The organism is Sulfurimonas sp., from assembly GCF_047622445.1.
GTDB lineage: Bacteria > Campylobacterota > Campylobacteria > Campylobacterales > Sulfurimonadaceae > Sulfurimonas.
On the sequence record NZ_JBLHOE010000013.1, the window covers coordinates 1 to 53,495 of the forward strand.

The window sequence follows — 53,495 nt, forward strand, 5'->3', positions numbered from 1 at the left end:
TGATGCTACTGAGTAGTTTACCATTAGTCACTTCAATAATACTGGCATGTATTTTATTTGCATAACTTATGGAGCCGGAAAATTCTTTTGCAATAGCAACTGAAGTAGATTTAATAGCCAAAGCTACTTTTCTTCCAACCTTTACTTCATGATTTAAACCAAGACTCATCATCTTTAAATCAATACCATTAAAATCAAAAGTAACAATATTTAAACTATCTATACTCTCTATTTTTTTAATTGTTGCTAAGAGTGTACTCATTTTATTTTATACCCATAATCCATAAATATTTCTTGGCCCTTTTTACCAACTGCAAACTCTATTTCGACCCAGTTCCTTAGCTTGATAGAGCGCTTTATCTGCATACTCTAAAACATTTTCAAATGTTTGTTTTTCATTTTTTGGGCTGCTAACTCCAAAAGAAGCTGTAATTTTTCCAACAGTTGTAAAATTAGAAGCTTCTATTTTTTGTCGTATTTTTTCTGCAACAATTTCAACTACTTGTAAATCTCTTGAATTTGCTAAAATAAGAAACTCTTCACCACCCCATCTTGCAAATATATCTTTATCTCTCACTATAGCTTTTACAATAAGAGATAACTCTTTTAAAACACTATCGCCAACACTATGCCCATAAGTATCGTTAACACTTTTAAAATTATCTATATCAATCATAATTATAGAGTAGTTTGCTCCATAGATATTTTTATCTTTGAGTTTTTCTAGTAGAGCTCGTCTATTAAATATTTGAGTTAGAGGATCAATATCTGCTTTTGAACGAAGTTTCATGTTTGAATTTTGAAGATCAATATTCTTTTGTCTTAATATATCTAAAAGATAGTTAAAAAACTTTGCTACAAGACCTACCTCCGTTCCTCTTTCTTCGTGTATTTTATGTTTTATATCTCCAGTCTTCATGATTTTAATGATACTCTCAATAGTGTCTACCCAAGGAAGTTGAGCATTGTGTTCGCTAATATTGAGCCCCATTACTTCATGACGTTTGCGTACTCTTAAAATGTCAAGTTTGGCTAAAATAAAAAAGAGAACTAAGCCAAAACCAAATGCAAAAATAAAGGCTGTAAATATTCCAATAGATTGTATATATATAAATTCAAAACGAGTGATATTCTCTGGTAGCATAGCAAAAATACCAACTGCAATAGTTCCCCAAGCACCAGCAAAACCATGTACACCAATTACACTAAGTGGATCATCTATTTTAAATTTTTTAAGTATAAGGGTGTCAAAAAAGTACATAACTAGTGTAGCAACAAAACCAACAAATGCAGATGTACGTGCATCAAATTGGTCACACCCAGCAGTAACACCAACAAGTCCTGCGATAACTCCAAAAGCAAAAATCTCCACACTGACTTTTTCTTTATTGAAAATACTGATTAGCCAACCAGCAAAACCACCGAAAGAAGCGGCAATAGTAGTGTTTAAGAGGATTGAAGTTACAAGTGGATCAAACTTTAAAAGACTACCCGCATTAAAACCAAACCAGGCAAAAAAGAGAATAAAGACACCAAATACTACAAAATTATGGTTACTTGGAGCGAAGTATTTAATTTGTCCATTTTTAAATTTTCCGAGGCGGGGACCTAAGACTATTGCTCCTGCCAACCCTATCCATCCACCAATCGAATGTACTACAGTTGAACCAGCAAAATCAACAAAGCCAAGTTGTTTCAACCAGCCATAGTCCGACCATGCCCAGTGTCCAAATATAGGATAGATTAATGAAGTAACTACAATCGTTACAATTATGTAACCATTAAATTTCATTCTTTCAGCTACTGCACCAGAGATTATTGTTGCTGCTGTAGCTGCAAACATTGCTTGAAAAAAGAAAAGTCCATTTTCACTAAAATTTCCCCCATCTATAGCAAATCTATCTGTTCCAATTAGACCATTAAAGTCGTACCCAAACATAATTCCATAGCCAATAAGCCAAAAACATATGATACCAAAGATAGTATCTATAAGATTTTTCATAGCAACATTAATAGTATTTTTAGCTCTAACCATTCCAGTCTCTACCATAGCAAAACCAAGTTGCATTAGAAAAACTAAAAAAGCACTAATAACTATCCAAAGTAGATTTATATTATTTACTTCATTCATAGTACTAGTTTACCTATTATTATAAACGATAAAACCTAATACATGTATAAAAATTAGGCTATAAGTTGGATTAATTTTAAACTGCACCAAAAAGAACTTTTCCGTTAGAGTTTTGAAAACTTTTAATCTCTTCATACGTTTTATCACTTAATCGTAAAGTGCTTGATTTAATTGCATCATAGACCGTATCAATTTTTTCTTCAGCGCTTGTTCTTTTCAAATCTCCTTTTGAGAGATCTGAATGATCTAATAATTCGTTCCAAACTGAACTTTCATCCAATGCAAAAGTATTAAAAGTAATACCCTGGTATTCAAATTTCCCATCAGCATCTAAATCTGTTACAAAAAGAATATATAAACCATCTAGGGAAAGAACTTCTTTATATGCTTCAACAAATGGCTCAAAAAAGTCTAATGTAGAAAGTTCACATGCTAAGAAATCTATTGTATCACTATCAGTTACTAAAATACTTTGTGTACAAGTTGCTTTTGGTGGTAGTTGTTTATCAGCGGATAAAATTTTCCCTGGAGTGATTATTAGACTTCCCCTATATCCGTACTCGTGATTGTCTGTTTTGGCATTAAATGTTGGTTGCCACTGTAGGTTGTTACAGCTAAGGTACTCTTGAAGTTTGGACATTATATTTCCTTTGTTTATTTAACTATTTAAATGCAATTGTCATTCTATATTTTTAAATATGTTATATAAACCTTGTATCCGATTTTTTTAAAGAGACCTCATTTTCATTTTTTTTCATCCAACCAGTTTTTACATCGTTTACTTGCTCAAACTGTGGAATATATGGCTTAATATCTAAAAGTGGTGTTTCATCTAATATATCTATCCCCTCAACAGTAACAATATTGTTAGTAACTGAAATTATTTTTGTTAGCGACATACCAATGTGAGAAGGTCTAAGTGGTGAACGAGTTGCAAATACACCATGATTTTCTATATCCATAAATGGAATAACACTTAACTCTGTACGAGTTGTTTTATGAAAGTAATAGATAAGATATATATGAGAAAATCCGTCTAAATCTTTGAGACCTTCTTCATACTCTTTATTTATAATAAGCTTTGCTATTGTTGACTCAGAGCCTTTTGGTTGAATTGGCATATTTTGAAGTTCTTTGAATGGGGTTTTAATAATTCCTATGGAATGAAGTGTCATATAGATATTCCTAATCGGTAAATATACCATAGGAATCCTACAAGGATATAGTCGTAGAATCTATAGGAATATTTATCCAACTTCATTAGTATATGCATAAGTAGATGAAATAGAACGTAAACGCTCCGCTGCAGCTGTAAATGCATCAATGGTGTAATCTATTTCTTTCTCAGTAGTAAAACGTGATAAACTTAAACGCATAGCAGTATGGGCAAGTTCAGGGTCTTCACCGATTGCATTCATAACTGGATTTGCCTCAAGTGATTCTGATGCACAAGCACTACCTGTTGATGCGGCAATACCTGATTTATTTAAATCCCATAACATAGACTCTCCTTCAATCCCCCGCAGTGAAATTAAAATTGTGTTTGGAGTACGTAATGCACGTGGACCTACTACAATGGTGTCAGAAATTTTGATTAAGGCATCCTCAAGTTTATCACGTAATCTTCTAACATCTATATTTATCTTCTCAACATGATTTGCAGCTTGTTTCATTGCTAGTCCCATCCCAACTATATATGCAACATTAAGTGTTCCCGCGCGTTTACCACCCATTTGTTCTCCACCATGAAGTAGATTAGGAAGTTGTTTTCCTTTTTTTACGTAAAGACCGCCAATACCTTTTGGACCATGGAATTTATGAGCAGAAAAAGTTAAGTAATCAATATTAACAGCACTTAAGTCTACTTTTAATTTTCCTATGGCTTGTACAGCGTCAGTGTGAAATAAAATATCTTTTTCTTTTGCAAATGAAGAAACTTCTTCAATTGGAAAAATCATCCCAGTCTCATTATTTGCCCACATCATAGATATAAGTATAGTCTTGTCCGTCACAGCTGCTTTTATAGCCTCTGCGGATATACCTCCATTTTTGTCAACATCTACATATGTTACATCAACACCATAATCACTTAGATAAAGTAGAGTATCTTGCATTGAAGGGTGTTCAACAGCTGTTGTGACAATATGATTTTTTTCTGGATTTTTTAAAATGTGTTTAAAGAATATCCCTTTAAGTACAGTATTATTACTCTCTGTTGCACAAGATGTAATAAGAATATCATCAGCATCAGGGGCATTAAGAGCATCATACATTTCACCTAAAGCTACATTAAGTGCAGGACGAACATCCATTCCATATTGGTGAAGTGAATTTGGATTACCATATAATTCTTCAAAAAAAGGTTGCATTTTAACCTTTACTAGTGGATCAATTTTTGTTGTCGCATTGTTATCTAAATATACTTTCATTTTACGCTTCCTTCTCTTTTTTAAATGTAAATATTGGCTCTTTTGTTGGATCTTCTACCACTGCTTCGGTTATAATACAGCTTTGTAAATTTTCTTTTGATGGACATGAGTATTGAAGTGGTAACATAACCTCTTCAATAATTCCTCTAAGTCCACGAGCACCCACACCACGTTCTGTTGCTTTAGTAGCAATTGCATTTAAGGCCGCTTCTTCAAAGCTAAGTTTTATTCCATCCATTTCAAAAAGAGCTTGAAACTGTTTTATAAGTGCATTGTCAGGCTCTTGAAGTATTTGAATCATTTGTTCATTTGTCAACTCGCGAAGCTGTGCAATAACGGGAATACGACCAATAAACTCTGGAATAATTCCATAATGAATAAGAGCTTTTTGATCAACTTTAAAATCTTTCATCTCAGCCTTAGTAACTGAACTAAAGCCAACTTTATTGCCTTTTTTAGTATTTGTGTCTGGAACTAAACCAACAAATGCACCACCACATACAAAAAGAATGTGTGTAGTGTTTATGAGCACTGTCTCAGTTGTAGAGTTTTTTCTACTACCTTTAACAGGTATATATACTTCAGCACCTTCTAAAATCTTGAGAAGTCCTTGTTGAACACCTTCCCCTGAAACATCACGTCCCATAGTTGAAGACTCGCTCTTTCTGGCAATTTTGTCTATTTCATCTATGTAAACGATTCCTCGCTGTGCTAGTTCTATATCGTAGTTCGCTGCTGCAAGTAAACGTGACAATATACTTTCTACATCTTCACCAACATAACCAGCCTCTGTAAGTGCTGTTGCATCGGCTACAGCAAATGGAACATTCATTATTTTTGATAAAGATTTAGCAAGAAGTGTTTTACCAGATCCAGTTGGTCCTAAAAGTAAAATATTACTCTTTTCAAGTTCCACATCATTGTAAACTGGATTCTCTATTCGTTTATAGTGATTATAAAGTGCTACTGATAAAACTTTTTTAGCGTCTTCTTGTCCAATAATATGCTTGTCTAAGAACTCTACAATCTTTTGGGGTTTTGGTAGTGCTTCTTGCATTTGAGTGCGTTGTTCATAATTGACTTCTTTTTGTAATATAGCCGAACAAGTTGTTACACATTCGTTACATATATTTGTAGTTTCTGAGGAGAACATTTTCTTTACTTCGCTCTGTTTACGTCCACAAAATGAACAGCTTTTTTCTTGACTCATTAGATATCCTTTGAAGATAAGCTAGTTAATATTGTGTCGGCCAATCCGAATTCAATCGCCTGATCAGCTTCAAAATAGTTGTCACGGTCACTTTCTTTCGTAATAGTTCTAACATTTTTTCCAGTCGCCTTTGCAATAATTTTGTAGAGTCTTTTTTTAAGACTTATAATATGGTTAGCTTGAATTTCAATGTCGCTAGCTTGACCTTGAGTTCCACCTAAAGGTTGGTGAATCATAATCTCTGCATTAGGTAAAATATAACGATGTCCAGCTTCACCGCATGTAAAAATAACAGCAGCCATAGAAGCTACCATTCCCATGGCGTAAGTGTGCACAGGCGCAGAAATTATCTGCATAGTATCAAGAATAGCAAGTCCCGCCATAACCGAACCACCAGGAGAACTTATATATATATGTATAGGCTCACCTGAATCTTCAGCTTCAAGGTATAGAAGTTGTGAGACTATAATACCCATCATATGGTCATCTATTTGTTCTGTAATCATAATAACACGATCATTTAAAAGTTTTGAAAAAAGGTCAAAATACTTTTCTCCTCTAGGTGTTCGGTCTTTTACTGTTGGAATTATTGGCATAGTATTACTCCTTATAATCTGTCCGTTAGGACTAGCTTTAGTGCCTTAGCGGCTAGCGAAATAAAATGAGCTTTGCTCATTTTATGTGTAAATTAAACAAATTCTTTGATAAAATCTTCTAGGGACATATCAACAACTACTAGATTGTGCTTTTCGACAAACTTTTTCTCTTTTTTCCCTAACTCTTTATCTGTAATAACATAACCACCCGCTGAGTCAAAAGTAAGTTCATTCGCTACCATTCTGTCTGTATCTCTGTCAAAAGAGGTACCTAAGAAAAGGTATTTTTTTGTTTTTCTATATGTTTTTAGTATAGGAGGAAGAGCAAATCCGCCCATAGCTTCTGTAAGCCAATCTACATAATCAGCATCTGAAATTACAAATGTAGGTTCTGGTAAAATAGAACCCATTGGTTTAAATAAAATCTTTTTTGCATCATCTAAAACATTATCTTCAACTAAAAAGTATTTTTTGTTTTCAACATCGTATTCATACGTTTCATAACGGTTTTTATCAGCCATAATCCGAGATTTTCCTAAAATCAAGCAGTGTGGCTCATAAGCTAATAACTCCTGTATTTTAGAGTCTCTATTTGTATCTATTATATATATTGGTTGCATATTAATTATCATTTTTTGTAGTGGCGTTGGCTCAAAATCTTGAGCGTATATACTGTTTACTAGTTGTGTGAGGTATTGAACTCCACGTCTCTCTTCTAAGTGCATAGCTGCACGAGAGTACTCAAACATCAAGCGCTGGCTCATGGGTCTGTTATTATTCATTCTCAAAATCATTGAGTCTGAATCATAAGGCATTTGCTCACCATCTTTAGTTTTTATGTCTTTAAATATTCCAAGTCCAAAATATGGAACCGTAGTTTGGTTTCGTAACTCTTTTTTTATTTCTTCTATAATTTCACTCATTAGTGGCATCCTTTACCTGTATAGCAGACTTGTGCTGCAGCAATTTTTCTATAGAGAGTATCTATATTAAATTTATCGTCTATATTTAAAACAAAATCATCATAAAATATTGCTCCATCCTTTGAAATTAAAATAATCGCTTTTGTAAGCTCATCGTTATAGGGTTCACCTTTTAGTCGAAGACCATAAAAATCAGCTAACTCATCTTTATCATCTATATAGAAGTCAAAGTTATCTAAGCTGGGTGATTTATGTGTGTTATTAGCTACAACTAAAGAAGCAGTCACTTCATAATTACCATCTTTTGGTAGTATTTTATCTATAATTTTCAACTCTTCTAAAAAAGCATCATCAATGAGAGGAGTAGTAATAATAAGTTGAGTTTTTCCATTGTGACCACCCAGAATACACTCTGTGATATCCATATTTCTTAGAGTGACTTTTTCAGATGCATAGCCAATATCTAGTGGTAGATTCTCAAGATGCATTATGTATGTTTTTGATTTTATTTGCAAGTTTAGCTCCTATTATAAAATTTTTGATTGCCATATCTATTTTATTGATGATGGGGGGAATTTTAAAAACCTTTATGTCTACTTTCCTCATACTTTCTTTGGTGTTTTCACAGTATTTACTAGCTAGTAGATAACTACATTCACTTATAGTCTCCAGAAGTGAATAATGCTCACATTTGTGGCTGAAACTTTTTTGTCTATCCATATCACAATTACATGTCATTTCATCAATTTCAAACTCATGACACTTAACTATACTAAGAGGGTTATCTACGAGACAAGATAAAAAGTAATATATATGATTGTTAGAGTTTTTGATATCATAGATAGCAAATTTCGGGGCAGTATGAGGGTTACCTTTATATACACAAAGAGTATCATTTACAGGTAATGCAATCTTCATAATTATGCCTTTAGTTTATTTTAAATTCTTTGATGCATATAGTGTTCTAGATGCAAGAAGTATAAATAAATACGAATATAAGACAAAACTACAAGTTGTGACAAATTAGCATACAAAAATGTCATATAAAGATATTAGACATAATAAACCCACTAGAACATATTATGCATAATCACTTTTAATAAATGACTATAGCTATATGTTGCGAGGTCATTTGAATTCCAAAACATAATATATTCTATTATATAACAATGTTTTTTTATCGTCTTTTGGCGAGTGAAAGCGAAGAAATTATTATTTCTTTTATGTGTATTAATAGTAAAACTAAAGGAGCTAAAATGAGCTGTAGTACAAGTAATCCTGCTGAAAATGCCTTACCACAGGATATTCAAGATAAGATTCATAACCACCCATGTTATTCAGAAGGGGCACACCATCACTATGCACGTATTCACGTAGCTGTTGCACCTGCGTGTAATATACAATGTAACTATTGTAATAGAAAATACGATTGTTCAAACGAGAGTCGTCCAGGTGTAACGAGTGAACGTTTAACCCCGATAGAGTCTGCTAAAAAAGTAATGTATGTTGGTGGTGAAGTACAACGTTTAAGTGTACTTGGAATTGCTGGTCCAGGTGACGCGCTTGCAAATCCTAAAAAAACATTTGAGACTTTTAAACTAGTTCGTGATAAAGCACCGGATTTAAAACTTTGTCTTTCTACGAATGGTCTTGAACTTCCTAAGTTTGTTGATGAAATGGTTAAGTACGATATTGACCATATCACTATTACAATTAATACAGTAGATACAACAGGTGAAATTGGTTCAAAAATTTATCCATGGATTTTTTATAAGAATAAAAGAATTTATGGAAAAGAAGCTTCAAAAATACTTTTAGAGCGTCAGCTTGAAGGTATGAAGATGTGTGTTGAAAAAGGTATATTAATTAAAGCAAACTCTGTTTTAATTCCTGGTATTAATGATCAACACCTTTCAGAAGTTGCAAAAAAACTTAAAGAGATTGGTGTTTTCTTACATAATATTATGCCAATTATTTCAGAGCCAGAACATGGTACGAAGTTTGGTCTTGATGGAGTGCCAAGTGCTACAGATGAACAACAGATGGCAGTTCAAGAGCTGTGTGGAATGGATATGAAACTTATGCAACATTGTCGTCAGTGTCGTGCAGATGCTGTTGGACTTATTGGTGAAGATAGAGGTCAAGAGTTTACTAAGAATGTATTTAGTGAAATGAGCTTTGATACGCTAGAAAATCACTATGATATTTCATCTCGTCAAGATGCACAAGCAAAAGTAGAAGAGTTTAGACACTTCTTAGATAAGGCAAATGAAAGAGTTGTTCAAGAAAAAGAAAACTTAAGTTCTGATGGTCAAACAATTTTAGTAGCAGTTACAACTGCTGGTGAGGGTATGATTAATCAACATTTTGGTTCAGTAAGAGAATTTCTTATTTATGAAGCTGGCGATAAAGGTATAAGATTTATCCATCATCGTAAGCTTGATTACGAGTACTGTGCTGGTCCTGAGGGAGCCAACCCGATGGAACCTATACTAGAAAAACTTAAAGATTGTAAGTTGATTTTAACAGCTAAAATTGGTGGATGTCCACAAGATGATTTAAAAGCTGCCGGTCTCATAGCAGATCAAAGTTACGCTTATGAGCCAATAGAAGCTTCGGTGTTAAAAGCAACAAGAAAATACTTTAATCTTTCAGAAGAATTAGAGGTTAATTAAACCCTATGACATTAATTAATGACACAACTCTACGCGATGGTGAACAAGCTCCATATGTTGCGTTTAATACTAAAGAAAAACTTTCAATCGCACAGGGGCTTGTCGCTTGTGGCGTAGATGAACTTGAAATCGGAATACCAGCAATGGGTAAACGAGAACAAGATGACATTAAAGAGTTAATAGCATTAGAATTAAATACACAAATGATGACTTGGAACAGAGCGAAAATGAGCGATTTAGAAGCTTCATTAAAGTGTGGAATTAAAGCGGTTGATTTGTCTATACCTATTTCTGATATCTTGATAGATGTTAAGTATGGTGGTAATAAATCTTTAATGCTCAAAGAACTTGAACGTGTGATAATTGAAGCAAAACGTGAAGGTCTATATGTATGTATAGGCGGTGAAGATAGCTCTAGAGGTTCAATAGAGTTTATGAAAGAAGTAATAACACTTGGATTTGAACTTGGAGCTGATAGATTTAGATATTGTGATACAGTTGGAATAATGACTCCAACTAGAATTTATGAAGATATAAAAGCATTGTCATCACTAAACCTCCTAGGGATTGAAATGCACACTCATAATGATTTTGGACTTGCAAATGCTAATGCACTTAGCGGTATTGACGCTGGGGCTATAAGCATAAACACTACAGTGATAGGTCTGGGTGAGCGAGCTGGAAATGCTTCATTTGAACAGGTTAGTATGGCACTTAAACATCTCTATGGTCAAAAGCGTCAGGTTGATGCTTTTGAGATGCGTAATCTTGCTATAACTGTTGCAAATGCAGCTGGAGTAGAATTATCTCCAACTGCTCCTATCGTTGGTACAAATATTTTCTCTCATGAGAGTGGTATTCATGCGGATGGTATGATGAAAAATGCCTTTTCTTATGAGCCTTTTGGAGCCGAAGAAGTTGGCTGTTTAAGAAAATTTCCTATAGGAAAGCATTCTGGAACTGGAACTATAAAGTATCATTTAAAAAAACTTGGAATTAGTGTAGAAAAACATGCATTAACTAATCTTTTACCTCGTATACGTGAAATTGTTACGGCACGTAAACAGGTACTTAATAACAAAGAGTTACTAACTCTTTACAAGGAGAGCATATGTTTATAGGATGGTTAAAATTTTCTGATGTTAATGAGCTAGTAAAAATATCTGAAGATATTGGTTGGTTACTCGATGGATACCATGTAAAACTAATGATGATGCACTCTCCTCATTTATGTTATGGTGCGTATGAAGATGGAAAACTTATAGGTGCTATTATGGCCATTGAGTTTGAAAAATCAACAATGATTAAGTACTTTATGATTCATAAAGATTATCAAAGAAAGGGAATTGGTAGACGTATATTTATTACTTTATTTGAAACACTCAAAGCTGAATATGAAACAATCTATATTCATGTAAGTCCAAAGATGGTAAATTTTTTTGAAGAGTATAACTTTAAAGCTACTATGGAAGTTGGAAGATTTATAAATGTTGGGAAAGTCCCACCGTTCAATTTTACCAATGCACATGCTAAAGAGTTAGATGGAAGTAATTTTGAAACTGTAATAGCCAAAATTGATAAAGAAACATTTGGTGAAAATAGAATGAATTTTCTTTTAGATGAAATGGAAAGAAACAGTTCTTTAAAACTTACACTACCAAATGGTTTTCAACATTCAAGTATTGTTAATGCTCGTAATGTTTATCTTGGTCCTTGGCAAGTACGAGAAGGGTATGAAGATGAAGCAGAAAAGATGATACGTGGTGTTTTGTATTTTCGAGGTTTAAAAAAAGTTGTTGCTGATGTTCCACTAGGGGTGAAACATGTAGTAGATCTTTATAAAAAGTATCATTTCCAAAATAAACAAAGATTTGTACACATGGTGTATGGAAATACTAATACTGTTCATTTTGAAAATATATATGCTTTTTCTTTATAGGAGAAATAAATATGTGCTTATTAGAGATGAAAATTGGGGAAAAGGGATGCATAGACATCCTAAATGTAAATAGTGAACTTAAAGAACGTTTGAATGCACTTGGATTTATTCGAGATAATAATCTTAGTGTAACGCAATTTGGACTATTTAAAAGTACTGTTCAAGTTATGATTAACAATTCACTTATTGCACTGAGGAAGAATGAAGCAAGACTAATAGAAGTTCACAAAATTTAAGGAGAAAAAATGTCAGAAGAGTTAAAAGAAAAAAAAAGAGAATTTGCAAAGTATAAGCGTTTAGCAGTTGAAATTGCTTCAGAAATACATGATATTGTTGAAGATACAGTTTGGATAGACCATATGAAAATGCCAGAGCTTGCTGAAAAGTTAATTGTTGCTGTTGAAAGAGTAAATAAATTTAAAGTAGATAATAACTTATAAAATATACAGCATTACCTGGGCTGTATATTTGATATATTAAAAAGTAGTTACAAATTTACCATTTTTTAATACATCAAAGGATAGCAAGATGAAAGATAAACAAGAAATTCTTGATATGGAAATTTGCGAATGTGGTGAAAAAAGTGTTGCAGAAGTTATTGATATTTTTCAAAATTCTTCTATACCTTTTAAAAAAGCAAAAAAACTAGTAACTGGATGTAATAAAAGTTGCTGTCGTGGGGCTTTACTAAAAGTATATGATATGAATGTCTTTGGTAAGTTTGACTATGATGAGATTGCTTATGTCATTGAGCAAAGATTAGAAAGACTTAAAAGATTAAGTGAAGGAGTTTAAGATGTATAACTATGAATGGGATAGATTAAAAACTTGGCTTGATCAATATGGCGCAATCAATAATGATGTTGTTTCACCAGATGAAATTGTTCGCCTTGATTTAAGTGGGCATAAATTAAAAAGTATTCATGAGAGTATTGGAATTTTAGAAAAACTTTTAGTGCTTAATTTAGCAAATAATCAACTTTCTACTTTACCAGAATCTATGAAAAATCTCAAAAACTTAAGTAATTTAGATCTAAGACGAAACTCTTTTGAAGAGCTACCGTCTACGTTGGTAAATTTACCTTTACGTTCATTCAATCTAAGTGGAAACAAACTTAAAGATATTTCAACTTTAAGAAAGTATACAAGTTTGCGTGTATTAGATCTAAGTTCAAATTCACTTAAAGAAATAAATAATGTATTTGAAATTGAAAATGAGATAAGAACACTTAATATATCTAATAATTTTTTAAAAGATGTAAGTAGTCTTTTTTCAGTCTTAGGAAAAGTACAGCGACTAAATTTGAGTGGTAACCTAATAAGTGAATTACCAAGTACTAGTGCTAGTTTGACTTCACTTGAAGAGATGGATATTTCTGACAATGCTTTAAAGAATATTGATGAAACATTTTTTCAATTAGATGTAGAAAATATCAATTTTACTGCTAACAAATTAAATAATCTATCCCTACATGGTTTAGAATCACTTGAGATATTGACATTAGATGAAAATAATTTAGAAGTTTTAAATATAAGTGATGATTTTGCTCCATATTTACTAGAATTATCATGTGATAGTTGTGAACTAAGTGAACTAGTTCTTCCAAGCTCTAAAGCACTTGAAAATTTATGTTATTCATCTAATGAAATAAGTAAAATCCCTGATGAGATTGATCGATATATAAAATTAAACAAATTGGATTTAGATGGAAATAATATAATTAATCTACCAGATACTTTGGCTAATCTATCGTATCTCAATATACTTTATATTAAAAATAATCCATTAAATGAGTATGCAAAAAAAATTATTTCAATTTTAGATCCCGAAATATGTGATTTAAATATGAAAACAGGTATTACGATTGAATTGGCAAAAGAAGACAATTTAGAAGCTATGGCACATTTGCTCAGTATACTTTTTAGTATTGAGACAGATTTTAAAATTGATTTCAAGAAGCAATTATCGGGGATAACTAAGTTGTTTGAACATCCTAGTTCGGATTTACTTGTGGCAAAATATGAAAATGAAGTTATTGGTATGATAACTATGCAAGGTCTTATCTCTAGCGCAGAGGGTAATTTTATTGGTCAGATAGAGGATTTAGTTGTAAAAGATGAGTATAGAAAAATGGGTGTTGGTAGTCGTCTTATTAATAAAATGAGAAATATAGCGCAAGAACATGAGTATAAACGTATACAACTGGCAGCTGATATAGATAATTCAAATGCATTGCAGTTTTATAATAGACGAGGTTTTATGAAAACCCATTTAAGTATTTATCACTATATCGTTTAACACCCGAACTAAGGCACTCATTGCTTTAGTAATAAACCCCTACAATAATCTACAAAAAAGTATATACATTACATAAGATTACAATTCATAAAAAATATACTTATAATAACAAAAAATCCTAATTTTAGTAGAGCTAAAATTCAATTAGACCTCTGCATAAATTATTCCTACAAATTTGTGCTTAATTATCTCTTTTGTAGTCTTTATGTATCTTTTGTCACATACATAGATGCTAAAAGTCTAGAACATACATTGCATTAACTACAGCGAAGTACGAAGACAATCTTCTGAACTAAAGGTTCTTAGGAGGGTGTTTAATTTAAGGAGAAATTATGGCTGCATTACGTCAGATAGCGTTCTACGGAAAAGGCGGGATTGGTAAATCTACTACATCTCAAAATACATTGGCATCAATGGCTCATTACTTTGATAAAAATATTATGATTGTTGGTTGTGATCCTAAAGCGGATTCAACTCGTTTAATTTTACACGAAAAAGCTCAAAATACTATTTTGCAACTTGCTGCAGAAATGGGTACAGTTGAGGATTTAGAATTAGAAGATGCACTAAAACCAGGGGCAGGAATATTTTCTGCAGACACTTCAGGTGGTTGGATTAACTGTACTGAGTCTGGTGGTCCTGAGCCAGGTGTTGGTTGTGCTGGTCGTGGTGTAATAACTGCTATTAACTTTCTTGAAGAAGAAGGTGCTTACGAAGCAGATGGTTTAGATTTCGTTTCTTATGATGTTCTTGGTGATGTTGTTTGTGGTGGATTTGCTATGCCTATTCGTGAAGGTAAAGCACAAGAAATTTATATTGTAATGTCTGGTGAGATGATGGCAATGTATGCTGCTAACAATATCTCTAAAGGTATTTTAAAATATGCTAATACTGGTGGAGTTCGTCTTGCGGGTCTTATTTGTAATGCTCGTATGACTGATTTTGAATATGATCTTTCAATTGCATTAGCTGAAGATCTTGGAACACATATGATTCACTTCGTACCACGTAATAACATCGTTCAACGCGCTGAAATTCGTCGTATGACGGTTGTTGAGTATAGTCCAAAATGTGATCAAGCTCTTGAGTATAAAGAACTTGCTCGTAAAATCATTTCTAACGATTACAAAATCATTCCAACTCCTTTAGAGATGGATGACCTTGAAGACCTTATTATGAAATTCGGTCTAGATTTAGAAGCTGATGAAGATAATATTGGTCAAGCGGCAGAAGCTTAATAAGAAAAATTTCGCTTTTACGAACAATAGTCGTTTCCCTTTTTGGGAAACAACACTTTCTCATAATGAAAAGAAAATAATAGATAAAGTAGGAGAATTACATGTTTATATTAGGTTTTAAATTCCCAGCAGAAATGGGTAACAGAATTCCAGACGAAGTAGTAGTTGCAAAATTAGACGAAGTAAACGTTGATACGAGTAATATCAATGAATTTAAAATGTCTACAGAATACCACGGTCAAACTGAAGAGCTTTCTTATACGAATAAGGATACTTTCATGTTCAAAGCGCTTGCACACTATGTGACAACAGCTGAGACTGATTATATGATTTATACAAATCGTTACCAAATCGCAGAGCTTTCTAAGCGTCTAGATTCTGATGACGAAACTATGGCTCTTTGTAAAAAATTCGATTCAATGGCTCACTTTAAAATTACAGCAGCATAAGCAGTTTTAATTTAAAAGCCAGAGGGGCGTAGCCTTTAGGCTTGCTCTCCCCTTCTTCAAGTAGTACTTATCTCTGTTCCATGTGAAATTTAGAGCGGTACTAATAAATGAATATATAAATATAAGGAGACTATAATGGGTCCAGAATCATTAGAAGTAAGACAAAAAGCGGCAATTGAAGAGGTATTAAAAGCCTATCCAGAAAAAGCTGCAAAAAACCGCGCAAAACACTTAGGCGTTGGTGGTCCAGAAGACGAAAGTCAAAAAACATGTGGTAATGTTCGTTCGAATAAGAAAACTGTTCCGGGTGTTATGAGTCAACGTGGATGTGCTTATGCAGGTTCAAAAGGTGTTGTATGGGGTCCAGTAAAAGATATGGTTCATATCTCTCATGGTCCAGTAGGTTGTGGTCAGTATTCACGTGCTGGTCGTCGTAACTACTATATTGGTACAACAGGTGTTGATACATTTGTAACAATGAACTTTACTTCAGATTTCCAAGAAAAAGATATTGTTTTTGGTGGAGATAAGAAACTTGATAAATGTTTACATGAAATTGATGATCTTTTTCCATTAAATAATGGTATTACTGTTCAATCAGAGTGTCCAATTGGTCTTATCGGTGATGATATCAATGCAGTTGCCAAAATGTATACGAAAAAAACAGGTCAAACAATTGTACCTGTCAACTGTGAAGGATTCCGTGGTGTTTCTCAATCACTTGGTCACCACATTGCAAATGATACTATTCGTGATTATGTATTTGATGGTAATCCAGCGATGCTTGGTGAACCAGTTGCAGTAACTGAATATGATGTTGCAATTATTGGTGATTATAACATCGGTGGTGATGCATGGTCAAGCCGTATTCTTCTTGAAGAAATGGGTTTACGTGTTGTTGCTCAGTGGTCAGGTGATGCTACTCTTAAAGAGATGGCACAAACAACAAAAGTAAAATTAAATTTACTTCACTGTTACCGTTCAATGAACTATATTTCTCGTCACATGGAGAAAGAATTTGGTATCCCTTGGGTAGAATATAACTTTTTTGGTCCAAGTCAAACTCTTAAATCTTTACGTAAAATTGCTGCATTCTTTGATGAGAGCATTCAAGCTAAATGTGAAGAGGTTATTGCAAAGTACCAACCAATGGTTGATGCTATTACAAATAAATATCGTCCACTTTTAGAGGGTAAAACAGTAATGTTATTTGTTGGTGGTTTACGTCCTCGTCACGTTATTGGTGCTTATGAAGATCTAGGTATGGAAGTTATTGGTACTGGTTATGAGTTCGCTCATGATGATGACTACAAAAGAACTAAAGATGAAATCTTTCGTTCAACTGTAATCTATGATGATGTTAACGAATATGAGCTTGAAGCATTTGTTAAAAAATTGCAACCAGACTTAGTAGCATCAGGTATTAAAGAAAAATATGTATTCCAAAAAATGGGTCTTCCATATAGACAGATGCACTCTTGGGATTATAGTGGTCCTTACCACGGATATGATGGTTTTGCAATATTTGCTGCAGACATGGATTTAGCTATAAATTCTCCAGTTTGGGCTCATACAACAGCACCATGGGATAAAGAAGGAGAAGCATAATGCAAGATATAGATAACATTGTAAACGGTAAAGACCTTTTTAAAAAGCCAGAGTACCAGAAAGTACTTGCTGATAAAAAAGAGTTTGAAGGTAGTATGGGTGCAGTTAACCCTGCTAAAGTTGAAGAGATCTCTGAGTGGACAAAATCATGGGATTACCGTGAAAAGAATCTTGCTCGTGAAGCTATAGTTGTTAATCCAGCGAAAGCTTGTCAACCACTTGGTGCTGTAATGGTTGCACTTGGTTTTGAAAACACTATGCCTTATGTACACGGTTCTCATGGTTGTGTAGCATATTTTCGTTCATATTTTACTCGTCACTTTAAAGAACCAACTCCTTGTGTGTCTGATTCTATGACTGAAGATGCTGCGGTATTCGGTGGTCTTGTAAACATGAAAGATGGTCTTAAAAACTGTGCGGCTGTTTATAAGCCTGAGATGATTGCTGTTTCTACTACTTGTATGGCAGAAGTTATCGGTGATGACCTTTATGCTTTCTCTATTGCTGCAAAAGAAGAGGATGCAGGTGAGTTTATGGCAGAGGATTTCCCTATAACTTATGCGCATACTCCATCTTTTACTGGTAGTCATATCACTGGTTACGATAACATGATGAACGGTATAATGATGCAACTTACAAAAGATGTTGAAGAGAATAAAAATGAAAAAATAAACATCATCCCGGGTTTTGAAACGTACATAGGTTCAATACGTTCAGTTAAATCTATAGTAGAAGCTATGGGTGCAGAATATACAATGTTGGGTGACCATTCTGACCAATGGGATATGCCAGCTGGCGAGTACTCAATGTTTCAAGGTGGTACAACTATAGCTGATGCTAAAGATTGTCAGAATTCTAAAGCAACTATATCTTTACAAAAATACTCAACTGTTAAAACTATGAAAATGGTTACTAAGCGTTGGAAACATACTGGTGGTACTTCTAACCCAATTGGTCTTAAAGGGACGGATGAATTCGTTATGAAGTTAGCTGAATTAACAGGTAACGAAGTTCCTCAAAAACTTAAAACTGAACGTGGTCGTCTTGTAGACGCTATGCAGGACTCTTATCCATATATGCATGCTAAGAAATTTGCTATCTGGGGGGATCCGGACTTCTTAATTGGTATGGTTTCATTCCTTTTAGAGATGGGTTCTATTCCAACTCATGTACTTTGTCATAATGCACCACGTGGTTGGGCAGATGAAATGAGAGCATTACTTGATACTTCACCAAGAGCTGGGGAATGTCATGTATGGGCCGGTAAAGATTTATGGCATATGCGTTCGTTACTATTTACAGAACCAGTTGATTTTATGATTGGTAACTCTTATGGTAAAGAGCTTATGCGTGATACTGATACACCGTTAATTTATATTGGTTTCCCAATATTTGACCGTCATCATTTACACCGTTATTCAATTAGCGGATATGATGGTGCTATTAACTTATTAACTTGGATTACAAATAAAGTTCTAGATCAACTTGATGAAGATACTAAAGGTATCGCTTCAACTGACTACTTTTTTGACTTAATCCGCTAGATATAAATAGTTTACTCCTTATAAGCATGCATCCTTTTGCCAAGGGTGCACCCTCCTATAATACATTTTGTGTATCCTTTCTCTCAGGATACACACTCCCTGAAATTTTCTAGTACACTATATGCATAAGTTCTTATAAAAGGATATTTATGAGTATACAAGAACAAATAAAAGCAAACCTAATGAAAGAAATATACACAGATATAGATAAGATGTATGATTTTATGGAGCAGCATTACATATTAAGTGATCAACATCGCGATTTGGTCATAAAGCATCTGAATAAATTTAAAGATCAAATCTATCTTATCTCTGAAAATTCAAAGTTATCATAATGCAATATCATATAGTAATTGAAAAACTGTGTCTTTGTGCCTTAAAGCATCAAACAGAACAAATTCGTAGTTTTGGCACAAAAGAAGAGGCTATGGAACAGGCAAGTGAGTGGGCTGAAACCTTAAGTAACTCATTTTGTGGTAAACATGGCTTTGATGTTGTCGAAGTAGATGACAATTTTGTCATTTCTGTTGAAGTGGGTGGCTTTAGTGAAGCTTGTGAAATATAAATCATCTCTAAAAGTACCTGTTTATTGGCTTTTATACTCTTTAAGAATATTTAATGCAGTAGTGTAATAATAACAACCAAAAAAGGATATAAAAATGGAATATCATGTAATAGTGGAAAAAATGTGTGGATGCGCTAAACGTAAGGGAATGCCTCAGATTAAAACATTTGACGACAAAGAAAATGCGCATAGAGTTGCTCGTGCTTGGGCTCAAGAGTTAAATGAAACATTTTGTGGTAAACATGAGTTTGAAGCTATAGCGGTGGATGACAATTTTGTTCTTGCTATAGGGGAAGGAAGTTATTAGCTTTTTTTAAAGCTACTCTCTAATATTTTAGACTATTCTATGACATATTAATAATCCTAATAATCCTAATAATATTAATGATACATTTGATAGTTGGATTAGTAATACTATAATTGAAAAGCTAAACATTGGTACAGGAAATGATATAGTAACAGATAATTATGTTGATAATATAATTGAGACAAATGATGGTAATGACAGTATCTACTTAGGAAGTGCTGGATTGGATACTATTAATGGTGGTAATGGTAATGATACTATATATCTAGGCTACAATCAAGCAGATTTATCTATATCAGAACAGTTAAATGATGGAAGTTTTGAACTACTACTTAGTTGCTTTACCAGTTATGACATTAAGATAAATTTTATTTGATCTTTTGATACTACCGCAGTACATAAAGTAGATTGCATCATCAACAAATTCCATCCAGCCTCTACTTCGTTTAAAATCTTTTAACTTACATGTACCAGCATCATAAAGTCTTTTTGACGTAGAAATAAATAAGGGTTTGAATTTTTCATAGTTTTCAGACTTTGCAACCGTTTTTAAAAGTAGGGCATATTTATCATATTTTTCTTCTTGAATCTCTACTCTCTCAATTTTTACTTCAGGTACTTTTTCGATTTTCGATTCTTGTACTATCTTGGGAACTACTATTTTTTTCTTCTTGATGTCCCTTGGTTGAGCTGACATTAAATAGTCTCTGTATACCCATTGTGCTACTTGTAGAGAATTTCCATTTTTAGTTCTTGTTTTATAAGGTGAAACTCTTGCCCAATTGTTTTTATATTCAAATACATTGAGATTATCACCTCTATGCACAGTATGTGAATGATGATGAGATCTTGAAGGGCCAAGTCTAACCTTGAGAGCTCTTGTATGCACATAGTAAGGACTTGGGCTAATATTAATGTTTCTTTCTTCAGTTTTAATTGCAGTTAAATAATCTCCGTATACCCATTTAGCAGACTTGATGGACTCGTCATTTTTTGTAATTGTTTTATAGTTTGAGATTCTTGCCCAGCCATTTTTTATCTCATAGACTTTTAGTTTGTGACCTTTATAGATACTATAACTGTGATATGAGCTACTGGTTGGGGCTACACGTACTTTAAGTGTTTGTGCGTTTACATAATGTGTATTGGCAAATAAATAACTAGAGTAAGAGATAAGTAATAATAATATTAGTAGTTTTTTTAACATTGTAGTCCTTGTTATTTTATAGGCAAGAAGTATAGTGAAAATGAACTTAATCAATAACATATATAGTGATATAATACCATCATAATTAAAAACAACCTAAATAATAAAAGAGATAGTAATGGAAGATGTAAAAGAAGTATTTTTAAAAGATTATAAGAAACCAGAGTATGAAATTAAAGAAGTAGATTTGACTTTTGAGCTTTATGAAGAGTATACAACTGTTACAAATGTGATGCAGATGCATAAGTTAAACAAAGATACAAGTGATCTTGAATTAAATAGTATTGACTTAGAACTTGTAGAGTTATGGATTAATGATTTAAAACTAAAAGAAACTCGTTATATCTATAAGAACGAAAAACTTACAATTTTAAATGTACCATCAAAATTCACTATTAAAATTATAAATACTATATATCCAGATAAAAATACAGAACTTGAAGGTTTGTATAAATCAGGTTCTATCTTCTGTACTCAGAATGAACCTGAAGGATTTCGAAGAATCACTCCCTATTTAGATAGACCAGATGTTATGTCTGTTTTTACCACTACGATAATAGCAGAGCAAGAAAAATATCCAATCCTTCTCTCAAATGGAAATAAAAAACAATGCAGTGAATTCATGAACTCAAAACATGAAGTAACTTGGTATGACCCACATCCAAAACCATCTTATCTTTTTGCACTTGTGGCCGGAGACTTAGGTTGCGTGAATGATGCATTTACAACTGCAAGTGGTGAAGGTATTGAGTTAAATATTTATTGTGATAAGGGAAATGAGTCTAAGTGTTCTCATGCTATGAAGTCACTCAAAGAGTCAATGACTTGGGATGAAGAAAAATATGGTCGTGAATACGATTTAGAGATTTACAATATAGTAGCAGTTGATAGTTTTAATATGGGAGCAATGGAAAACAAGGGCTTAAATATTTTCAATTCCCATTATGTTCTTGCAAATGAGGATACAGCGACAGATGCAAATTTTATGGGGATTCAATCTGTAATAGCGCATGAGTACTTTCATAACTGGACTGGAAACCGTATAACATGTAGAGATTGGTTTCAATTGACTCTCAAAGAAGGACTTACTGTATTTCGTGATCAATCTTTTTCTGCTGACTTAAATTCACGTGAAGTACAACGAATAGAAGATGTAAAAGCATTACGAGAGAGACAGTTTGTAGAAGATGCATCACCAACTTCACACCCAATTCAGCCAAAATCTTATATTTCGATGAATAATTTTTATACTGCAACTGTATATGAAAAGGGTGCAGAGGTTATTCGCATGATTCATACACTTCTTGGTGTTGAAGACTATAGAAAAGCGACGGATTTATATTTTGAGAGTTTTGATGGTCAAGCAGTTACAACAAATGATTTTTTATGGGCTATGAGTAAGGCGAGTGGAGTAGATTTAACACAGTTTGAGAGATGGTACCATCAAAATGCAACACCAGTACTTCAAGTAAAGGAAAATTTTAGTGATGGAGTATATACACTTACGTTAACTCAAAATATTCCAAACTCTATAGATAATGAAATACAAGAGCCATACTATTATCCACTAAAGATGGCACTTATTGATAATGAGGGGAATGAAATTTTAGAAGAAACTTTGATAATTTCAAAAGATGAAGAGAGTTTTAGTTTTGAGAACTTAGCATTCAAACCTATCGTGTCTTTAAATCGTGATTTTTCTGCTCCCATTATTCTAGAACAGGAGAGTACTGATTTTGCATTTTTAATGAAGCATGATAAAAATAGTTTTGTACGTTATGAATCAGCACAAGTGTTTGCAACTCAGACTATTGAAGCAATGATGAAAGGTGAAAATATAGATCAAGAGTTTGTTTCTTCTTATGGATACTTACTTGATTTAGATGTGGATTTATCTTATAAAGCACTTATATTAGAACTTCCATCTGTATCTACATTGATGCAAAGACAAGAATCTATAGACTTTGATGCAATTTACAAAGCTAAAGAAGAATTATCTAAACATCTTGCAGCCGTGTATGAAAATAAACTCTTAAGTATATATATAGAACATCATAAGCCTAGTTCTATAGATATCAGTAGTGAAAGTATGGGCTCTCGCTCTATTAAAAATCGTTGTTTGAGAATTTTAAGTTCATCTCTCCAAGGAAAGATTACTGAACTTGCTAGTGCACAGTATGATCACTCATTAACTATGACAGATAGAATAGTAGCATTAGATATACTAGAAAGCACAGGAAATGAGTCAGCTACTTCTGCCTTAAATGATTTTTACAGAAAATATAAAAATGATACTTTAGTTATGAATAAATATTTTTCCATTCTAGCTGCTTCAGATAGAGAAGGAACATTAGATAGAGTGATGGCTTTACAAAATGATGAAGTCTATGATGAGAAAGTTCCAAATTTAGTACGTTCACTTATAGGAGTTTTTGCAAGAAATTATAAACATTTTCATGCCAAAGATGGTAAGGGTTATAAGTTCCTCGCACACAAGATTATTGAGATAGATAAGATAAATCCACAAATGGCTTCTGGTCTAGCCGGAGCATTTAAAATTTATGCAAAAATAAATAAAATAAACCAAAAAATAATTAAATGCGAGTTGGAACGTGTACTTTCTACACACTCTCTTTCTAAAAATGTTTATGAAATTATAAATAAAATCTTAAAATTATAATTTATAGATATACTTAATGTAGATTTTAATTTTCAGTAATAAAGGAATTGATACATGGCAAAATTAGTTATTTTAGGTGGTGGTGTTTCTGGTCATACGACTGCAACATTCGCTGCAAAATGGTTAGGCTCAGAACATGAAGTTATTGTTGTAACTCCAAATTCACAGTGGAATTGGATTCCATCAAATATTTGGGTTGGTGTTGGTCAAATGAAAAAGGAAGAAGTTACTTTTGACTTAGCTCCTGTATATAAAAAAGCTGGGATTACATTTATCCAAGCAAAAGCTACTGAGATTCATCCTGAGGGAAGTGTAACAGTAGAAAAAGGATTTGTAACAGTTGAATCAACTGCTGCAGATTCTGCTGGTGAAGTTACTACAGTTGAATATGACTACTTAGTAAATGCAACGGGGCCTAAACTAAACTTTGGTGCGACAGAAGGTCTTGGTATAGGAAGTGAACTAGGCGAGCATACAGTTTCTGTTTGTACAGCAGGACATGCGGTTCATGCAGCTGAAAAGTTTGCTGAAGCAATTGAGAAAATGAGAGCTGGAACACGTCAGAGAATCCTTATTGGTACTGGACATGGTACATGTACATGTCAAGGTGCTGCATTTGAGTATATTTTTAACATTGAGCATGAATTAAACAAAGCTGGCGTTCGTGATATGGCAGATGTTAAATGGATTTCTAATGAGTCTTTTTTAGGTGACTTCGGTATGGGTGGACTTCATATGAAATCTATGGGATTCACTGTTAGTTCTAAAGTTTTTGCTGAGTCATTATTTACTGAGCGTGGTGTTCCTTGGATTATTGGTGCACATGTAAATAAGGTTGAAAGTGGAAAAATTCATTATGAACTACTCGATGGATCAATGGGTGAAGAAGAGTTTGATTTTGCAATGCTTATACCTCCATTTACTGGTGTAGATTTAAAAGCTATTGCTAAAGATGGATCAGATATCTCTGACACTATGTTTGCTCCAAATAAATTTATGAAAGTTGATGCTAAGTATGGTGTAGCTAAATATGAAGATTGGAAAGCATCTGATTGGCCTGCAACATACCAAAGTGCCGCATATAAAAATATTTTTGCACCTGGTATTGCTTTTGCACCACCACATCCAATCTCAAAACCAATGAAGTCTCCAAATGGTACTGTAATTACTCCAGCACCACCAAGAACTGGTATGCCAGCAGGTATTATCGGTAAAGCTGTTGCTCATAGTGTTTGTGACATGATTACTAAGGGTGTAGACGCTCCATTACATAGAATCTCTATGGCAGATATGGGTGCAGCGTGTGTTGCTTCAACTGGTAAGGGAGTGTTTAACGGTACTGCCGCAGCAATGACTGTTTATCCTGTTATTCCTGATTTTGACAAGTACCCAGGAACGGGTCGTGATACTGAATATACATTTGGTGAAATTGGTCTTGCGGGACACTGGATTAAACATATACTTCACCACATGTTTATCTACAAAGCGAAACTTAAGCCAGGTTGGACTTTAATTCCTGAATAGGGATTAGGGTTTATCTGAAATATTAAATAAATTAAAGGAAATACAATGGCATTAAAAGAAGAAAGACATATTAAAGCATACACACAAAATTATGGAACAATGACTCCAGGTTCATTTCAAAAGAAATTAAGAACTTGTGTTATTTTTCAATTCATTAGATTTTTAGTAATTAATATTAAAATGTTAATTGTAGTTGGTAAAAGCCACTAAATCTATTATCTCCTCCTTATGGAGGAGCCTCTTCCGTTCTATCTTCAAATTAAGGTTTATAAATGATTAAAGAGATAATTACTTATCCAACTCCCCCAAGTGTAGAATACTCAACTGATGTACGAGTGTTTACAGATGAAATCTCTTCATTGATAGATAACCTCAAAGATACTATAAATGAGAATGACTTAGATGCGCTTACTGCTTTTCAAATTGGAAGTATGTACAATGTTGTTGTTCTCAAACAAGATGATGGTACTTTTTTAGAACTCATTAACCCTAGAGTGATAAACACAAATGGCAGTGTAACAACAACAGAAAAAACAGAATATTTTCCAGGTCTAAGTGCTAAGGTTACAAGACACGAAAAGATATCGGTTGTTTATGAAGATAGAAAACTTCAACAACTTTCTTTAAAAGCAGAAGGACAACAAAGTATTTTATTACAAAGAAAAATAGACTATACCTTTGGTTCAAGCTTTATAAACAAACTCTCTCAAGAAGAAAAAAAAGTTTTTGAAGCAAAGTTGGAGTTTGGAAGCGATGTGGCAATTTCAGAAGTATGTCCAATTACTTTTAAAAAAGACTATATTATAAAGTTTATAAATTTTCTTTTGATAGGAATGCTTATTTTAATAGGGGCTATTATTTTAATTGATGATGCTCAAATATTATCTACGCTATGGCAGTATCAACTATATGCTTCGTATATAGCATTGGCTTTAAATATTATTTACTTCTTTTATGCTCAATATGAAGGGCGTTTATACAGTGCGTGTACAAGTTGCCAAATTGGTAATATTATAGGGACTGTTGTAATCTCCCTAGTAAAGCTTACTCTCATTATGGTAGTATCATACTTTCTAATAAACTAAAAGTGATGAGCCATGATAAACACAGTTCCAAATCTTGTACGATATCAAGATATTTTTAAAGACTCCAAAGACTATATTCTTGCTACTTGGGTGTCACATCCTTCTCCAAAAGAGATTTTAAAGCTTCATAAGATAGATGCAGAACATTTTATAAGTGAATACGGAAGTGGTGTATTTGATTACTTTATGGGTGTTATATTGGGTACTAGGAAAATTGGGGATTGCCCTGTAATGCATATGCTCCTTATCTATTTAAAAGACAGAGAAACGAGTGCTGATGAAGTATTTGAAATATGTTCTCATTTTAGAAGAACAATGATTGACTTCACTTATGATGAAGAGATTGATTCAAAAGAGATGGCAGATGAAATTTCATTTATGTTTGACACGAATTTTCGTGGCGTTTTAACCTTTTATACCAATAGTATTTTTCAAAAACTTGTCGATGCAAGACAAGAAGCAATAACTGCTGGACATGCAAAAGATTACTTTCTCTCAAATATGTCCCATGAGATTCGAACTCCACTTAACGCTATTTTGGGTTTTGTAAATTTAATGCTTAGTGAAGATATTACAAATAAACAAGCGACTTACTTAGATATAATCCAAAAGAGTGGCGAAAATCTTCTTAGTATTATCAACGATATTCTTGATTTTTCAAAACTACGTAGTGGCGAATTTACTGTTGAGCCTAAAATATTTTCTATACATGAAGAAATGACGTACACAATGGAGCTCTTTGTTGCAAGTGCTACAAGTAAAAATATTACAATTACTTCATTTATCGATCCAGAGATTCCTAAGGAACTATTTGGTGATGCATTACGAATTAAACAAATTTTATCGAATTTTTTAAGTAATGCTATTAAGTTTACACGTTCAGATGGTGTTATATCTGTTGAAGCAAGTTGTCACGCGAGAGTACTTAAAATAAAAGTGGAAGATAATGGTATAGGGATAAACCCTAAGGATATGCCAAATATTTTTACAGCTTTTTCTCAAGCTCAATTTACTGAAACTAGAAGTCATGCTGGAACTGGATTGGGCCTTTCTATCTGTCAACAACTTGCAGAACTTATGTATGGAAAAGTATATGCAGAATCTGTATTAGGTAAGGGTAGTGTTTTTTCTATGGAAATTCCTATTGATATTTATACAAACCAATGTAAAATCTTTGATGATTTAAGTGAGTTGCAGGCATTTAAAATTGCTTTATATACAAAAGATAAAGAGATGCCGTACCAATATGAGTCGCTTTTAAAATACACAGATGTTTTTGGTATGAATACAACTATAGTAGATGAAATAACTAATGAGTATGATGCCTATGTTTTTGTACATGAAAATACAAATTTTGATACAAGACAATTGATTTTAAAATCAAATAAAAAATATATTGCATTGATGAGTAAAGATTATGATACTTATGATAAACATTCGCATATAGAATCCATGTGTTTTCCTTTGTATTGTTCTAAAATTCACGATAAAATTAATAAATTATTTAATGAAAGTTGCGATGTTTCTTTTAAGAAGAAATTGACAAAACAGTTTGTAGGGCATATATTAATTGCAGAAGATAATGAAGCAAATCAAGAATATATGAAAATTATTTTGACTAAATATGGATTAACATATGATCTTGCCCAAAATGGTTTGGAAGCTATAGCTATGTATAAAGAACATAGCTATGATTTAATTCTTATGGATGAACAAATGCCAATAATGGATGGAAATGAGGCAGTTGGAAAGATTATAAAATTTGAAAATAAAAATGGACTACGACATACCCCAATATCTGCATTGACAGCAAACGTGATTAAAGGTGCAAAAGAAAGAGGTCTTTTAAATGGATTTGATGCATTCTTAGGAAAACCTATTGTGATAAAAGAGTTAGAGAGAGTGTTTTCGACATATCTGAAAATGTACTCAGAAATTGAAGATGTACTTCTTGATGATATAGAAAATTACCAAAGAGTGATTGGCTTAGATATGAATAAAGCAAGAGAAGAATTACTTCTCACAAACGAAGAAATAGTAATGTTAGTAAGTCTTTACATTATAAAAATGAAAAAAATTATTCCGGAACTTAGAATAGCCATAGAGAAAACTGATTATCAGCAGATACATTTTATCGCACATAGTATTAAAGGTTCATCTGCAAATTTTCGTTTAGAAAATTTGCAGGCCATGTCTGATGAGTTAGAAAAGATGGCAAAAAAAGAAGATGAAAAGTATGATTACCTCAATACGTATGAAAATATTAAAGTAGCGGTAGAAGCTATAAAAATAGTATAGCCTTTACCCAAGAAGAGTTAAAGTTAGTCGAGAATATCATGAAGTGTTTTACCTTGGTTCATAGTATCGCTCACATTATCCCAGTTTTCATTTATAATATCATTTTTTAAAGTAGTGAGTTCATCTTCAAAAAGCTCAATAGCCTCTAGGAGATTTTCTTTGTTTTGTTTGAAAATATCTTCCCACATATGTGGTGAACTCTTTGCTAAACGGCTCATAGAGCGAAAACCACCAGCAGCTAAAGCTAAAATGTTGTGTTTATTTTCTTGTTTCATGACTGTGTTTGCAATGGAGTAGGAAATTGCATGAGGCATATGTGAAATAAATGCAGCATGCCTATCGTGCTCACTTGCCCTCATGAAGTATTTTTTCATTTGAAGTGCTTTAAATATTTTCTTTGATGTTTGTTGTTGCACTTCACCGCTATCTTCTAAATTACATAAAACTACAACTTTATCTTTATATAAATTCTCCACAGCAGCAGAAGGACCAAAATTTTCTGTTCCAGTCATTGGGTGAGAAGCAACAAAGTTTTTTCGTATACTGGAAGGAACTGAAGATATAATAAGCTCTTTTGTACTACCTAAATCAATTATAGTAGTCTCTTTAGGTATATTGTTAAATGTTTTAAGTATAGCAATAACACCATTCACAGGGATAGCAAGAAAGATGACATCACAGGTTTTAATTTCTTCAAGTGAAACTATTTTGTCTACCAGGGAAAGTTCTATTGCTACTTTTTGATGTTCTTTATTGTGATCACTTCCAACAATGGAGTTTACGAAAGGGAGTTTTTTTAGACTAAGGGCAAGTGATCCACCCATAAGTCCTAAACCAATAATAGCTATGTTCATAAATAATCTTTAAAATAAGTTAAGAAATTATACTTAAGTTAACCTCAAAATGGGTAAAATTTCTCTTATTTTATTAACAATTGGATCTAAATGAAGTTATCTCTATTTTTTCTCTTAACAATACTCACAATTAGTGCGAATGCCATGACAGTTACGTCTATTAAATATAAAGGAATGGTACATATTTCAAACAGTGTTGCTCTGAGAATGCTTCCTTTTGAAGTTGGAGAGGATATTGATTCCAAAGTTGCAGATGCTGCACTTCAAAAATATTTTAAGCAAGGTTATTTCACTGATGCTTGGGTAGATTTTAATAATGGTGAAGTAACTTTTAATTTTGTTGAAAAACCAGTGATATCAAAAATCGTTTTAGAAGGTTGGAAAGAAACTGAAGAGGAAGAAATTCTAAATACTGTTATACAGATTAAGAAAGGTTCCCTTTATAATGAAAAAAAGATAGAAGCTGCTAAAAAGCGAATTGTACAAGCAATTTCTCAAGACGGGAAAATTGATAGTGTTATTGAAATCGAAAAAGAGATTCTAGATAATGGAAGTCTGAAAATTACGTTTATTGTAAATGAAGGTGAAACTATAGTTATCGAAAAACTCCAGTATGATGGAGTAGAAAATCTGGATAGTGATGATTTTAATGATGTGATTGCAAATAAAGAACATGAATTTATGGGCTGGTTATTTGGAAGAAATGACGGTGAAATGAAACTTGGAGATTTACAATATGACAATCTTCGTGTACGTGATTACTATATGCAAAATGGTTATTTAGACTCTAAAGTTGGGGTTCCTTTTGTGAGAGTTAATTTTGACAGCTATACAGCAGATATGAGTTATCAAGTAGAAGAGGGTGAAGTGTACACGATTAACAGTGTATCTATAAACCAAGCTACACATGTTATAGATGATGCAAAAATTGAAGAAATTATTACTTTAGAGAATAATGAAGTTTTTAATATTAAAACTTTTCGTGAAAATGCAGAGCTTATTAAAACGCTCATAGCAGATCATAGTTATGCTTTTGTTCAGGTAATTCCAGATTTGAAAAAAAACAAAAAAGAAAAAACTGTAGATGTTGTATTTAAAGTTATCCCTGGAGAGAAGGTAAGAATTCGTAATGTTATTATTTCAGGAAACTCAAGAACATTAGATAGAATTATTAGACGTGAGCTTTATCTTGGTGCTGGAGATATGTATTCTTTAACAGATTTAAAAGATTCAAAAAACTCTCTCGGTAGACTTGGTTTTTTTGATGATACAACTATAGAAGAAAAAAGAATTGACAATAATACTATGGATTTAGTAGTAAAAGTAAAAGAAGCGCCGACAGGAAATATTCAAGTTGGTGGTGGCTATGGTAGTTATGGTGGTATTATGCTTACTCTAGGTGTAAGTGACAAAAATATTTGGGGTTCAGGTATTGGTATGGGTGTGACTATTGAGAGGTCTGAGACAACTGAGAGTGCGTCATTTAACGTAAGTAATTCAAGACTTAACGATAGTGATTTTTCAGGTAATTTTTCTATCCATTCAACTATGCAAGATTATTATGATTATATAGTGAATTCTAAGGGTGTTACGCTTGGAACAGGGCATAAGTTTTCAAGAAATATTAGTGGATACTTGTCGTATACGTATTCAGAGAATGCTTATGAAATTATTGATGACAATTCAACGTATTTAAATTCTCAATACTTAGAAAGTTATTCAAAAAGTTCGATAACTGCAAGTGTTAAATATGATTCTACGGATGATTTTTATTTACCTCGTGAGGGTTTTTCACTTTCCCAAAGTTTTGAAAAAGCTGGGCTTGGTGGTGATGTAGACTTTATTAAAAGTAGAACAAATTTCGGGAAATACTATGGTTTGGAACCTTTACTTGGTTTTGATGCAATCGCAAGATATAAAGCAAGATACTACAATTTATTAGGGAATGGTTACTTACCATTAGCTGAAAAATTTTATATGGGTGGTATAGGTAGTGTTAGGGGGTACGAATCATACTCTATTTCTTCAACTATTATAGATGGCGGAGTTGAGAAAAATATAGGTGGAAAACAAACTTTTTCTAATACGGCTGAAATTAGTTTTCCTTTAATCCCAAAAGCGAAAATGAGAATTGTAACATTTCTTGATTGGGGTTTTATCGGAGATGATAAAATAACTGAATATTCTCGTGGTGGTTATGGAGTGGGACTAGAATGGTTTTCCCCAGTCGGACCAATTCAACTTATGTTTGCACAACCATTAAATGAGCAAGAAGGTGATAGAACTGCTGTATTTGAATTTACAATGGGACAAAGATTTTAGAAAATAATTTCTAAATCTTTTATCTCTGAAACCTTTTTTAGAGCCTCTCTACTTAAGTAAAGAGGTTTTGTGGATTCAACTTTAATTTTCCCATCTGAAAAACTTAAATCAAAATCAATATTTCTAGGCTTATGACTTAGGAGTGCAATACTTAGTGATATAAGATAAGAAAGATAATTAATAGTCTTAGAGTCTGGAAGCAAGTTATGATACTTTGCAACATGTTTCTGTGATGGTAGTTTATTTTTTGCATATCTTGTAAGTGTTGCAATTAGCATAATTTGAGAATGTGTAAACCCATATTCTAAAGCACTTTTAATGAGATAATACGTATGTCTATTTTGAGAGAAGAAATGTATACTTCTTCCTGATGGATAAAGTTTTGACGCAATAGATAAGTCATACCTGAATTTTTGATTAACTCCGATATGATTGAAAGTTAAATCAAATAGTTTTTTACTTACAAGACTTAGTTGATTCGCATAACTTGTATTAGGAATATTAGCATCAATCAAGTAACGTACAGAAGTATTATAGTTATGTGGGAACTTATCCTTAGAGTTACGTAGTAAATCGCTTAGATAGACACCTTCTCGCACACCAACACCACTTGTAATGGTGTTTTGGATAGAGAGCTTCTTAAAGACCCTCTGGAGTATTAATACACCTGGTTTTATAACATCAAACCTATTCTTTTTAATCCCTAAATTATGTAATGCCTTTTCATCTGCATAAAGTATTTTTTCAATATAATCTATGAAATCTTGCGCTAAGCATTCAAAGCCATGAATTTTATTTAAAGGATATTCTATGGAGTGCATAATTGCACTTGAAATAGATCTAAATGTACCACCAATACCGATAAGAGTAGTTGGGCTAAGATCACTTATATAAAGAAGCTTATTATCGATATATTCTATAGCTTCATCGAGTTTGTTTGAATCAAAAAATAGCTCTTTAATTCTTACAGTTCCAAGTTCTAAAGAAAAAGATTTTGTAATAGAATCAGAATCAATATAAGAAAACTCAGTAGAGCCACCGCCAATATCTATACTTATAGCATTTTCTTGTTTAGGAAGGAGGTTAGCACAGGCCATAGAGCCTAAGTATGCTTCTTTCTCTCCATTGATTACTTTGATATTTAGCTTGAGTTGTTTTTTGATTAATGTAAGGAATTCTTGTTTATTGGGCGCATCACGAAGAGCAGATGTAGCTACGCATAGAGTTTTTCTTACATTAAAAGAAGCGATTATCTCAAGAAATTCTCTAAGTGCATCAAATGTTCTTTGCATAGGAATAGCTTGGAGATTGCCATTATTTTGATATGCATTTTCTGAAAGCCGAACTCGACTTTTAGTTTCATAAAGTAAGTGAAAAGCAAAGCGAGATGTTTTTGCATAGATAGCCATTCTAATTGAATTAGAACCTATATCTATGACTGCAACTTTTTTTGCCATTCCTTATATTTCTTTTATTCTTCGATATCTAAATGTTTGAGCTTAAACTGTAATTCTGCTATAGATTCAACATTGTCTTTATCTGGGACAATACAATCAACAGGGCATACAGATATACAAGCTGGTTCATCATAAATACTTACACATTCCGTACATCTATCTGGATCAATATAGTAAATTGGGTCGCCTTCTTCAATCGCAACAGTTGGACATTCTTCTCTACATGCATCGCATGCAATACATTCATCATTTATCAGTAAAGCCATTAAGAAACCTTATATATTTGTTATTAATTTTTATGTGTTCGATTTATATCTAAATAAAGCTTTAGTATTTTTTAAATTATAATCTATTGTGAATTATTTCTTATTTTCTTAGAAGTGTACACGATAATTTTGAATTTAATTGTAAGGAAGCTACTGTTCCCTCAACCCCATCAAGACGGTTTTTAATTTCTATTTTTGCTCCTAGAGCATCTGCTGCACTTTTTGCTAGAAACAAACCTAAGCCAACACCAGACTTATTACCTTGTCTTTTAAAGGGTGCAAAAAGATCTTGGCTTTCATCTATGCCACATCCTTCATCAATTACTTCTATCAGTAAGCCAAAATCATCTTGAGAACTTTGTAAAGTTACACTTCCTTTTTTCCCTGTAAACTTTAATGCATTTTGTAGAAAATTTTGAATAATTTGATTAAGTAATGAAAGTTGTAAATTAGCCATAAAGCCACTGGGCTCAAATTTCATATAAAGGTGTTTACTCTCATTCTCAGCAAGAAGTTTGAAGTTATTTGCCTTTTCTTCTAAGAAAGCGATTACATCTACAACTACAGGTTTTTCAAGTTGTGCGCCTTCCTGTCGCCCAATATTTAAAATATTTGACACGATGATATTCATCTCGTCAATAGTTTTATTTGTAACGTTTAAAGCATCTATGTATTCCTCAGGAGAACGCTTTTTAATGAGGGTAACTTGGTTTTTTAGTTTGATTACTGCGAGTGGAGTTTTTAGCTCATGAGCCGTACCAATAAACAATTCTTTTTGATACTTAACAAAATTTTCTATACGAGTTATAAGGTGATTTATGGTTTCTCCTAATGGCTCGAACTCTGATGGAAGAGATTCAACTTTAATAGGGTGAATAAGATGTTCATTCATGTCTGATAATTTGGAATTAAGTATTTTTACTGGATAAATAAGCATTTTAGAAAGTGCAACAGCATAAATTATGACAAATATAAATCCTACGATATTTATAGTAATAATGTAGTTTAATATTTTATCTAAAATTCGTTTTGTTTTTGAAATCTCTTTTGTAATTTTCAAGTAACTATGTTCACTAAAATCAAATGGATATACTAGTGTAATAAGGGTGTGAGAATCATAAGTTTTTTCATACATACTCATCTCTCTCTCAGCTTTACTTAAATGCACAATTTGGATGTCTAAGCCAAGAATAGATTCTTCGTTATTTGTTATTACTTCTAAATTATTTGATATATTTTCAGCATATAGTATAAGTTCTTGATATTTTTCCTCATAAATTGACTGTTTAATAAAAAAATAAAGTACAGAAGAAAATATTACGATGAGTGAAACGGAGGCAATGAGTAGTTGAATTAGAAAGTCTTTTCTAATACTTCTTTTTGAAAACAAGAGTTTCCTTTATCTTATTGGATTTACAACCCCTTGAGGTTGCAAAAGATTGACTGTTATTTAGTTAATTTCTTTTGGAAAACAAAATCTATAACCACGACGACGAACAGTCTCAATAGTTGTAATTCCTAATGGTTTGTCCATTTTTTGTCTAATTTGGTTAATTGCAACTTCAATTACATTTGGAGTTACAAGTTCTGGTTCTTCCCAGATTGCGTCAAGAAGTTGTTCTTTTGAAACAATTTGATCACGGTGTCTAGCTAAGTGAGTTAAAACTTCAAAAGGTTTACCTTTAAGTTCTATCTCTTGCTCTTTATACGTAATTTTTTCTTCTTCAGGATTGATGATAAGGTCTTCGATTTCAATAATATTACTTCCACCAAATCTTAAACGAGCTTCAATACGAGCTACAAGTACATCAAAGTCAAAAGGTTTTCTGATATAGTCATCAGCACCACTTCTTAGAGCTTCGATTTCACTTTCGTTATCATCTCTCGCTGAAAGTACAACTACAACAGTTTTTGGAGTGTTTGTTTTAATATCACCAATGATATCAACTGAGTTTCCATCTGGAAGCATCCAATCCATAAGTACCATGTCGTAATTACGGATATCTAGATAGTACTCTCCATCTTTAAGGGTCTCAACTACATCGCTTTGGTAACCATATTCTTTAAGTCCCTCTGCTAGCATTTTGTTTAATGTTACTTCATCTTCAATGATTAGAATGCGCATTAATATCTTCCTATTTATTCTATTTATTTTGAGCGAATTGTAGCATACTTTTAGCTTACTTTAAACTTTTATTCAATTTTCTTTAAAAAAAGTTTAATTTAGGATTAAGAATTGAAGTTAAATAAATTACTCACACTTACCCTGCAGTCGGGAAGTATGGAAGGTTTCGTTATTTTTAAATGAAGAGTGTTGATATCTTGAAATTCTTTTTTTAGTTTTTGACCAAGCTCACCTAAAGCATCTTCAAGCAGTAGAAATTTTCTTTCTATCATCTGAGATTTTATAAGACTTGATACATCAGCATAGTTGATAAATTTTTCAATATACACGTAATCTATAGTTAGGTTAATAATTACATCTTGAAGGTTTATTCTCTCAAAATCCAAGATACCAATAATACATTGAAATCTTAAATCTTCAATATGTATTTGCATTTATATAACTCTTTTCTCTTCACCTTTAAATAAACGAATAATATTAGGTATATGTTTATAGTTAAGTATAAACACAATGAAAACTACTGGAGCATGGGGCATATCTGGATGAATATAAAAACTAGCCACAAGAAGTGAAGCTACAGCAGTCAGAGACGAAATCGAAGATATACGTATAACTTTAGCTCCAATTGCCCAAACAGCTAATGCAATAGCAGTCTCAGAGGGAAGCATAAACATCATTACACCCATACCAGTAGCAATTCCTTTTCCACCTTCAAAGTTCAGATAAGGTGAAAAACAGTGTCCTATAACAGCAAGAACAGCGATAGCCCATAATGTTGCTTCACTTAATCCTATAAAATATGCAATGCTTAAAACAAAAACACCTTTAAGAGCATCAAGAGCTAAAGTTGCAGCTCCAAGTTTTTTTGCTAAATCTGGGTCACTTTCTTTTACAACTCTTAAAACATTAGTCGCACCAATACTACCACTACCACTTGCTTTAATGTCAACTCCAGCAAATTTTTTAGCAAGTAAAAGACCAAAAGGAATTCCTCCTACTAAATATGCGAGTATAAAAAATTGAACATTTGTATTAAATAAGAAATCCATTACGTACCTTCATATAATATATTGTTGGCATTTTACTATCTCTATACTTAAACTGCTTGTTTTTTAGAAATTAGCGCGCATATCAAGGCATTTTTTATTGAAAGATACGACTTTTTATTTTGTTGGATTATTTTCTTTTTAGGTCTTATCTCTCTTTGAATAGTCTTTATTTTTTTGAGGGTGTCCTCATATGCAAGTATTTTGTACTGTTTAACTTTATCTTTGGTTAGTTGCGCTTTTAGCTCTCGTAGATGTGCTCTTTGCTCTTGGTATAGTTTAAGTTCTCTATTTGCTTTTAGAATTTCATCTTTATCTTGAAGAATAGATAATGAATCATGCACTATATCTATTCTTTGTGTATTGCTATTTATTCGTACTTCAAGATTTTGAAACCTTTTTTCTACTAATACATTATGCTCAAAAGGGTTTATATTATTGATATAGTAACTATGAGCTTGTGTATCTAAATCTTTTAAGTATCTTAATATGTCTGTGAGTTGCTCTTGAGTTTTTACATATGTTTTTAAAATACCTTGCATAGACGTTACATTCCATCTCGGACCATTGTCTTCTTTAATCTGAGGCACGATATATTTTTTCTTATCTACTAAAATAATATCGAGTGAATAGTATTTTAGAAAATTCATTACTTCATAGTTTGAATACCCTATCTCTACCATAATTAGCTCAGATAAATAGGTAAATATAAGTTTAAAATGTTTTTTAAAAATGTAAATAGATAAAAGAGCATTAAACTCCATAATCATATCAAATGAGGTATTTAATTTTAAAATGAGTATTTTTTTAATTATTTTAAAAATATCTTTTTCATATGTTGCATTATCAATAACATTAGATAGAAAATATTTGTCTACAATTATTTGTGCTATATCAAAACATAGGGATTCAATTTCTTTTTTTGAAAAATTTTGGAGATAAAATAATTTTAATTTTTCTGTTTGCACTACTGTATCATTAATCAATAAAGTATCTCCAAGTTATTTTAATTATTATACCAATTAAATAGTATAATGACAAAAAATTATTGGATTATTAATTGAAAAAGAAGATTAAAGCATTAAGTTTTACACCAAAATACGACGAGTTAGAAGATAGAATACGAATATCCATTAATTACGATGACTTTAACAATAGAGTAGATTTAATGATGAGTAGATCTTTTATGTTGAAATTATTTCCCATTGTAGATGATTATATGCTGAAGTTTTATAATTCAGAATTAGGAGTTGATGATTCTATCAAAGATAACCCAAAAGAAAAAATGAAACAAGATAGTGCAACATCTATTACCGATGGATCTAACTTAGAACTATTCAAGCAAGAAGATGAATTATTGATTGAGGTTAAATTTTCTTTTATAAAAGAAACACAAATGAGTATTGTCGTATTTGAAACAAAAAATACACAGGCTGTCAGCACTTTAGATGCTAGGTCTATGAAGCAAATATTTAGTATTATTAAGTCAACTACTCCATTCTTTTCTTGGGGAATATCACACAATTTATAAAAAAAATGTATAATCCTTTTTATTCTTTGGAGAACATTTTAATGAAAACAATATTTCTAGCTTTAATTATTACTTTATTTTTTAGTGCATGTACGCAGGAAACGCAAAATAAATTAGGTCGTAGTATCCAAAATTGGACAGGTACAAATGGCGTTTTAGATATTTATATGGGAGATAAACTCGTTCAGAGATTTATTAAAATAGACAAGCTATCAACAGCGATGAGTACAGATGGTAATACTCCAAGAAATTATCGCTATGGGTATGGATACTTAGATGCAAACTTTAATTATAAAACAGATATAGGTGAAAAGAAGCTTTATTTTGAAATTAGTAATTATTCAACTCCTTATATATTTTATGATAACCCAGGACATAATTAGTGGAAATAATCGAGCTATTTAAAAAATTAATTGAGACGAAAAGTGAAACTCCTGAAGATGGAGGACTTTTAGATTTCATTGAAGAATATTTACCTGATTTTACAGCTATTCGTGTCGATGTAGAAGAGGTAAAAAATCTTTTTATATATAAAGAATTTGGTAATGGAGATCATCTTTGTTTTGCTGGGCACGTAGATGTGGTTCCAGCAGGAAAAGGTTGGGATACTGATCCTTACGAAGCAGTTGAAAAAGACGGATTTATATTTGGTCGTGGTGCACAAGATATGAAAAGTGGCCTTGCAGCCTTTATTCAGGCTGTAAAAGAAGCTAAATCTTTTAATGGAACTTTATCTTTACTACTTACTTCAGACGAAGAAGGTGAAGCTACGTATGGAACTATAAAGGTTCTAGAATATCTTAAAGAAAATAATATGTTGCCAGATGCGGTTGTAGTAGCCGAACCAACATGTGAAGATGACTTTGGAGATGCAATTAAAGTAGGACGCCGTGGTTCGATTAATGGTTACCTTACATTAAAAGGTAAACAGGGTCATGCAGCATATCCAGAAAAGGCTATAAACCCTATACATAACCTATCCCAAGTTTTAGGAAATATGGCAGGGGTTAATATAGATGAAGGAGACGAATTCTTTTCACCGAGTAAATTTGTAGTTACAGATATCCGCTCAGGAATGCAAGTAACAAATGTAACTCCAAATGAACTTAAAATGATGTTCAATGTACGAAATACCACGATTACTACACAAAAAGAAGTTAGAATCTTTGTTGATAAGCATTTAAATGGTTTAGATTATGATTTAAAACTTACTCAAGGTTCGTATCCATTTGCAACAGATACAAATACGAAAGTCGTGAAGAACATTGATAAGGCTATTGAGACTGTCACAGGTATAAAGCCAAAGCATTCAACTGCTGGTGGTACTTCAGATGCAAGGTTTGTAGCCCAATTTGGAATTAACGTTATAGAGTTTGGTGTGAAAAACGATACAATTCATGGACTAAATGAAAGAACTACCCGAGTAGAAGTTGAATCTTTGTTTAAAGTATTTAAAAATTTAATACAAGAATGGAAATAAAATGAAATTAATACTTACTATATTAGCACTCAGTGCATTACTATTTGGCTCAAAAGCAGATTTTATACATGATTATGACAAAGCTTTAGAGATTGCACAAGCCCAAGATAAAGATATATATATGTTAGTTACATCAGAGGCATGTAAATGGTGTAGAAAATTTGAAAAGATTACTCTTAATGATGAAAAAACAATGCAGGAGCTTAAAAAAGAATATGTTCTTTTAGCTCTTAATAGAGATTCAGATACTATACCTGTAAAGTACAAAGTGAAAAGAGTTCCAAAACATTTCTTTTTGACGTCTAAAGGTAAAGTGATATATTCTGTTCTAGGATATTGGAATCCTGAAGATTTTGCTTCGTTTGCCGGGGAAGCTAAAAAGAAAAACAAACTAGGAATTTAAATATGAAATACGTACAAACAGACAAAGCACCATCAGCTATAGGACCATACTCACAAGCTGTAATAGCAAATGGTATAGTGTATACTTCAGGACAAATCGCATTGACAACCCAAGGTGTAATGCTTGAAAATGATGTAGTACTTCAGACAAAGCAAGTTTTAGTAAATTTACAAGCTGTTTTAGAAGAAGCTGGTAGTTCTATGAATAATGTAGTTAAAACAACTATTTTTATACATTCAATGGATGATTTTGTAACAATTAATGAAATTTACGAAGAAGCATTTGGCTCTCATAAACCAGCTCGGGCAACGGTTGCAGTGAAAACTTTACCCAAAAATGCACTTGTTGAGATAGATGCAGTAGCATTACTTAAGTAATTAAACTTTGCTTAAAGCTAAGTTGGATATAATTGCGAACTTTTTTAGTAGAATTATAAGGAAATAATACATGTACGCAATTATCAAAAACGGTGGTAAGCAGTATAAAGTTCAAGAAGGCGATGTCCTTTTATTAGACAAAATGTCTCTTGAACCTAAAGCTATCATCGAAATTACAGAAGTTTTAGCAGTTAATGCTGGTGAACTTAAGTTTGGAGCTCCATTTGTAGAGGGCGCTAAAGTAACTGCTGAAGTTATCAATGAAGGTCGTGACAGAAAAGTCGTAATTTTCAAAAAACGTCGTCGTAAAGACAGTAAAGTTAAAAGAGGTTTCAGAAGAGACTTCACTCGTGTTCGTATCACGAGCATAGCTGCATAAGGAGTAAATAATGGCACATAAGAAAGGACAGGGTAGTACACAGAATAATCGTGACTCGGCTGGTAGAAGACTTGGTGTAAAGAAATTTGGTGGAGAAGTTGTTATTCCTGGTAACATAATCATTCGTCAAAGAGGAACTAAAGTTCATCCTGGTAACAATGTTGGAATGGGAAAAGACCATACAATATTCGCACTTATTGAAGGTACAGTTGCTTTTGAAAGAAAAGACAAAAAACGTCAACAAGTATCAGTAATACCTGCTGCATAATTAATTCTACATATCTGAGCTATTTTGCTCAGATAATTTATACCTCACTTTTAGGTTTCAACCTAATCAACTTTTAAATATTTAATAATTTACTTTTTATATTGTCAAGTAGTGAATTTTTAAGTTTTTATAGTTTATGTAATACTATAGACTAAATATCACAGTATATTACCGTCTTTTGAGGTTCACTCAAAAGTCTTACATAGCTAGTTTCTAGCTAAAGTTAAAAATAGAAGGAAAGCACTTGTTTACAGATAGCGTAGAATTAACAGTTTCATCAGGAAAGGGTGGACAAGGTTGTGTTGCATTTCGTAGAGAAAAGTTTGTACTAAACGGTGGTCCAAATGGTGGCGATGGTGGTAAGGGTGGTGACATCTGGTTTAAATGTGATAATAACACACATACACTTTCACATTTTCAAAGAAGAATGCACATAAAAGCAGATGGTGGAGTGCCAGGTGAAGGCTCAAATTGTACTGGAAAGTCTGGAGCAAAGAAAATTATTGTAGTACCACCGGGAACACAGATTCTAGATACAGATACCGGTGATGTACTTTTTGACATGCTTACAGATGGTGAAGAAGTAAAATTTATTGTAGGTGGCAAAGGTGGACTTGGAAATACTCACTTTAAGTCTTCAACAAACCAAAGACCAACGTATTCACAACCCGGTGAAAAAGGTGAAACACGTTCAATCAAATTAGATTTAAAACTTATTGCTGATGTTGGACTTGTTGGATTTCCGAATGTCGGAAAATCAACACTTATTTCAACAGTTTCTAATGCTCGTCCTGAGATTGCTAACTATGAATTTACAACACTTACTCCAAAGCTCGGTCAAGTAAACATTGGAGATTTTGAATCTTTTGTTATGGCTGACATTCCAGGAATTATTGGTGGAGCACATGAAGGTAAAGGTCTTGGAATTCAGTTTTTAAGACATATTGAGAGAACAAAGACTCTTTTATATATGGTTGATTTAGCTTCATATAGAGATTTAAAAGAACAGATTGAAGTCCTTAAAGATGAGATTGCATCTTTTTCGGAAAAGTTGGGTGAAAGTAAATACGCTATTGCACTCACACGTGTAGATGTAGTTCCACCTGATGAGATAAGTGACTTAGTAGCTGGATTTTTTAATTTACTTGGAATTGAGCAATCAAAAACGAATGAGTTTAATTTTGATAATAAAATGCCATTTTTTGTTCAAGATTCTGCAGATGAAACTTTAGGGTATGACAGAACTTTACCATATTTAGTAGCTCCGATATCTTCAGTAAGCAGTAAAAATATAGAAGCATTAAAATACTCATTATTTAATCTTGTTCAATCGGACCGTATATAATTATGAAAAGAATTGTTGTTAAAGTTGGCTCTGCCGTTTTAACGAAAGATGATTCCATAGCCTTAGAAAGGGTACAAGCTCTTATAGACTTTTTAGTAGATTTGAAAAAATCTAATGAAGTTATTCTTGTTTCTTCTGGTGCCGTGTCAGCAGGATATACGGAGCTAAAACTCGATAGAAATATCATTCAAAACAAACAAGCTTTAGCTTCTATAGGTCAACCAATACTTATGGGACACTATAGAAAGAGGTTTGCTCCTCACAATATTTTATGTTCTCAAGTCTTAGTAACCTCACTTAATCTCAATAAAGAAGATGATGTTAAAAGAATTCAAAATACAATAGATACACTTTTATCTAATGGTGTTATTCCTATTATAAATGAAAATGACGCAACTTCTACCGAAGAGCTTGAAGTTGGAGACAATGATCAACTTTCAGCATATATAGCAAAAGATACAAATGCAGATATACTTATTCTTCTTTCAGATATTGATGCATATTATGACAAAGACCCTCATAAACATGATGATGCAAAAGTACTTAAAATTGTTGAGCATATTCCAAGTGAAGAATTAGAAAAAAATGTGACACCAAATAATGTTTTTGCAACAGGTGGTATAGTAACAAAACTTAAAGCTGCACAATATATGCTTGACAACAATATCAGTATGTTCTTATCAACTGGATTTGATTTAAGTGATGTTAAAAGTTATATGATTGATGGCATCCACAAAGGTGGAACATTATTTAAGGTAAAAAATTGAAAATCATTTTTATGGGTACACCTGATTATGCGCAAAACATTTTAAAAACGCTTATTACAACTCAAGATATGGAAGTTGTAGCTGTTTATACCCAACCAGATAAGCCTGTAGGTAGAAAAAAAGTTATGACTTCATCATCAGTTAAAATATTGGCAAACGAAAATAACATAGATGTGTATCAACCTTCTAGATTACGTGATGAAGATATAGTAAAAGAATTAGAAAAAATCGAATGTGATTATATAGTGGTAGCTGCATATGGGCAGATTCTTCCTCAGGAGATTTTAGACCATGCTCCATGTATAAATCTTCATGCTTCTATATTGCCACAATATCGTGGAGCGAGTCCAATTCAGCAAACACTTTTGAATGATGATAAACAAACTGGTGTTACTGCAATGAAAATGGATATTGGTCTTGATACGGGTGCTATTTTAAAAATTAAGAAAATAGATGTGGATAAACATGAAGCAGTAGGTTCTCTTTTTGATAGACTTACTTTAGTTGCATGTGAACTCACTGTTGATGTACTCCAAAACTATGATACTTTATCTGGCGTAGTACAAGATGACTCTTTAGCAACGCACTGTAAAAAGATTACAAAAGCGAATGGTGAAGTGAACTTTGATGATGCATACAATGTCTATAATAAATATAGAGCATATACACCATGGCCTGGAATTTATTTAAAAAATGGATTGAAACTAAAAAAAATAAAACTAGTTGAAAAATGTAGTGAAAATAAAAGTGGAAAAATATTAAGTATTGAAGATAATAGCATAATTGTTGGATGTAAAAAAGGGACAATTGAAATATTTAATGTCCAAGCACCTTCAAAAAAAGAGGTTGATATTATCTCTTATATAAATGGAAAAAGATTAGCACGTGAAGATACTATATCTTGAGAGTGTAGACTCAACTCAAAAATATTTAAAAAAATTACTAAGTGCAAAAAAAGTTCTTACACCTTATGCAGTAGTCGCAAATATGCAAACTGCTGGAGTAGGAAGTAGAGATAACTCATGGACGGGTATTGATGGAAATTTATTTCTTTCATTTGCTATTTCAATAGATTCACTTACCCAAGACTTAAAACTAGAATCGGCATCTATATACTTTTCTTACCTTTTAAAAAAAGTATTAAATAATTTTAATTCATCAGTATGGTTAAAATGGCCTAATGATTTTTATATAGATAATATTAAAATAGGTGGAATGATTACAAATATTGTAGGGGAGAACCTTATATGTGGAGTTGGGATGAATCTAGTTAATTCACCAAAAGAGTTTGGATCTTTAGATATCCATATCTCAAAAGAAATGCTCCTAAAAGAATATTTCAAACTTATTGAAAAAAGAGTTTCGTGGAAGCAGGTTTTTAGTAAATATAAGGTAGAATTTGAAAGAAATCAGAGTTTTTTTACGCATAACAATAGCTTGAAAATATCATTAGATAAAGCTATCTTGCAGAGTGATGGATCAATTATAATTAATGGCGAGAGGATATATAGTACAAGATGAGTGAAGTAATAGTAATTGCAAATCAAAAGGGTGGAGTTGGTAAAACAACTACTGCTGTAAACTTAGCTGCTTCACTTGCAGTGGCAGAGAAAAAAGTACTTTTAATAGACTCAGATCCTCAAGCAAATGCTACAACATCATTAGGATTTCACCGTAATGATTATGAGTTTAATATCTATCATGTTCTTATAGGTACAAAAAAACTCAAAGATATTATTTTAAAATCAGATTTACCTACACTACACCTTGCTCCATCAAATATAGGTCTTGTTGGAATTGAAAAGGAATACTATGATAAAGAGAACGCAAAAGGTCGAGAATTAGTTTTAAAAAAAGCTATTGCAAATGTTTTAAAAGATTATGACTACATTATCATAGACTCTCCACCAGCACTTGGACCGATGACAATTAATGCATTATCGGCTTCAAACTCAGTACTGATTCCAATCCAGTGTGAGTTTTTTGCACTAGAGGGTTTAGCACAACTTTTAAACACCGTGAAGCTAGTTAGAAAATCAATTAATCCTGACTTAATAATTAAAGGTTTTATCCCTACTATGTTTTCATCTCAAAATAATCTTTCAAAGCAAGTATTTGCAGATTTAAAACAACACTTTAAAGGTAAGCTCTTTAAAGATATGGATGATGAGTATATAGTAGTTCCAAGAAATGTGAAATTAGCAGAATCTCCATCATTTGGTAAACCAGCAATTTTATATGATGTAAAATCAAGCGGTTCAATTGCCTATCAAAACCTAGCACAAGCGATCATGAAATAATGAAATCAATGGCGCTTGGTCGTGGGCTTGATGCACTTTTCGGCGAGACCGCCGATGCATACGAGAATGAAGGTACACAACAGGATAAAGTTTTAGAGCTTTCAGTTAAAGATATTAAACCCAATCCATTTCAGCCTCGAAAAACTTTTGATGAAACAGCCTTACAGGAACTTTCAGATTCTATTAAAGAAGATGGTCTCTTGCAGCCAATAGTTGTAAATGAAGATTTTGATGGTTATGTATTAATAGCTGGAGAAAGAAGACTTCGGGCATCAAAACTTGCGAAGCTGAAAACTATTCGCTGTGTTGTAGTAAAAAGTGATGATGAGCGAATGAGAAAATTTGCTCTTATTGAAAATATTCAAAGAGAAGAATTAAATGCAGTCGAACTTGCGGTAGCATATGAAGAATTAATTAAATTGCATAACATTACACAAGAACAACTAGCTACAATGATACATAAAAGTAGAAGTAATATTACTAATACTTTGAGACTTTTACAGTTGTCTGTTAAAACGCAACAAGCTTTGCTAGAAAAAAAGATCACAGCTGGACATGCAAAAGTTTTAGTTGGTTTAGATGATAAACAACAGCAGGTAATGGTAAATTCAATCGTTGGTCAAAAATTAAGTGTGCGTGATGTCGAAGCAATGATTAAAGCTAAGAAAATGCTAGAAGCTCCAGTTGAAGAAAAGCACTATAAAGCTACATATAATTTCTCAAACCTTCACAAAAATTTCGATTCTCTTGGTTTAAAAGCAAAATCTTCAGGGAACAAATTAACAATTGAATTTGACAATGAATCACAAATTGATGATTTTTTAAATAAATTTACGAATTTTTCTTCACTTTAACTATCCTTTCAATATTGACATAGTATAATCACGCAACTTTTAGGAGGTGCTATGTTAGATATAAATCCGATACTACTTTTGGCTACATTTGTTGTATTTCTTTCGCTTATAGCCGTTTTAAACAGTTGGCTTTATAGACCATTGTTTAGTTTTATGAATAAACGTGATGAAGATATCAAAAAAGACCTTAACAAAATAGGTTCTAATGATGATGAAATTCAAGCGTTACATGAAAAAGCTGAACTAATAGTCAATAATGCAAAACTGGATGCAGCGGCCCTAAGAGAGAAAGTTGTTGCGGATGCTAAGGAATTAGCTGAAAGTAAATTAGAGGCTAGACGTGCTGAACTAGCTAGTGAGTATGTAGAATTTGAGAAGTCCCTTGCTGCGTCAAGAGATGAGTTAACGACTGAGTTAACATCACAAGTTCCAGTTTTCAAACAAGCTGTTGAAGCTAAGTTTAGTCAAATATAAGGATGTAATGTGAGTAGAATTTTAGTAACTTTACTAGCAATGTCAACTATTGCATTAGCATCTAGTGCAGAAGGTGGGGGCACAGACATTATCCAAAGAACAGTTAACTTTTTACTTTTCGCTGGACTTGTTTGGTACTTAGTTGCAGAACCTGTCAAAGTTTATTTTAATGCAAGAAGTCAAAGTGTTGCTGATGAATTAAAAAAAGTTCAAGATAAGTTGAATGAAACTATCGCTCTTAAAAAAGAGGCATTAGCAAAAATTTCTGATGCAGAAAAATTTGCAGAAGAATTAGTTGTCTCTTCAAAAAAAGAAAACAAAATAATTAATGATAACATCATGGTACAGTGTGAAACAGACCTAGAAACACTAGGGAAACAGAACATTTCATTAACAGAGTTAGAACAAAGAAAAATGGTTCGCAACGTTGTTGAAGATGTATTAAATGAAGTTCTAAAGCAAAGCAGTGATAGTTTTGATAAAAAAGCTATGGCTGATGTTATCTTGAAGAAGGTAGCATAATGGAAGAATTAATTGCAAAAAGATACATAAAAGCTATGAATGCTAGTGCTGATAAAGCTTCACTTGTAAATATGGCTAGTGTATTCTCTGTTTTAGCAGATTCATTTAAAAATGAGAAATTTGTACAAATCATAGATAACCCCAATGTAAGTTCAAATGATAAATCAGAAATCCTATTAGAAGCTGTTTCATCAGCTGATTCTAGTCAAGTTAATAATTTAATTAAACTACTTGTTGAAAATAAACGTATTAATATTATTCCTGCTATTGCGCAAGAATTAAATAAAGATATTGCACGTTCAACAAAAACTTATGCGGGTGTTGTTTATAGTGATACGAAAATTACTATAAAAACGATGAAAGAATTAAGTGATGGTTTAGGCAAGAGATTTGATTCAAAAATCTCATTAACATATGTTAAAGATGATTTTGATGGAATCAAAGTTGATGTTGAAGATCTTGGAATAGAAATTAATTTTTCCAAATCAAGAATCGACAGTCTAATGATTGAACATATAGTAAAAGCAATTTAAGAGAGGAGAACAATAGTGGTAGCAAAAATTCAAGCTGATGAAATTAGCTCAATAATTAAAGAACGTATCGATAACTTTGAATTAAGTGTTGATATTAATGAAACTGGTAAAATCGTTTCTTACGCTGATGGTGTTGCTCAAGTTTACGGACTTAGCAATGTTATGGCTGGTGAAATGGTAGAGTTCGAAGATGGAACTCAAGGTCTTGTAATGAACCTTGAAGAAAGTGCAGTAGGTATCGTTATCCTTGGTGCTGGAACTGAGCTTAGAGAAGGTATGTCTGTTAAAAGACTTGGTAAACTTCTCAAAGTTCCTGTTGGAGATGCTCTTTTAGGTCGTGTTGTAAATGCACTTGGTGAACCTATCGATGGTAAAGGTCCAATTGAAACTACTGAAGCACGCTTCGTAGAAGAAAAAGCACCTGGAATTATGAATAGAAAATCTGTTCATGAGCCATTAGCAACTGGTATTAAAGCAATTGATGCTCTTGTTCCAATTGGTCGTGGTCAACGTGAACTTATTATTGGTGATAGACAAACTGGTAAAACTACAGTTGCACTAGACGCAATCATTAACCAAAAGGGTAATGGTGTTATGTGTATCTATGTAGCAATAGGTCAAAAAGAATCAACTGTTGCACAAATTGTTCGTCGTTTAGAAGAACATGGTGCGATGGAATATACAATTGTTGTATCTTCAACAGCTGCTGAAGCTGCTGCCCTACAATTTTTAGCTCCATATACTGGTGTTGCTATGGGAGAATACTTCCGTGATAACGCTAGACATGGTCTAATCGTATATGATGATTTATCTAAGCATGCAGTTGCATACCGTGAAATGTCACTTATCCTTCGTCGTCCTCCGGGTCGTGAAGCATATCCTGGTGATGTTTTTTATATTCACTCTCGTTTACTTGAGCGTGCTGCGAAATTATGTGATGAAGATGGAGCTGGTTCACTTACTGCTCTTCCAATTATTGAAACACAAGAGGGTGATGTTGCGGCATATATTCCAACAAATGTTATCTCTATTACAGATGGTCAGATTTTCCTTGAAACTGAACTATTTAACTCGGGTGTACGTCCAGCAATTAATGTTGGTCTTTCAGTATCTCGTGTTGGTGGTGCAGCTCAGATTAAAGCTACTAAGCAAGTTGCTGGTACTTTACGTCTTGACCTTGCTCAGTATCGTGAACTTCAAGCATTTGCTCAATTCGCATCTGATCTTGATGTTACATCTCGTAATCAACTAGAGCGTGGACAAAGAATGGTAGAGGTTCTAAAACAAGGTCCTTTTTCTCCACTTTCTGCTGAAAAACAAGTTGCAATCATTTTCGCTGGAAATGAAGGTTTCTTAGATGATTTTGATGCATCTAATGTTGTTCGTTTTGAAGCTGAAATGTACCCATTTTTAGAAGCATCATATCCTCAAATTTTTGAGAATATTAGATCTGCTTCTAAACTTGATGATGATACGAAAGCATTGTTGATTAAAGCTCTTGAAGAATTCAAAGCTAGCTTTATAGCAGCGTAAGGAAAACTTTATGGCAAACTTGAAAGATATTCAAAGACAGATAAAAAGTGTTTCAAACACTGAAAAGACAACACGTGCGATGAAGCTTGTATCTACTGCAAAACTTCGTCGTGCTGAAGAGCTAGCACGTCGTTCTCGTCTTTATGCTGACAAAATGAATCAGGTTATTGCCGAAATAGCTGGACGTATAAAATGCTCTAAAATTGGTGGAATAGACAATCGTTCTTTTGCGAAGATTGAAAATCCACAAATGGTAGACATTGTTTTTGTTACTGCTGATAAAGGTCTCTGTGGTGGTTTTAATATTCAAACTATTAAAACGGTTAAGAGACTTTTAAAAGAGTACCAAGAAAAAAATGTAAAAGTACGTCTTCGTGGAATCGGTAAGAAAGGTGTTGAGTTTTTTAAATATAACGATGTTGAACTTTTTGACTCTGTAATAGATTTAAGTTCAAAGCCTGATAAGTCTAGAGCTGATGAGTTTATAAGTGCATCTATAGAAGATTATAAAGATGGTAAAATTGACGGTCTTCATTTAGTCTATAATGGATTTAAAAATATGATGACTCAAGAGTTACATAGTATGCAAGTACTTCCAGTTGATCCTGATATGTATATATGTGATGAAGTTCAGAGTTCTGTATTAGAGATTGAAGCTCAAGATGAAGAACATATGTTAAATTCTTTAGTTGATAGGTATGTAGAATACGCAATGTATTATGCACTTCTTGACTCAGTTGCAGCTGAACATAGTGCTAGAATGCAAGCTATGGATACAGCTACAAATAATGCTAAAGATATGGTTAAAGGCTTGAAAGTTAAGTTTAACAAAGCACGTCAAGCTGCTATTACTACAGAGCTAATAGAAATTATTAGTGGTGTGGAGTCGATGAAATAATGGAGAAAAATATGATTGGTAAAATTAGCCAGGTTATGGGCCCGGTTGTTGATGTTGATTTTGATGGTTATCTTCCAGCAATTAACGAAGCAATTGAAGTTCAAGTAAGTTTAGAAGGAAGTACTAATCGTTTAGTACTGGAAGTTGCAGCTCACTTAGGTGATGGTCGTGTTAGAACGATTGCAATGGATATGAGTGAAGGTTTAGTTCGTGGTATGGATGCTACAGCTACTGGTTCTCCTATAAAAGTTCCAGTTGGAGAAAAAGTTCTTGGTAGAATTTTTAATGTAATTGGCGAGCCTATTGATGGCGGTGAAGCTATCACTGATGCTGAGACATGGTCTATTCACCGTGCACCTCCGCCATTCGTTGATCAATCAACTACTACTGAGATGTTTGAAACAGGTATCAAAGTTGTTGATTTACTTGCTCCTTACGCTAAGGGTGGTAAAGTTGGTCTATTTGGTGGTGCTGGTGTTGGTAAAACAGTTATTATCATGGAGCTTATTCACAATGTTGCACATGGTCATGATGGTTTATCTGTATTTGCTGGTGTTGGCGAAAGAACTCGTGAAGGAAATGATCTTTACCACGAGATGAAAGACTCTAATGTACTTGACAAAGTTGCACTGTGCTACGGTCAAATGTCAGAGCCTCCAGGAGCACGTAACCGTATCGCTCTAACTGGTATTACAATGGCAGAGTATTTTAGAGATGAGAAAGGACTTGATGTACTTATGTTCATTGATAATATTTTCCGTTTTGCTCAGTCAGGTTCTGAAATGTCAGCTCTTCTTGGTCGTATCCCATCAGCTGTTGGTTACCAACCAACTCTAGCTCGTGAAATGGGTGCATTACAAGATAGAATTACATCAACCAATACTGGTTCAATTACTTCTGTTCAAGCAGTATATGTACCTGCAGATGATTTAACGGATCCAGCTCCTGCTTCTGTTTTTGCTCACTTAGATGCAACTACAGTTCTTAACCGTAAAATTGCTGAAAAAGGTATTTATCCTGCAGTTGATCCATTGGATTCAACTTCAAGATTACTTGATCCACAAATTTTAGGTGATGAGCATTATGGTGTTGCTCGTGGTGTTCAACAAACACTTCAAAAATATAAAGACCTTCAAGATATTATTGCAATTCTTGGTATGGACGAACTTAGCGAAGATGACAAAAATGTTGTTGAACGTGCTCGTAAAATAGAGAAATTTCTTTCTCAACCATTCTTTGTTGCTGAAGTATTTACAGGTTCTCCTGGTAAATATGTTAAACTTGAAGAAACAATTGCAGGCTTTAAGGGCATTCTTAATGGTGATTACGATCACATGTCTGAAAACTCATTCTATATGGTTGGTGGAATGGATGAAGCTCTTGCTAAACACGAGAAAAACAAATAAACCTAGTGTTTATTAAAGGATTATTATGGATATTTTAAAACTTGAAATCCTAACTCCTAATGGCGAAATCTTTAATGATCAAGCTATTAGTGTAACTCTTCCTGGTGAAGAGGGAGAGTTCGGTGTTCTAGCAAATCACTCTTCATTAGTTACTTTATTAGAAGCTGGTGTTATTGACATTGAAAAAGAAGATAAATCAGTTGAATCAATTTTGATTAACTGGGGTGTTGTAAATGTTGATGAAGAAAAAGTGATTGTATTAGTTGAAGGTGCTGTAGCTATTCGTGGTGAAAATGAGAGTGCTATTGCTGCTGCTCTTGATGATGCTAAAGAGCTTATAAACTCAATTGCAGATTCAAATCCAGCAATCGCTGCAGTTTCAGCTAAAATAGAATCAGCTGCTCAAAGGTTAATATAGTTTGTCTGCTAACGATTTAATAGATTTTTATTTAAAATCTCATCCAGTTACTATAGGTGTATTGGCAATTTTGTCAATATACTTTATAATTCTTAATTGGGTGTTCTTTTATCGTTACTTTTCTCTAAGTGCTTGGCTGGGTGATGAAAATGATTCTTTTGAAGGATTGTTAATGGGTGCTAATACTGTTAGTGAAAAATCTTTTTTGAATAACTTTATGAAAACAAGTTCAAGTATTTCAAAAGAGATTTTAGGTTTAGCGATGATGGCAGCTACAAAAGAGGCTACGAAAGGTCTCTCTATTCTTTCTATATTTGCTTCGACAACTCCTTTTATTGGTTTATTTGGCACAGTTGTATCAATTCTTGATACATTTACCCATATAGGACAGACTTCAGGGAGTATGACTATTATATCCTCCGGTGTATCAGATGCACTTGTGGCAACGGCAGCAGGTATATTTGTAGCAATTTTCGCATATACGTATCATCAAATACTAAAAAGACAATCATTTGAATTGGTTAGTTTCTTACAAATGCAAAGTGATGCTCTCTTAGCTCGAAGAGTTTAGTCATGTACGATTGGGATGATAAACCTGAATTAAATATTACCCCTCTTGTGGATGTAATGTTAGTACTCCTTGCTATCCTTATGGTAATTGCTCCAAATATTATTTATGAAGAAAACATAAAACTTCCACAAGGCTCAATTTCTAAACAATTAGCAGAAATTCCTCCTGTTCATATTACTATTGATAAAGCAAAAAGTATTCAGGTCAACAAAGAAAACTATCAACTCAATGCTTTCATGGATAATTTTACTTTATATGCAAAAGATTTAGATCTTAAAGCTACTGTTTTAATTTCTGCTGATAGAACTTTGGATTATGGTGTTGTTATGTCAGTTCTTGCTGCTGTTAAACAGGCAGGCTTTACTGATGTTTCATTAGCAACAAATGGCTAGAGAAAACCCTTATTTTCTTATTAGTGGTTTTATATCACTAACACTTTTTACTTTCGTTGTTTCTCTTTTTTTTATTATGATGTTTTCTGCATCAAAAATGAATACATATGCCCTCAAAAAAGATGATTTTATTTCTGTTTCACTTGAAATTATAAATATTCCAACAAAGAAAATTATTAAAGAAGCTGTAGCAGTAAAAGAAAATCCTCAAGCAGTTGAGGAAGTGAAAGAGGTAGACATAGGGGATCTTTTCTCTGATGTATGGAC

The 53,495-nt window shown here is 32.8% G+C and carries 61 protein-coding genes and 1 pseudogene; 43 read left to right on the forward strand and 19 right to left on the reverse strand.

Features of this window, described 5'->3' with window-relative positions:
* From ACI9TV_RS04375 to ACI9TV_RS04420, 10 genes are all read right to left on the reverse strand, one after another.
* The coding region (locus ACI9TV_RS04375) for a transporter (RefSeq protein WP_415249542.1) at positions 1-262 on the reverse strand (262 nt) is incomplete at its 3' end.
* Positions 263-304: 42 nt separating this feature from the next.
* The gene (gene amt, locus ACI9TV_RS04380) at positions 305-2,131 is read right to left on the reverse strand and encodes an ammonium transporter (RefSeq protein WP_415249543.1); all 1,827 of its coding nucleotides are present in this window, start codon (positions 2,129-2,131) and stop codon (positions 305-307) included.
* Between the two features lie 76 nt (positions 2,132-2,207).
* Positions 2,208-2,771 (reverse strand): hypothetical protein, encoded by a 564-nt coding sequence (locus ACI9TV_RS04385; protein WP_415249544.1) that lies wholly within the window; start codon positions 2,769-2,771, stop codon positions 2,208-2,210.
* Between the two features lie 61 nt (positions 2,772-2,832).
* Positions 2,833-3,306 (reverse strand): tRNA (N6-threonylcarbamoyladenosine(37)-N6)-methyltransferase TrmO, encoded by a 474-nt coding sequence (gene tsaA / locus ACI9TV_RS04390; protein ID WP_415249545.1) that lies wholly within the window; start codon positions 3,304-3,306, stop codon positions 2,833-2,835.
* Positions 3,307-3,378: 72 nt separating this feature from the next.
* Positions 3,379-4,560: a NifS family cysteine desulfurase gene (locus ACI9TV_RS04395; RefSeq protein WP_415249546.1), complete on the reverse strand. Its 1,182-nt coding sequence runs from the start codon at positions 4,558-4,560 to the stop codon at positions 3,379-3,381.
* Position 4,561: 1 nt separating this feature from the next.
* Positions 4,562-5,770: an ATP-dependent Clp protease ATP-binding subunit ClpX gene (clpX, locus tag ACI9TV_RS04400; RefSeq protein WP_415249547.1), complete on the reverse strand. Its 1,209-nt coding sequence runs from the start codon at positions 5,768-5,770 to the stop codon at positions 4,562-4,564.
* On the reverse strand, positions 5,770-6,366 hold the full coding sequence (locus ACI9TV_RS04405) for a ClpP family protease (protein ID WP_415249548.1): 597 nt from the start codon (positions 6,364-6,366) through the stop codon (positions 5,770-5,772). Before ACI9TV_RS04405 ends, clpX begins: the two co-directional genes overlap by 1 nt.
* A 92-nt stretch (positions 6,367-6,458) precedes the next feature.
* Positions 6,459-7,289 carry an SIR2 family protein gene (locus ACI9TV_RS04410; RefSeq protein WP_415249549.1) on the reverse strand — a complete coding sequence of 277 codons (831 nt, stop codon included), beginning with the start codon at positions 7,287-7,289 and terminating at the stop codon, positions 6,459-6,461.
* Complete coding sequence (locus ACI9TV_RS04415) at positions 7,289-7,804, reverse strand: hypothetical protein (protein ID WP_415249550.1); 516 nt, start codon at positions 7,802-7,804, stop codon at positions 7,289-7,291. Before ACI9TV_RS04415 ends, ACI9TV_RS04410 begins: the two co-directional genes overlap by 1 nt.
* Positions 7,767-8,207 carry a NifB/NifX family molybdenum-iron cluster-binding protein gene (locus ACI9TV_RS04420; protein WP_415249551.1) on the reverse strand — a complete coding sequence of 147 codons (441 nt, stop codon included), beginning with the start codon at positions 8,205-8,207 and terminating at the stop codon, positions 7,767-7,769. The genes ACI9TV_RS04415 and ACI9TV_RS04420 overlap by 38 nt, the downstream gene beginning before the upstream one ends.
* 338 nt (positions 8,208-8,545) lie before the next feature.
* Here ACI9TV_RS04420 and nifB point away from each other — a divergent pair, with 338 nt between their 5' ends.
* The 14 genes from nifB to ACI9TV_RS04490 all read left to right on the forward strand — a co-directional run bounded on the left by nifB (position 8,546) and on the right by ACI9TV_RS04490 (position 19,913).
* The gene (nifB, locus tag ACI9TV_RS04425; protein WP_415249552.1) at positions 8,546-9,964 is read left to right on the forward strand and encodes a nitrogenase cofactor biosynthesis protein NifB; all 1,419 of its coding nucleotides are present in this window, start codon (positions 8,546-8,548) and stop codon (positions 9,962-9,964) included.
* Positions 9,965-9,969: 5 nt separating this feature from the next.
* Positions 9,970-11,085, forward strand: coding sequence for a homocitrate synthase (locus ACI9TV_RS04430; protein WP_415249553.1), 1,116 nt, complete (start codon positions 9,970-9,972; stop codon positions 11,083-11,085).
* Positions 11,076-11,903 (forward strand): GNAT family N-acetyltransferase, encoded by an 828-nt coding sequence (locus ACI9TV_RS04435; protein WP_415249554.1) that lies wholly within the window; start codon positions 11,076-11,078, stop codon positions 11,901-11,903. The genes ACI9TV_RS04430 and ACI9TV_RS04435 overlap by 10 nt, the downstream gene beginning before the upstream one ends.
* Before the next feature lie 11 nt (positions 11,904-11,914).
* A complete protein-coding gene (locus ACI9TV_RS04440) occupies positions 11,915-12,139 on the forward strand; it encodes a FeoA family protein (RefSeq protein ID WP_415249555.1) in 225 nt (74 codons plus the stop codon).
* A 9-nt stretch (positions 12,140-12,148) separates the two neighbouring features.
* Complete coding sequence (locus ACI9TV_RS04445; protein ID WP_415249556.1) at positions 12,149-12,343, forward strand: CCE_0567 family metalloprotein; 195 nt, start codon at positions 12,149-12,151, stop codon at positions 12,341-12,343.
* A gap of 88 nt (positions 12,344-12,431) precedes the next feature.
* On the forward strand, positions 12,432-12,698 hold the full coding sequence (locus tag ACI9TV_RS04450; protein ID WP_415249557.1) for a hypothetical protein: 267 nt from the start codon (positions 12,432-12,434) through the stop codon (positions 12,696-12,698).
* Position 12,699: 1 nt separating this feature from the next.
* Positions 12,700-14,202 carry a GNAT family N-acetyltransferase gene (locus ACI9TV_RS04455; protein WP_415249558.1) on the forward strand — a complete coding sequence of 501 codons (1,503 nt, stop codon included), beginning with the start codon at positions 12,700-12,702 and terminating at the stop codon, positions 14,200-14,202.
* Between the two features lie 332 nt (positions 14,203-14,534).
* Complete coding sequence (gene nifH / locus ACI9TV_RS04460; protein ID WP_415249559.1) at positions 14,535-15,440, forward strand: nitrogenase iron protein; 906 nt, start codon at positions 14,535-14,537, stop codon at positions 15,438-15,440.
* 101 nt (positions 15,441-15,541) lie between these two features.
* Entirely contained in the window at positions 15,542-15,889 is a 348-nt protein-coding gene (locus ACI9TV_RS04465) for a hypothetical protein (protein ID WP_415249560.1), read from the forward strand.
* Positions 15,890-16,024: 135 nt separating this feature from the next.
* A complete protein-coding gene (gene nifD / locus ACI9TV_RS04470) occupies positions 16,025-17,497 on the forward strand; it encodes a nitrogenase molybdenum-iron protein alpha chain (RefSeq protein ID WP_415249561.1) in 1,473 nt (490 codons plus the stop codon).
* The gene (nifK, locus tag ACI9TV_RS04475; RefSeq protein ID WP_415249562.1) at positions 17,497-19,041 is read left to right on the forward strand and encodes a nitrogenase molybdenum-iron protein subunit beta; all 1,545 of its coding nucleotides are present in this window, start codon (positions 17,497-17,499) and stop codon (positions 19,039-19,041) included. The genes nifD and nifK overlap by 1 nt, the downstream gene beginning before the upstream one ends.
* Before the next feature lie 149 nt (positions 19,042-19,190).
* On the forward strand, positions 19,191-19,376 hold the full coding sequence (locus tag ACI9TV_RS04480; protein WP_415249563.1) for a hypothetical protein: 186 nt from the start codon (positions 19,191-19,193) through the stop codon (positions 19,374-19,376).
* Positions 19,376-19,606, forward strand: coding sequence for a hypothetical protein (locus tag ACI9TV_RS04485; RefSeq protein WP_415249564.1), 231 nt, complete (start codon positions 19,376-19,378; stop codon positions 19,604-19,606). Before ACI9TV_RS04480 ends, ACI9TV_RS04485 begins: the two co-directional genes overlap by 1 nt.
* Before the next feature lie 94 nt (positions 19,607-19,700).
* On the forward strand, positions 19,701-19,913 hold the full coding sequence (locus ACI9TV_RS04490; protein ID WP_415249565.1) for a hypothetical protein: 213 nt from the start codon (positions 19,701-19,703) through the stop codon (positions 19,911-19,913).
* Positions 19,914-20,241: 328 nt separating this feature from the next.
* On the opposite strand, the gene ACI9TV_RS04495 is transcribed toward ACI9TV_RS04490, so the two are convergent.
* A complete protein-coding gene (locus ACI9TV_RS04495) occupies positions 20,242-21,120 on the reverse strand; it encodes an SH3 domain-containing protein (protein WP_415249566.1) in 879 nt (292 codons plus the stop codon).
* A 118-nt stretch (positions 21,121-21,238) separates the two neighbouring features.
* Between ACI9TV_RS04495 and pepN the strand changes: the two genes are divergently transcribed.
* From pepN to ACI9TV_RS04520, 5 genes are all read left to right on the forward strand, one after another.
* On the forward strand, positions 21,239-23,800 hold the full coding sequence (pepN, locus tag ACI9TV_RS04500) for an aminopeptidase N (RefSeq protein ID WP_415249567.1): 2,562 nt from the start codon (positions 21,239-21,241) through the stop codon (positions 23,798-23,800).
* Between the two features lie 54 nt (positions 23,801-23,854).
* Positions 23,855-25,324, forward strand: coding sequence for an NAD(P)/FAD-dependent oxidoreductase (locus ACI9TV_RS04505; protein ID WP_415249568.1), 1,470 nt, complete (start codon positions 23,855-23,857; stop codon positions 25,322-25,324).
* Positions 25,325-25,369: 45 nt separating this feature from the next.
* Entirely contained in the window at positions 25,370-25,534 is a 165-nt protein-coding gene (locus tag ACI9TV_RS04510; protein WP_415249569.1) for a hypothetical protein, read from the forward strand.
* 62 nt (positions 25,535-25,596) lie between these two features.
* Positions 25,597-26,409, forward strand: coding sequence for a peptide deformylase (locus ACI9TV_RS04515; RefSeq protein WP_415249570.1), 813 nt, complete (start codon positions 25,597-25,599; stop codon positions 26,407-26,409).
* Between the two features lie 12 nt (positions 26,410-26,421).
* Complete coding sequence (locus tag ACI9TV_RS04520; RefSeq protein ID WP_415249571.1) at positions 26,422-28,707, forward strand: ATP-binding protein; 2,286 nt, start codon at positions 26,422-26,424, stop codon at positions 28,705-28,707.
* 23 nt (positions 28,708-28,730) lie between these two features.
* Here the strand turns inward: ACI9TV_RS04520 and ACI9TV_RS04525 are convergent, their stop codons facing one another.
* Positions 28,731-29,561, reverse strand: coding sequence for a prephenate dehydrogenase (locus ACI9TV_RS04525; protein ID WP_415249572.1), 831 nt, complete (start codon positions 29,559-29,561; stop codon positions 28,731-28,733).
* 90 nt (positions 29,562-29,651) lie between these two features.
* Between ACI9TV_RS04525 and bamA the strand changes: the two genes are divergently transcribed.
* Complete coding sequence (bamA, locus tag ACI9TV_RS04530) at positions 29,652-31,883, forward strand: outer membrane protein assembly factor BamA (RefSeq protein ID WP_415249573.1); 2,232 nt, start codon at positions 29,652-29,654, stop codon at positions 31,881-31,883.
* On the opposite strand, the gene ACI9TV_RS04535 is transcribed toward bamA, so the two are convergent.
* The 7 genes from ACI9TV_RS04535 to ACI9TV_RS04565 form a co-directional block, all read right to left on the reverse strand.
* A complete protein-coding gene (locus ACI9TV_RS04535; protein ID WP_415249574.1) occupies positions 31,880-33,340 on the reverse strand; it encodes a Ppx/GppA phosphatase family protein in 1,461 nt (486 codons plus the stop codon). The genes bamA and ACI9TV_RS04535 overlap by 4 nt on opposite strands.
* A 14-nt stretch (positions 33,341-33,354) precedes the next feature.
* Positions 33,355-33,606, reverse strand: a complete 252-nt coding sequence (locus ACI9TV_RS04540) for a YfhL family 4Fe-4S dicluster ferredoxin (protein WP_415249575.1) — start codon at positions 33,604-33,606, stop codon at positions 33,355-33,357.
* A gap of 100 nt (positions 33,607-33,706) precedes the next feature.
* Positions 33,707-34,996 carry a sensor histidine kinase gene (locus tag ACI9TV_RS04545; RefSeq protein WP_415249576.1) on the reverse strand — a complete coding sequence of 430 codons (1,290 nt, stop codon included), beginning with the start codon at positions 34,994-34,996 and terminating at the stop codon, positions 33,707-33,709.
* A 60-nt stretch (positions 34,997-35,056) separates the two neighbouring features.
* On the reverse strand, positions 35,057-35,731 hold the full coding sequence (gene hsrA, locus ACI9TV_RS04550) for a homeostatic response regulator transcription factor HsrA (RefSeq protein WP_415249577.1): 675 nt from the start codon (positions 35,729-35,731) through the stop codon (positions 35,057-35,059).
* A 104-nt stretch (positions 35,732-35,835) separates the two neighbouring features.
* Positions 35,836-36,165, reverse strand: a complete 330-nt coding sequence (locus ACI9TV_RS04555) for a dihydroneopterin aldolase (RefSeq protein ID WP_415249578.1) — start codon at positions 36,163-36,165, stop codon at positions 35,836-35,838.
* Positions 36,166-36,780, reverse strand: coding sequence for a glycerol-3-phosphate 1-O-acyltransferase PlsY (gene plsY, locus ACI9TV_RS04560; RefSeq protein WP_415249579.1), 615 nt, complete (start codon positions 36,778-36,780; stop codon positions 36,166-36,168).
* Positions 36,781-36,827: 47 nt separating this feature from the next.
* A complete protein-coding gene (locus ACI9TV_RS04565) occupies positions 36,828-37,763 on the reverse strand; it encodes a hypothetical protein (RefSeq protein WP_415249580.1) in 936 nt (311 codons plus the stop codon).
* A gap of 74 nt (positions 37,764-37,837) precedes the next feature.
* Here ACI9TV_RS04565 and ACI9TV_RS04570 point away from each other — a divergent pair, with 74 nt between their 5' ends.
* The 23 genes and pseudogenes from ACI9TV_RS04570 to ACI9TV_RS04680 all read left to right on the forward strand — a co-directional run.
* Positions 37,838-38,308: a hypothetical protein gene (locus tag ACI9TV_RS04570; protein ID WP_415249581.1), complete on the forward strand. Its 471-nt coding sequence runs from the start codon at positions 37,838-37,840 to the stop codon at positions 38,306-38,308.
* A 41-nt stretch (positions 38,309-38,349) separates the two neighbouring features.
* Complete coding sequence (locus ACI9TV_RS04575; protein WP_415249582.1) at positions 38,350-38,691, forward strand: hypothetical protein; 342 nt, start codon at positions 38,350-38,352, stop codon at positions 38,689-38,691.
* On the forward strand, positions 38,691-39,788 hold the full coding sequence (dapE, locus tag ACI9TV_RS04580; protein ID WP_415249583.1) for a succinyl-diaminopimelate desuccinylase: 1,098 nt from the start codon (positions 38,691-38,693) through the stop codon (positions 39,786-39,788). The genes ACI9TV_RS04575 and dapE overlap by 1 nt, the downstream gene beginning before the upstream one ends.
* Before the next feature lies 1 nt (position 39,789).
* Positions 39,790-40,191, forward strand: a complete 402-nt coding sequence (locus ACI9TV_RS04585) for a thioredoxin family protein (RefSeq protein ID WP_415249584.1) — start codon at positions 39,790-39,792, stop codon at positions 40,189-40,191.
* Between the two features lie 2 nt (positions 40,192-40,193).
* Positions 40,194-40,568, forward strand: coding sequence for a Rid family detoxifying hydrolase (locus tag ACI9TV_RS04590; protein WP_415249585.1), 375 nt, complete (start codon positions 40,194-40,196; stop codon positions 40,566-40,568).
* A 70-nt stretch (positions 40,569-40,638) separates the two neighbouring features.
* A complete protein-coding gene (gene rplU, locus ACI9TV_RS04595; RefSeq protein ID WP_415249586.1) occupies positions 40,639-40,947 on the forward strand; it encodes a 50S ribosomal protein L21 in 309 nt (102 codons plus the stop codon).
* 10 nt (positions 40,948-40,957) lie between these two features.
* Complete coding sequence (gene rpmA, locus ACI9TV_RS04600; RefSeq protein WP_415249587.1) at positions 40,958-41,215, forward strand: 50S ribosomal protein L27; 258 nt, start codon at positions 40,958-40,960, stop codon at positions 41,213-41,215.
* Positions 41,216-41,459: 244 nt separating this feature from the next.
* The gene (gene obgE / locus ACI9TV_RS04605; protein WP_415249588.1) at positions 41,460-42,560 is read left to right on the forward strand and encodes a GTPase ObgE; all 1,101 of its coding nucleotides are present in this window, start codon (positions 41,460-41,462) and stop codon (positions 42,558-42,560) included.
* 2 nt (positions 42,561-42,562) lie between these two features.
* The gene (gene proB / locus ACI9TV_RS04610) at positions 42,563-43,327 is read left to right on the forward strand and encodes a glutamate 5-kinase (protein ID WP_415249589.1); all 765 of its coding nucleotides are present in this window, start codon (positions 42,563-42,565) and stop codon (positions 43,325-43,327) included.
* The gene (gene fmt / locus ACI9TV_RS04615) at positions 43,324-44,232 is read left to right on the forward strand and encodes a methionyl-tRNA formyltransferase (RefSeq protein WP_415249590.1); all 909 of its coding nucleotides are present in this window, start codon (positions 43,324-43,326) and stop codon (positions 44,230-44,232) included. The genes proB and fmt overlap by 4 nt, the downstream gene beginning before the upstream one ends.
* On the forward strand, positions 44,213-44,848 hold the full coding sequence (locus tag ACI9TV_RS04620) for a biotin--[acetyl-CoA-carboxylase] ligase (RefSeq protein ID WP_415249591.1): 636 nt from the start codon (positions 44,213-44,215) through the stop codon (positions 44,846-44,848). Before fmt ends, ACI9TV_RS04620 begins: the two co-directional genes overlap by 20 nt.
* A complete protein-coding gene (locus tag ACI9TV_RS04625) occupies positions 44,845-45,627 on the forward strand; it encodes a ParA family protein (protein WP_415249592.1) in 783 nt (260 codons plus the stop codon). The genes ACI9TV_RS04620 and ACI9TV_RS04625 overlap by 4 nt, the downstream gene beginning before the upstream one ends.
* The gene (locus tag ACI9TV_RS04630; RefSeq protein ID WP_415249593.1) at positions 45,627-46,481 is read left to right on the forward strand and encodes a ParB/RepB/Spo0J family partition protein; all 855 of its coding nucleotides are present in this window, start codon (positions 45,627-45,629) and stop codon (positions 46,479-46,481) included. Before ACI9TV_RS04625 ends, ACI9TV_RS04630 begins: the two co-directional genes overlap by 1 nt.
* Positions 46,482-46,532: 51 nt before the next feature.
* Positions 46,533-46,955: a FoF1 ATP synthase subunit B' gene (locus ACI9TV_RS04635; RefSeq protein ID WP_415249594.1), complete on the forward strand. Its 423-nt coding sequence runs from the start codon at positions 46,533-46,535 to the stop codon at positions 46,953-46,955.
* A 9-nt stretch (positions 46,956-46,964) separates the two neighbouring features.
* Positions 46,965-47,477 (forward strand): F0F1 ATP synthase subunit B, encoded by a 513-nt coding sequence (locus tag ACI9TV_RS04640; RefSeq protein ID WP_415249595.1) that lies wholly within the window; start codon positions 46,965-46,967, stop codon positions 47,475-47,477.
* Positions 47,477-48,010, forward strand: coding sequence for a F0F1 ATP synthase subunit delta (locus tag ACI9TV_RS04645; RefSeq protein ID WP_415249596.1), 534 nt, complete (start codon positions 47,477-47,479; stop codon positions 48,008-48,010). Before ACI9TV_RS04640 ends, ACI9TV_RS04645 begins: the two co-directional genes overlap by 1 nt.
* Positions 48,011-48,025: 15 nt before the next feature.
* Positions 48,026-49,543, forward strand: coding sequence for a F0F1 ATP synthase subunit alpha (gene atpA, locus ACI9TV_RS04650; RefSeq protein WP_415249597.1), 1,518 nt, complete (start codon positions 48,026-48,028; stop codon positions 49,541-49,543).
* Positions 49,544-49,553: 10 nt separating this feature from the next.
* Positions 49,554-50,441, forward strand: coding sequence for an ATP synthase F1 subunit gamma (gene atpG, locus ACI9TV_RS04655; RefSeq protein ID WP_415249598.1), 888 nt, complete (start codon positions 49,554-49,556; stop codon positions 50,439-50,441).
* Between the two features lie 11 nt (positions 50,442-50,452).
* Positions 50,453-51,847, forward strand: a complete 1,395-nt coding sequence (atpD, locus tag ACI9TV_RS04660) for a F0F1 ATP synthase subunit beta (protein ID WP_415249599.1) — start codon at positions 50,453-50,455, stop codon at positions 51,845-51,847.
* A 25-nt stretch (positions 51,848-51,872) separates the two neighbouring features.
* Positions 51,873-52,265, forward strand: a complete 393-nt coding sequence (atpC, locus tag ACI9TV_RS04665; RefSeq protein WP_415249600.1) for an ATP synthase F1 subunit epsilon — start codon at positions 51,873-51,875, stop codon at positions 52,263-52,265.
* Position 52,266: 1 nt separating this feature from the next.
* Positions 52,267-52,836, forward strand: coding sequence for a MotA/TolQ/ExbB proton channel family protein (locus ACI9TV_RS04670; RefSeq protein ID WP_415249601.1), 570 nt, complete (start codon positions 52,267-52,269; stop codon positions 52,834-52,836).
* Positions 52,837-52,838: 2 nt separating this feature from the next.
* Positions 52,839-53,228 carry an ExbD/TolR family protein gene (locus ACI9TV_RS04675; protein WP_415249602.1) on the forward strand — a complete coding sequence of 130 codons (390 nt, stop codon included), beginning with the start codon at positions 52,839-52,841 and terminating at the stop codon, positions 53,226-53,228.
* Positions 53,221-53,495, forward strand: a pseudogene (locus ACI9TV_RS04680) (hypothetical protein); the annotation flags it as partial. The gene ACI9TV_RS04675 and the pseudogene ACI9TV_RS04680, both read left to right, overlap by 8 nt.

Coding starts and splice junctions, on each gene's coding strand:
- ACI9TV_RS04515 (WP_415249570.1), top strand. CDS start 25,597: ATGATTAAAGAGATAATTACTTATCCAACTCCCCCAAGTGTAGAATAC.
- rpmA (WP_415249587.1), top strand. CDS start 40,958: ATGGCACATAAGAAAGGACAGGGTAGTACACAGAATAATCGTGACTCG.
- hsrA (WP_415249577.1), bottom strand. CDS start 35,731: ATGCGCATTCTAATCATTGAAGATGAAGTAACATTAAACAAAATGCTA.
- plsY (WP_415249579.1), bottom strand. CDS start 36,780: ATGGATTTCTTATTTAATACAAATGTTCAATTTTTTATACTCGCATAT.
- ACI9TV_RS04430 (WP_415249553.1), top strand. CDS start 9,970: ATGACATTAATTAATGACACAACTCTACGCGATGGTGAACAAGCTCCA.
- atpD (WP_415249599.1), top strand. CDS start 50,453: ATGATTGGTAAAATTAGCCAGGTTATGGGCCCGGTTGTTGATGTTGAT.
- ACI9TV_RS04395 (WP_415249546.1), bottom strand. CDS start 4,560: ATGAAAGTATATTTAGATAACAATGCGACAACAAAAATTGATCCACTA.
- ACI9TV_RS04520 (WP_415249571.1), top strand. CDS start 26,422: ATGATAAACACAGTTCCAAATCTTGTACGATATCAAGATATTTTTAAA.
- ACI9TV_RS04495 (WP_415249566.1), bottom strand. CDS start 21,120: ATGTTAAAAAAACTACTAATATTATTATTACTTATCTCTTACTCTAGT.
- ACI9TV_RS04510 (WP_415249569.1), top strand. CDS start 25,370: ATGGCATTAAAAGAAGAAAGACATATTAAAGCATACACACAAAATTAT.
- ACI9TV_RS04385 (WP_415249544.1), bottom strand. CDS start 2,771: ATGTCCAAACTTCAAGAGTACCTTAGCTGTAACAACCTACAGTGGCAA.
- ACI9TV_RS04485 (WP_415249564.1), top strand. CDS start 19,376: ATGCAATATCATATAGTAATTGAAAAACTGTGTCTTTGTGCCTTAAAG.
- ACI9TV_RS04435 (WP_415249554.1), top strand. CDS start 11,076: ATGTTTATAGGATGGTTAAAATTTTCTGATGTTAATGAGCTAGTAAAA.
- proB (WP_415249589.1), top strand. CDS start 42,563: ATGAAAAGAATTGTTGTTAAAGTTGGCTCTGCCGTTTTAACGAAAGAT.
- atpC (WP_415249600.1), top strand. CDS start 51,873: ATGGATATTTTAAAACTTGAAATCCTAACTCCTAATGGCGAAATCTTT.
- rplU (WP_415249586.1), top strand. CDS start 40,639: ATGTACGCAATTATCAAAAACGGTGGTAAGCAGTATAAAGTTCAAGAA.
- atpG (WP_415249598.1), top strand. CDS start 49,554: ATGGCAAACTTGAAAGATATTCAAAGACAGATAAAAAGTGTTTCAAAC.
- ACI9TV_RS04540 (WP_415249575.1), bottom strand. CDS start 33,606: ATGGCTTTACTGATAAATGATGAATGTATTGCATGCGATGCATGTAGA.
- ACI9TV_RS04440 (WP_415249555.1), top strand. CDS start 11,915: ATGTGCTTATTAGAGATGAAAATTGGGGAAAAGGGATGCATAGACATC.
- ACI9TV_RS04630 (WP_415249593.1), top strand. CDS start 45,627: ATGAAATCAATGGCGCTTGGTCGTGGGCTTGATGCACTTTTCGGCGAG.
- clpX (WP_415249547.1), bottom strand. CDS start 5,770: ATGAGTCAAGAAAAAAGCTGTTCATTTTGTGGACGTAAACAGAGCGAA.
- ACI9TV_RS04450 (WP_415249557.1), top strand. CDS start 12,432: ATGAAAGATAAACAAGAAATTCTTGATATGGAAATTTGCGAATGTGGT.
- tsaA (WP_415249545.1), bottom strand. CDS start 3,306: ATGACACTTCATTCCATAGGAATTATTAAAACCCCATTCAAAGAACTT.
- ACI9TV_RS04445 (WP_415249556.1), top strand. CDS start 12,149: ATGTCAGAAGAGTTAAAAGAAAAAAAAAGAGAATTTGCAAAGTATAAG.
- ACI9TV_RS04455 (WP_415249558.1), top strand. CDS start 12,700: ATGTATAACTATGAATGGGATAGATTAAAAACTTGGCTTGATCAATAT.
- ACI9TV_RS04535 (WP_415249574.1), bottom strand. CDS start 33,340: ATGGCAAAAAAAGTTGCAGTCATAGATATAGGTTCTAATTCAATTAGA.
- pepN (WP_415249567.1), top strand. CDS start 21,239: ATGGAAGATGTAAAAGAAGTATTTTTAAAAGATTATAAGAAACCAGAG.
- ACI9TV_RS04645 (WP_415249596.1), top strand. CDS start 47,477: ATGGAAGAATTAATTGCAAAAAGATACATAAAAGCTATGAATGCTAGT.
- ACI9TV_RS04625 (WP_415249592.1), top strand. CDS start 44,845: ATGAGTGAAGTAATAGTAATTGCAAATCAAAAGGGTGGAGTTGGTAAA.
- ACI9TV_RS04555 (WP_415249578.1), bottom strand. CDS start 36,165: ATGCAAATACATATTGAAGATTTAAGATTTCAATGTATTATTGGTATC.
- ACI9TV_RS04405 (WP_415249548.1), bottom strand. CDS start 6,366: ATGCCAATAATTCCAACAGTAAAAGACCGAACACCTAGAGGAGAAAAG.
- ACI9TV_RS04505 (WP_415249568.1), top strand. CDS start 23,855: ATGGCAAAATTAGTTATTTTAGGTGGTGGTGTTTCTGGTCATACGACT.
- ACI9TV_RS04420 (WP_415249551.1), bottom strand. CDS start 8,207: ATGAAGATTGCATTACCTGTAAATGATACTCTTTGTGTATATAAAGGT.
- amt (WP_415249543.1), bottom strand. CDS start 2,131: ATGAATGAAGTAAATAATATAAATCTACTTTGGATAGTTATTAGTGCT.
- ACI9TV_RS04635 (WP_415249594.1), top strand. CDS start 46,533: ATGTTAGATATAAATCCGATACTACTTTTGGCTACATTTGTTGTATTT.
- ACI9TV_RS04525 (WP_415249572.1), bottom strand. CDS start 29,561: ATGAACATAGCTATTATTGGTTTAGGACTTATGGGTGGATCACTTGCC.
- nifH (WP_415249559.1), top strand. CDS start 14,535: ATGGCTGCATTACGTCAGATAGCGTTCTACGGAAAAGGCGGGATTGGT.
- nifK (WP_415249562.1), top strand. CDS start 17,497: ATGCAAGATATAGATAACATTGTAAACGGTAAAGACCTTTTTAAAAAG.
- bamA (WP_415249573.1), top strand. CDS start 29,652: ATGAAGTTATCTCTATTTTTTCTCTTAACAATACTCACAATTAGTGCG.
- ACI9TV_RS04675 (WP_415249602.1), top strand. CDS start 52,839: ATGTACGATTGGGATGATAAACCTGAATTAAATATTACCCCTCTTGTG.
- ACI9TV_RS04575 (WP_415249582.1), top strand. CDS start 38,350: ATGAAAACAATATTTCTAGCTTTAATTATTACTTTATTTTTTAGTGCA.
- ACI9TV_RS04480 (WP_415249563.1), top strand. CDS start 19,191: ATGAGTATACAAGAACAAATAAAAGCAAACCTAATGAAAGAAATATAC.
- ACI9TV_RS04585 (WP_415249584.1), top strand. CDS start 39,790: ATGAAATTAATACTTACTATATTAGCACTCAGTGCATTACTATTTGGC.
- nifB (WP_415249552.1), top strand. CDS start 8,546: ATGAGCTGTAGTACAAGTAATCCTGCTGAAAATGCCTTACCACAGGAT.
- ACI9TV_RS04410 (WP_415249549.1), bottom strand. CDS start 7,289: ATGAGTGAAATTATAGAAGAAATAAAAAAAGAGTTACGAAACCAAACT.
- ACI9TV_RS04465 (WP_415249560.1), top strand. CDS start 15,542: ATGTTTATATTAGGTTTTAAATTCCCAGCAGAAATGGGTAACAGAATT.
- ACI9TV_RS04590 (WP_415249585.1), top strand. CDS start 40,194: ATGAAATACGTACAAACAGACAAAGCACCATCAGCTATAGGACCATAC.
- ACI9TV_RS04490 (WP_415249565.1), top strand. CDS start 19,701: ATGGAATATCATGTAATAGTGGAAAAAATGTGTGGATGCGCTAAACGT.
- nifD (WP_415249561.1), top strand. CDS start 16,025: ATGGGTCCAGAATCATTAGAAGTAAGACAAAAAGCGGCAATTGAAGAG.